At 36.4% G+C, this 57671-nt stretch carries 47 protein-coding genes, 2 pseudogenes and 1 riboswitch (1 of these 50 running past the window's edge); of the genes and pseudogenes, 38 read left to right on the top strand and 11 right to left on the bottom strand.

Annotated features, from left to right (window positions below; all coding sequences use genetic code 11):
- From N0K80_RS05725 to N0K80_RS05700, 6 genes are all read left to right on the top strand, one after another.
- On the top strand, positions 1 to 427 hold the 3' portion of the coding sequence (locus tag N0K80_RS05725) for a WxL domain-containing protein (protein WP_269024086.1). 287 nt of this gene lie to the left of the window's left edge; 427 of the gene's 714 nt are visible here — the last part of the coding sequence; the start codon falls outside the window, past its left edge; it ends in the stop codon at positions 425 to 427.
- A gap of 33 nt (positions 428 to 460) precedes the next feature.
- Positions 461 to 1156, top strand: coding sequence for a WxL domain-containing protein (locus tag N0K80_RS05720; protein WP_269024085.1), 696 nt, complete (start codon positions 461 to 463; stop codon positions 1154 to 1156).
- 48 nt (positions 1157 to 1204) lie between these two features.
- A complete protein-coding gene (locus N0K80_RS05715; RefSeq protein ID WP_269024084.1) occupies positions 1205 to 1879 on the top strand; it encodes a WxL domain-containing protein in 675 nt (224 codons plus the stop codon).
- 87 nt (positions 1880 to 1966) lie between these two features.
- Positions 1967 to 2308: an LPXTG cell wall anchor domain-containing protein gene (locus N0K80_RS05710; protein ID WP_269024083.1), complete on the top strand. Its 342-nt coding sequence runs from the start codon at positions 1967 to 1969 to the stop codon at positions 2306 to 2308.
- A 93-nt stretch (positions 2309 to 2401) separates the two neighbouring features.
- Positions 2402 to 3004: a pentapeptide repeat-containing protein gene (locus tag N0K80_RS05705; protein WP_269024082.1), complete on the top strand. Its 603-nt coding sequence runs from the start codon at positions 2402 to 2404 to the stop codon at positions 3002 to 3004.
- Positions 3005 to 3226: 222 nt separating this feature from the next.
- Positions 3227 to 5674, top strand: coding sequence for an L-type lectin family protein (locus tag N0K80_RS05700; RefSeq protein ID WP_269024081.1), 2448 nt, complete (start codon positions 3227 to 3229; stop codon positions 5672 to 5674).
- 153 nt (positions 5675 to 5827) lie between these two features.
- Here the strand turns inward: N0K80_RS05700 and pepF are convergent, their stop codons facing one another.
- Both pepF and spxB read right to left on the bottom strand, forming a co-directional pair.
- Positions 5828 to 7636, bottom strand: coding sequence for an oligoendopeptidase F (pepF, locus tag N0K80_RS05695; protein WP_269024080.1), 1809 nt, complete (start codon positions 7634 to 7636; stop codon positions 5828 to 5830).
- A gap of 112 nt (positions 7637 to 7748) precedes the next feature.
- On the bottom strand, positions 7749 to 9500 hold the full coding sequence (gene spxB / locus N0K80_RS05690; RefSeq protein WP_269024079.1) for a pyruvate oxidase: 1752 nt from the start codon (positions 9498 to 9500) through the stop codon (positions 7749 to 7751).
- 467 nt (positions 9501 to 9967) lie between these two features.
- Here spxB and N0K80_RS05685 point away from each other — a divergent pair, with 467 nt between their 5' ends.
- Positions 9968 to 11518 carry a WxL domain-containing protein gene (locus tag N0K80_RS05685; protein ID WP_269024078.1) on the top strand — a complete coding sequence of 517 codons (1551 nt, stop codon included), beginning with the start codon at positions 9968 to 9970 and terminating at the stop codon, positions 11516 to 11518.
- Positions 11519 to 11639: 121 nt separating this feature from the next.
- Positions 11640 to 12065 carry a hypothetical protein gene (locus N0K80_RS05680; RefSeq protein ID WP_269024077.1) on the top strand — a complete coding sequence of 142 codons (426 nt, stop codon included), beginning with the start codon at positions 11640 to 11642 and terminating at the stop codon, positions 12063 to 12065.
- A gap of 219 nt (positions 12066 to 12284) precedes the next feature.
- Here the strand turns inward: N0K80_RS05680 and N0K80_RS07955 are convergent.
- Positions 12285 to 12356: pseudogene (locus N0K80_RS07955) on the bottom strand (IS3 family transposase); the annotation flags it as partial.
- Between the two features lie 891 nt (positions 12357 to 13247).
- Between N0K80_RS07955 and N0K80_RS07950 the strand changes: the two are divergent.
- The 6 genes and pseudogenes from N0K80_RS07950 to N0K80_RS05655 all read left to right on the top strand — a co-directional run bounded on the left by N0K80_RS07950 (position 13248) and on the right by N0K80_RS05655 (position 16422).
- Positions 13248 to 13502, top strand: coding sequence for a recombinase family protein (locus N0K80_RS07950; protein ID WP_407932691.1), 255 nt, complete (start codon positions 13248 to 13250; stop codon positions 13500 to 13502).
- A gap of 29 nt (positions 13503 to 13531) precedes the next feature.
- On the top strand, positions 13532 to 13729 hold the full coding sequence (locus N0K80_RS05675; RefSeq protein ID WP_269024076.1) for a hypothetical protein: 198 nt from the start codon (positions 13532 to 13534) through the stop codon (positions 13727 to 13729).
- Between the two features lie 104 nt (positions 13730 to 13833).
- Positions 13834 to 13953: a putative holin-like toxin gene (locus N0K80_RS05670; RefSeq protein WP_269024075.1), complete on the top strand. Its 120-nt coding sequence runs from the start codon at positions 13834 to 13836 to the stop codon at positions 13951 to 13953.
- A 294-nt stretch (positions 13954 to 14247) separates the two neighbouring features.
- Positions 14248 to 14822, top strand: a pseudogene (locus tag N0K80_RS05665) (transposase); the annotation flags it as partial.
- A gap of 165 nt (positions 14823 to 14987) precedes the next feature.
- Entirely contained in the window at positions 14988 to 15731 is a 744-nt protein-coding gene (locus tag N0K80_RS05660) for a DUF1003 domain-containing protein (protein ID WP_269008194.1), read from the top strand.
- 418 nt (positions 15732 to 16149) lie between these two features.
- Positions 16150 to 16422 (top strand): bacteriocin immunity protein, encoded by a 273-nt coding sequence (locus tag N0K80_RS05655; protein ID WP_269024074.1) that lies wholly within the window; start codon positions 16150 to 16152, stop codon positions 16420 to 16422.
- Between the two features lie 594 nt (positions 16423 to 17016).
- Here N0K80_RS05655 and N0K80_RS05650 read toward each other — a convergent pair.
- Positions 17017 to 17307, bottom strand: coding sequence for a bacteriocin immunity protein (locus N0K80_RS05650; RefSeq protein WP_269024073.1), 291 nt, complete (start codon positions 17305 to 17307; stop codon positions 17017 to 17019).
- 352 nt (positions 17308 to 17659) lie between these two features.
- On the opposite strand from N0K80_RS05650, the gene N0K80_RS05645 reads away from it, so the two are divergent.
- The 4 genes from N0K80_RS05645 (at position 17660) to N0K80_RS05630 (ending at position 20454) form a co-directional block, all read left to right on the top strand.
- On the top strand, positions 17660 to 17791 hold the full coding sequence (locus tag N0K80_RS05645; RefSeq protein WP_269024072.1) for a hypothetical protein: 132 nt from the start codon (positions 17660 to 17662) through the stop codon (positions 17789 to 17791).
- A 51-nt stretch (positions 17792 to 17842) separates the two neighbouring features.
- Positions 17843 to 19129: a sensor histidine kinase gene (locus N0K80_RS05640; protein ID WP_269024071.1), complete on the top strand. Its 1287-nt coding sequence runs from the start codon at positions 17843 to 17845 to the stop codon at positions 19127 to 19129.
- A 13-nt stretch (positions 19130 to 19142) separates the two neighbouring features.
- Positions 19143 to 19886: a response regulator transcription factor gene (locus tag N0K80_RS05635; RefSeq protein WP_269024070.1), complete on the top strand. Its 744-nt coding sequence runs from the start codon at positions 19143 to 19145 to the stop codon at positions 19884 to 19886.
- Positions 19887 to 20262: 376 nt separating this feature from the next.
- Positions 20263 to 20454, top strand: coding sequence for a hypothetical protein (locus N0K80_RS05630; protein WP_269024069.1), 192 nt, complete (start codon positions 20263 to 20265; stop codon positions 20452 to 20454).
- A gap of 1356 nt (positions 20455 to 21810) precedes the next feature.
- Here the strand turns inward: N0K80_RS05630 and N0K80_RS05625 are convergent.
- A complete protein-coding gene (locus tag N0K80_RS05625) occupies positions 21811 to 22191 on the bottom strand; it encodes a hypothetical protein (RefSeq protein ID WP_269026222.1) in 381 nt (126 codons plus the stop codon).
- The gene (locus tag N0K80_RS05620; RefSeq protein WP_269024067.1) at positions 22184 to 23494 is read right to left on the bottom strand and encodes a Y-family DNA polymerase; all 1311 of its coding nucleotides are present in this window, start codon (positions 23492 to 23494) and stop codon (positions 22184 to 22186) included. Before N0K80_RS05620 ends, N0K80_RS05625 begins: the two co-directional genes overlap by 8 nt.
- A gap of 227 nt (positions 23495 to 23721) precedes the next feature.
- Here N0K80_RS05620 and N0K80_RS05615 point away from each other — a divergent pair, with 227 nt between their 5' ends.
- Together N0K80_RS05615 and N0K80_RS05610 are read left to right on the top strand one after the other, a co-directional pair.
- A complete protein-coding gene (locus N0K80_RS05615) occupies positions 23722 to 24141 on the top strand; it encodes a MarR family winged helix-turn-helix transcriptional regulator (RefSeq protein ID WP_269024066.1) in 420 nt (139 codons plus the stop codon).
- Positions 24142 to 24179: 38 nt separating this feature from the next.
- Positions 24180 to 29720, top strand: coding sequence for a Cna B-type domain-containing protein (locus N0K80_RS05610; RefSeq protein ID WP_269024065.1), 5541 nt, complete (start codon positions 24180 to 24182; stop codon positions 29718 to 29720).
- Positions 29721 to 29860: 140 nt separating this feature from the next.
- Here N0K80_RS05610 and N0K80_RS05605 read toward each other — a convergent pair whose 3' ends face one another.
- Positions 29861 to 31219 (bottom strand): hemolysin family protein, encoded by a 1359-nt coding sequence (locus N0K80_RS05605; RefSeq protein ID WP_146343237.1) that lies wholly within the window; start codon positions 31217 to 31219, stop codon positions 29861 to 29863.
- Positions 31220 to 31416: 197 nt separating this feature from the next.
- On the opposite strand from N0K80_RS05605, the gene N0K80_RS05600 reads away from it, so the two are divergent.
- The 7 genes from N0K80_RS05600 (at position 31417) to N0K80_RS05570 (ending at position 44247) form a co-directional block, all read left to right on the top strand.
- Positions 31417 to 32385 carry a ribose-phosphate diphosphokinase gene (locus N0K80_RS05600; RefSeq protein WP_057974498.1) on the top strand — a complete coding sequence of 323 codons (969 nt, stop codon included), beginning with the start codon at positions 31417 to 31419 and terminating at the stop codon, positions 32383 to 32385.
- A 716-nt stretch (positions 32386 to 33101) separates the two neighbouring features.
- Complete coding sequence (locus N0K80_RS05595) at positions 33102 to 36665, top strand: PD-(D/E)XK nuclease family protein (RefSeq protein WP_269026220.1); 3564 nt, start codon at positions 33102 to 33104, stop codon at positions 36663 to 36665.
- A complete protein-coding gene (gene addA, locus N0K80_RS05590; RefSeq protein WP_431605481.1) occupies positions 36665 to 40411 on the top strand; it encodes a helicase-exonuclease AddAB subunit AddA in 3747 nt (1248 codons plus the stop codon). The genes N0K80_RS05595 and addA overlap by 1 nt, the downstream gene beginning before the upstream one ends.
- 581 nt (positions 40412 to 40992) lie before the next feature.
- Positions 40993 to 41976 (top strand): mannose/fructose/sorbose PTS transporter subunit IIA, encoded by a 984-nt coding sequence (locus tag N0K80_RS05585; RefSeq protein WP_146343240.1) that lies wholly within the window; start codon positions 40993 to 40995, stop codon positions 41974 to 41976.
- Between the two features lie 37 nt (positions 41977 to 42013).
- The gene (locus N0K80_RS05580; RefSeq protein WP_057974503.1) at positions 42014 to 42817 is read left to right on the top strand and encodes a PTS mannose/fructose/sorbose transporter subunit IIC; all 804 of its coding nucleotides are present in this window, start codon (positions 42014 to 42016) and stop codon (positions 42815 to 42817) included.
- Between the two features lie 24 nt (positions 42818 to 42841).
- Positions 42842 to 43753, top strand: a complete 912-nt coding sequence (locus N0K80_RS05575; RefSeq protein WP_057974504.1) for a PTS system mannose/fructose/sorbose family transporter subunit IID — start codon at positions 42842 to 42844, stop codon at positions 43751 to 43753.
- Positions 43754 to 43860: 107 nt separating this feature from the next.
- Entirely contained in the window at positions 43861 to 44247 is a 387-nt protein-coding gene (locus tag N0K80_RS05570) for a DUF956 family protein (RefSeq protein ID WP_269024063.1), read from the top strand.
- 32 nt (positions 44248 to 44279) lie between these two features.
- On the opposite strand, the gene N0K80_RS05565 is transcribed toward N0K80_RS05570, so the two are convergent.
- Positions 44280 to 44807, bottom strand: coding sequence for a hypothetical protein (locus N0K80_RS05565; RefSeq protein ID WP_057974506.1), 528 nt, complete (start codon positions 44805 to 44807; stop codon positions 44280 to 44282).
- 217 nt (positions 44808 to 45024) lie between these two features.
- Between N0K80_RS05565 and N0K80_RS05560 the strand changes: the two genes are divergently transcribed.
- From N0K80_RS05560 to N0K80_RS05550, 3 genes are all read left to right on the top strand, one after another.
- Positions 45025 to 45717, top strand: a complete 693-nt coding sequence (locus N0K80_RS05560) for a VIT1/CCC1 transporter family protein (protein ID WP_269024062.1) — start codon at positions 45025 to 45027, stop codon at positions 45715 to 45717.
- Positions 45718 to 45771: 54 nt separating this feature from the next.
- On the top strand, positions 45772 to 46185 hold the full coding sequence (locus tag N0K80_RS05555) for a helix-turn-helix domain-containing protein (RefSeq protein WP_269024061.1): 414 nt from the start codon (positions 45772 to 45774) through the stop codon (positions 46183 to 46185).
- Between the two features lie 165 nt (positions 46186 to 46350).
- On the top strand, positions 46351 to 46551 hold the full coding sequence (locus N0K80_RS05550; protein WP_112251328.1) for a cold-shock protein: 201 nt from the start codon (positions 46351 to 46353) through the stop codon (positions 46549 to 46551).
- An 88-nt stretch (positions 46552 to 46639) separates the two neighbouring features.
- Here N0K80_RS05550 and N0K80_RS05545 read toward each other — a convergent pair whose 3' ends face one another.
- The 3 genes from N0K80_RS05545 to N0K80_RS05535 are packed head-to-tail and all read right to left on the bottom strand — an operon-like array spanning position 46640 to position 48966.
- Complete coding sequence (locus N0K80_RS05545) at positions 46640 to 47728, bottom strand: LCP family glycopolymer transferase (RefSeq protein ID WP_269024060.1); 1089 nt, start codon at positions 47726 to 47728, stop codon at positions 46640 to 46642.
- Between the two features lie 22 nt (positions 47729 to 47750).
- Positions 47751 to 48122, bottom strand: a complete 372-nt coding sequence (locus N0K80_RS05540) for a DUF1634 domain-containing protein (protein ID WP_269008177.1) — start codon at positions 48120 to 48122, stop codon at positions 47751 to 47753.
- 1 nt (position 48123) lies between these two features.
- The gene (locus N0K80_RS05535; RefSeq protein ID WP_112251334.1) at positions 48124 to 48966 is read right to left on the bottom strand and encodes a sulfite exporter TauE/SafE family protein; all 843 of its coding nucleotides are present in this window, start codon (positions 48964 to 48966) and stop codon (positions 48124 to 48126) included.
- 186 nt (positions 48967 to 49152) lie between these two features.
- Here N0K80_RS05535 and N0K80_RS05530 point away from each other — a divergent pair, with 186 nt between their 5' ends.
- From N0K80_RS05530 to serS, 8 genes are all read left to right on the top strand, one after another.
- A complete protein-coding gene (locus N0K80_RS05530; RefSeq protein WP_269024059.1) occupies positions 49153 to 49800 on the top strand; it encodes a phosphatase PAP2 family protein in 648 nt (215 codons plus the stop codon).
- Positions 49801 to 49804: 4 nt separating this feature from the next.
- Positions 49805 to 50326: a GNAT family N-acetyltransferase gene (locus N0K80_RS05525; RefSeq protein WP_269024058.1), complete on the top strand. Its 522-nt coding sequence runs from the start codon at positions 49805 to 49807 to the stop codon at positions 50324 to 50326.
- Between the two features lie 84 nt (positions 50327 to 50410).
- On the top strand, positions 50411 to 50944 hold the full coding sequence (locus N0K80_RS05520) for an Rrf2 family transcriptional regulator (protein ID WP_057974789.1): 534 nt from the start codon (positions 50411 to 50413) through the stop codon (positions 50942 to 50944).
- A gap of 140 nt (positions 50945 to 51084) precedes the next feature.
- Complete coding sequence (gene alsS / locus N0K80_RS05515; RefSeq protein WP_057974790.1) at positions 51085 to 52764, top strand: acetolactate synthase AlsS; 1680 nt, start codon at positions 51085 to 51087, stop codon at positions 52762 to 52764.
- Between the two features lie 27 nt (positions 52765 to 52791).
- Positions 52792 to 53505 (top strand): acetolactate decarboxylase, encoded by a 714-nt coding sequence (budA, locus tag N0K80_RS05510; protein ID WP_269024057.1) that lies wholly within the window; start codon positions 52792 to 52794, stop codon positions 53503 to 53505.
- Positions 53506 to 53549: 44 nt separating this feature from the next.
- Positions 53550 to 53733: riboswitch (Lysine riboswitch) on the top strand.
- A 123-nt stretch (positions 53734 to 53856) separates the two neighbouring features.
- Entirely contained in the window at positions 53857 to 55287 is a 1431-nt protein-coding gene (locus tag N0K80_RS05505) for an amino acid permease (protein ID WP_057974792.1), read from the top strand.
- Entirely contained in the window at positions 55284 to 56027 is a 744-nt protein-coding gene (locus N0K80_RS05500; RefSeq protein ID WP_269026217.1) for a M15 family metallopeptidase, read from the top strand. Before N0K80_RS05505 ends, N0K80_RS05500 begins: the two co-directional genes overlap by 4 nt.
- A 277-nt stretch (positions 56028 to 56304) precedes the next feature.
- Positions 56305 to 57573: a serine--tRNA ligase gene (gene serS, locus N0K80_RS05495; protein WP_269024055.1), complete on the top strand. Its 1269-nt coding sequence runs from the start codon at positions 56305 to 56307 to the stop codon at positions 57571 to 57573.
- Positions 57574 to 57671 lie beyond the last annotated feature (98 nt).

The following is a 57671-nucleotide window of genomic DNA, read 5'->3' as shown; positions in this document are numbered from 1 at the left end:
CAATTATGCTGTTAGCCAAACGGTTCCCGTTTCTGCAAAGTCTCAAGACCTTAAAGGTAGTAACTTCATCTCACTTCAAGTTGGGGATGTTCGTGGAACATCAGCCGGTTGGACACTTTCTGTTAGCTCAAACCAATTCACGAGTGCAAAATCTGGTGATTTAGCAGGTGCAACTTTAACTTTAGGTAAAGGTGATAACGTGTTGGCTGGTGGCGCAACAGGTACAGCAGCAGTTGCCGCTGAAGTTAAGAATGCAATTGGTGCCGGTGGTACCGTATTGTCTGCCGCACCTACTACTGGTGCTGGTTTAAATGCTGATAAGATTCGTGCTGATAAGATGACTTTAACAATCCCAGCCGGATCAGCTCAAGCTGATACTTACACAACAACGTTAAACTGGAGTCTTTCAGACACGCCAGGCGCTTAATTTTAATAGATAAAAAATCGGGGGAATTTAATTATGAAAAAAATATTAACAAGTGCATTACTTTCAGCAACAATTTTAGGAGCAGGTTTGGTAGTTTCATCTAACGTGAAGGCTGCCGATAAAACGCCTGATCCAGCATCAACTACAACTGGTGTACAGTTTAAAGCCGGGGATGAAGGCCAGATTGTTCCACCGGTTGACCCAACAGACCCAACAAAACCGGTTGATCCAATTGATCCGACGGATCCTGATTACCCAGGTACTGGTAATACTGGTAATCTTTCTATCATCCTTGCTACAAAAGCTATAAGCTTCGGTAACGATAACGTTATTACGGCAGGTACGGTTAATTTAAAAGCTGATAAAGATGTTGTCGTCGAAGTTGCGGATGTTCGTGGAACAAATGCCGGATGGGATTTATCAGTTAAATCTGATCAATTAACAGATGGTAAAACGAACACTCTTACTGGCGCACAAATTGGATTGGCGGCTGGTAAAAACGTTGTTGCTAATGGTGGTACTTCTGTTGCAGCAACGACTGCAGCACTTGCTGATACAACAACTGGTGCGGTAGTTCTTAAAGCCGTAAAAGACACTGGTTCTGGTATTAACGTTAATACAATCGCTAAAGATGGTGTAACGTTAACAATCCCTGCTGGTATTGCTAAGGCTGACGTTGCTTATGCTTCAACATTAACTTGGAGTCTTGCGACTGCACCAATAGCATAATAATAATTAGGTTACACGGTATTAACTATTAATTGGGGGAATTAAATTATGAAAAAAATATTAACAAGTACTCTATTAGCAGCAACAGTTTTAGGAGCAGGTTTAGCGGTTTCAAGTAACGCAAATGCTGCAACTTTAGAAAAAGGCGCTAGCACGAATGCTGCCGTTTCATTTAAAGCCGGCGACGAAGGACAAGTTATTCCTCCCGTTGATCCAACAGATCCAACAAAACCAACAGATCCTGGTGATAACGGTAATACTGGTAATAACGGTAATTTGGCAATTGTTTACGCTACAAAAGATGTAAACTTTGGTTCAAATCTTGCAATTCCTACGAAAACATTAACTGTTAAGTCTTCTGACAAAGTTAGTCTTGAAGTTGGGGATGTTCGTGGAACTGATGCTGGATGGGCACTTTCAATCCAAGCTGATCAATTCAAGAGTGGTTCAGACGTTCTTACCGGTGCGGTACTTTCAATCGATAAATCAGATGATGTGAAAGTTGCCGAAGCTAATCCATCAACAGTAACGGCTGTTTCAAATGCTGTTACTGATGCAACAACCGCGTCAGTTGCGCTTAATGCTGTTAAAGGTACAGGTAGTGGTGTAACGGTTGATAATCTTGCTGCTGGCAAGATTAAATTAGTTGTTCCTGCTGGTGTTGCTAAAGCGAAAGCTTACTCAACAACAATGAACTGGACACTTTCAGACGTACCTGCTTAATAATTAAACTAAAAAACATTATATAGTGTTAATCACTGTGTAATGTTTTTTTATAAGAAGCGATGCTGTATTGGGGAGGTCAATTTTATGAAAAAAAGGGTATTACTTATTGTTATCTTGTTTTTAGGATTTATTACGTTAAATATTAGCCGACCAGTTAATGCAACAGTAACTGAGGCTGGTTCCACGAATATAACAATTGGATTTAAAGAGAATAAATCGGTCGAAAAGCCAACCAATGTGCCTGACCGAAAACATAATGATAATACACCTAATAAAGGCGTCGGCACTTCAGTTGTGGGCGGTATCTTACCACAAACAAATGAAGAAAAGTCGATTACCGCATTTTTAGTGGGACTTATCATTCTGTTAGGAACGTTATTATTGTTCTACATTCGCAGGGATAAAAAAGAAGAAAATAATAATTAAATTAAAAATAAACCAGAATATTCTGGTTTATTTTTTTGTTTAATTATAGATATGGTAAACTAGTTGAATGAAATAAATAGGAGTTGATTGCGTTTGGATAATCAGGTAATAGAAGGACAAACCATCTCATTCGATACAATTACATATGGATCGACTTATCGTAACTGTACGATTGAGACTTCGTTTGAACCGGTAAAAGTGGACTCGGTTACTTTTGATCATTGTGTATTTATGCAGACTGATTTCGTGCGCAGTGAATGGTTGGATACCGTTATTGATCATTGTGAATTTTTAAATGCCGCATTTAATGAAAGTTATTTTTTTAGAAGTGAGATTAAAAGCTGTCGAATGATGGGTTGTGATTTTTCAAATCGAACAGTTTTTAAAGAAATGACGATTAGGGATTGTCAGTTGAGTTACTCAAACTTTAGCGTGACCCATTTTCAAGACGTTGAATTCATACGCTGTGATCTAAAGGAAGCCAGTTTTCAGGCCGTAGAAATTAAGAAAAAACTAACGTTTCCTGAAAGTAACCTTGAGGGTTGTGATTTTATAGAAACGAATATGAAGTTCGTTGATTTCTCACAGAGTGAGTTTGAGACAGTTATTTTAGATCCTAGATTAGTTCGTGGATTATCAATTAATGCTTACCAAGCAACCATTTTGGTCACTTTATTAGGAATTAAATTAAAATAAACTTACTAAATAAAAGCGAACTTACAATATTGTAAGTTCGCTTTTATTTTTATCGGGACGGAAAAGGCCGTATATGGACATTTAAAGGAGATTATAAAGTCAGCCCTTTTGCATATCCACAATTCAGTCAATTTATGAGGGTAGACGGTAAAATACTGACGTTTTTTAATTATATTTGAGCGTATACTATATTTATCGATTAGGTAGAATGGGGTGTGAAGTATGGGGATTAAACAGGGAAAATTAAAGGTAGTTATGTTTACTTTGGTTGTTACTTTTTTTGCTAGTATTTCGGGTGTTTCCGCTGTAACGGATTACCCTAATGCAATTAAGGCAGCACCACATGGTATTACTTTGAATGGAATTTTTCAAACGGGTACCGGGACGGGTGTTTCTTCGGCAAGTAAAACAGTTAATTTAACGCCAAATAATGTTATCACAACAGATCCGAATGCGGCTACGAAATCGGTTGTAACAATCACGGATGATAAAAATCAAAAGGCAGCTGTCTGGTCAACGGATGGTAACACATTTGATATTAATAAAAACGAGACAGCTTCAATGTGGGTATATCTCGGAAATGGGTATGCCGCCGCCGGAGATGGTATGGCCTTGGTTTTACAGAATGATCCTAAAGGGAATGCTGCAATTTCAACAGGGAGCGGTGAAACACTCGGTGTTTGGGCTAATGATGAGACACTAACTACTGGAAATATTCTTATTGGGAAAACCTCAGGATATAATAAAGCTGAAGATTTAGTTAAGACGAGCGTTCAAAATAGTTGGGCGCTTGAGTTTGATACTCATACCAATGATGGTCGGAATGCTAATAATAATTTTGATACAGATTTAGATGGAAATAACCATTTGGCTAGTGGTTACCCTGCTGACACCGGAACTTATGTACGAAATGTAGGGGGTTCATTAATACCGCTGGTAACTAATTATTTTTATTCTCAAAAACATTCTGGATTTATTGATTACGGGAAAGGCGTACCGTTATCTAATGGTCAATGGCACCATGTAACGTTAAAGTATGTGTCGAAATCAAGTGTTGAGGGATTAATGACGTATACGATTGATGATAAAAATCCACAAAATAATGTGATGTTACCTGGTAAAACTGCAACTGTTTCAATTGATAAATCTAAATTCAATTCAAATGGTTCAATTCGTTGGGGTTTTACGGGGTCAACTGGTGGCAGCTACGAAACTAACTTGGTTATGTTTGAACAAGTACCAGGGTTAGTTAATGCGAGTGCTACTCAAAAAGTAATAGATATTACTCAAAAAAATAAAGATGTCACTAATAAGGGGTTAGTTCAATCTGATGATTCATTAAGCTTTGTAACTGATTTAAATTATTCAGATGGTAAACAAGAATGGAAGAATATTAATGCTAGTTTAAAAATACCAAATGATGTGACTTTGAAGTCGGGAACAATCACTTATTCGGGTACTGGCACTGATTCAGAAACAATTAATTTAATGAATACCTCTAATGGTGAAATTACCAAGTTACTTAAGAATAACTTGTCATCAGGCAAATATTCAAACGCTAAAATCACGTTGATGGGAACTGCTAATAAAGAGACAAAAGATACAAATGTAAACAGTGGTGAAAGTGAATTCACTGGTTCAAATGCCGTTGTTCAATCAAATGCGGCAAGTTTCACAATTGGTGGGATACGGACATTAACTTTAACGGGTATTAATGACATTACCGTTAAGGCAGGCAGCGGAGCAACTATTGCTGGGACAGTCGTATCAAGTCTTGGTGGTATTTTCCCAGCGGGGACAACAACTGCAGCAATTAAAGTTAATGATAACTATTCAGTACAAGCTAATGTTGGAACTGACGGAAAATTCAGTGTTAATGTACCAAGTGACCAATTAAAACTTGGTAAAAATCCTTATACGGTGATGGCAACTGATCAATTTGGCAATCAAACTAAATCATACGCGGCCAACATTATCGTGGGTGCTAATAAACCAACTTTAACTTTGGATGATAGTGGTAAAACAGTTAACGCGCCATATTCTTTAAGTTATCATGTGACTGACGATAGTGCGAAAATTAAAATGTACTATCAAGATGGATCGGGGACACCAGTCCTGATGGACACATTTGATAATCCTAAAGCTAATGAATTACATTCTGGTGCTTACAAATTACCGGATGATTTATCAGTGGGCAAACATGTCATAACTGTTTATGCGGTGGATTCAGATGATAATAAGTCTGATACACAAACAATCACGGTCATGGTTCCAGGCAAGTTAGGTCTTACGACTGCCGGTAGTTTAGATTTTGGATCGACTAATATCCCTGATAAGGCAACGATTTTATCGCGGAAAACTGATTTTTCTGTTGATTTAGAAACTTCATTACCGGGTACTTGGGATTTATCAGTTTCGGCAACTGATTTAACTTCAGGAAGTAACACTATTAAAGGTGCCGTTATTTATCGCGCAACGGCTGGCGATAACGCACAAGTACTAAATCAAACTAGTCTTAAAATTTTATCGGGATCATCTAAGTTGACGCCGACAAAAGTACCATGGGATAAAGATGCGGGAGTTTTAATTAAAGCTGACCCAAGTCAAATCCATAAAGACTCATACACGGCTACAGTGAGCTGGATATTAACTAATACACCAAGTAAGTAAAAATAAATAGACCACTAAACGTTTTCGGTTTAGTGGTCTATTTATTTGGTTAATTATACTTATTGATCATTTTAGTTAGATTTCTAACGTAACTCTCTGCTGTGCTTAACTTATTACTAATATAAAATCGTATACAGTAGTGGTATTTGTGGCTTAAATCGTTTGACTTAAGGCAATTATTTTATTAACCGTTTTGTCTAAGAACTGAATGGTTTGATTCAATGGTTCATCGGTTGTGATATCAACACCGGCAACTTTGGCAGCTTCAATTGGAGGTAATTCACCACCAAGTTTCAAGAAAGCCAGCCAAGATTCGGTTGCGACTTCTGGATCTTTCAGTAGATTTAAATGCGCTTGTGTTGAAATAGCGAGTCCAGCTGAATACGTGTAAGAGTAAAGTCCCATGTAGTAATGAGATTGGCGCATCCAAGTTAATTCGGCGCCGTCGTTAATTTCAACGTCAGGGCCCCAGAAACGTTCGAGTACGTTACGTTTGATTTCACTTAATTGATCGCCATCAAAACCTTGTCCGGCATCAATCAACTGGTAAACCTCACGTTGGTAAGCTGCTTCAAGTAAATGCGTGACGAAGTTATGGAAATAAGTATTCGTTAACATTTTTGAATAAGCGAAACGTTGTAAACGTGGTTCTGTTGATTGGTTCTCGATTGAAGTGGTTAGTAATAATTCATTAAAAGTAGAAGGTGCCTCAACCAAGTAAGTAGAAGGCTCGCTCCCGAGAATAGATTGGTTATCTTGCGTCAAAATAGCTTGTCCTGCATGGCCAAGTTCATGAATTAAAGTATAAACGTCGGCTAACTCGTCTGTCCAAGACATCAGAATGTAGGGATGTTTGCCGTAAGGGGTTGTTTCAAAACCACCCGTTTCTTTACCAATATTCTGTGGGAAATCAATCCAACGTTCTGGGAATGAACGGGCAACCATTGCTTGATAGTCAGAACCAAGTGGGGCTACGGCGTCATTAACATATTTTTTGGCGTCTTCGATTGAGACTTTAGGCGCGAATTCAGGATCTAAATCAATTTGTAAATCGGCAAATGTCATTTTATCTAAGCCACGAACTTCCTTAATATGTGCGGCATATTTTTGCATAACGGGTGCTAATTTAGTCATGATGGTATCGATTTGACGGTTGAATAGGGTACGGTCAACTTCTTGTTCCGCTAATAAATAATCAAATACGGAATCATAACCGCGTAATGTGGCAATCCGTTTCTCCATTGAGACCTGATTGTAGTAGTTCGCGGCAATCGTATGTTTATAATGTGCCAACGTTGTAGAAAAACTTTTAAATGCGGCATGACGAACGGCCGGATCTGAATTATATTGGTAAGTATTTTCGTACAAAACAAAGGACATGGGATAAGTGACCCCATTAACTTCAAAATCGTCAAAGTCCATATCAGCCGCACGCGTTTGCCCGTAAACAGATTCTGGTGCCGAAAAATTGGGCTGGAAAGTTGCTAGGACTTGCTCAACTTCGGGACTTAATTGGTATTCTTGTTGTTTTTTTAATTGGCGAATATAAGCTTTTAATTTTGGATTAGCGACTACGACTTCGTCTAAACGCTCAACTGGTAATGCCAGCAATTCAATATCGAAGAAAACCAATTTTGTGGAAATTTCAGCAGATAATGCTTCAAATTCGCGCATTAATTGGTTGGCTGTTGCGTCAGTAATATCAACGGCTTGTTGCAAGAATGCATAATGTTCAATATGAGAGAGACGCATGTATATGTCCTCTAGCGCACTGAATGCATCATGAATTGAGACTAATTTATCTAAATGGCCGTGATAAGCAGTATCAAATGCCTGAACCAAATCGCGAACTAAATCGATATCCGTTTGGAATGCGATATCATTTGGATAAATGGCAGTTAAATCCCAAGTTAATGCTTCGGGAACATCTTTACGGTTAACTAGTTGGTGTGTATTTGTCATAATCGTAACCTCCTAAGGGTTTGTATGCCTAGTATTGTATCATTATCTGGAGATCAATGGACAAAAAAAGAACTTATCTAAACAGATAAGTTCTTAATCATTCGTGAGGGCGTTATTTTGAGTATTTCTCAATTAAATCGTCTAAGACAAGTAAGTCTTCCGCTTCGTAGCGTTTACGGAAAGCAGCGATTTCTTCAGCTGAGAAACGTTTTGGATCTACGGCTAAATCTTCAACAGGGATGGCACGTTCGTCAGTGATTTTAACATCAATAACAACAGGACCTTCTATAGATTCAGCTTTTTCAAATGCGGCAACCAATTCATCATGAGTAGAAACTGGAATACCAACGGCACCCATTGCGTTTCCGACTTGAGCCCAATCAGCATCGTTGAAATCGATACCGTAGAATGGTTGACCTTCATCTTCTTGTTCATCTTGAATGAAACCAAAATGTTGGTTAGAGAAAACAACGTTGATAACATGTTGTTTGTATTTAACTTGTGTTAATAAGTCTTGAACAACCATAGCAAAGGCGCCATCACCAACAAGGTTAAAGACTTGACGGTCTGGGAATGCTGATTTAGCAGCAATTGCTGCACCCATACCATAGCCCATTGTAGCGAATAGAGCAGATGTTGTGAATTTTTGTTTAGGATTCATATCCAAGTAACGCAAGCTATTCATTGTAACATTACCAACATCGATTGCGAAAATATCATCGCCAGTTGCATGTTTGTTAATTTCTTTAAAGACAGCAGCTGGTTGAAGAGGTGTTGTCGTTTTGTCCTCAAATTTCTTGAGGTATTCACGCCAGTTAGCCATATCTTCAATTGTTGCGTCGAAGAATGGACGACTTTCAACTGGAGCACCATCTAATTCAACAAAACGAGCTAATGTTTTTTTAGCATCACTGAGCAAGGCCACATCAACTGCATGACGTTTACCAATTTTTGATGCGTCGATATCAATTTGAATGAATTTCATATTTGGTTTCAAGATTTTTTTAGTTTGTGCGAAAGGTAAATCAGCACCTGCGAAAACAACAAGATCAGCAGCTTCAATTGCTTCATCAGCTGGTTTTGTTGCAACACGGTATGTTGAACCTAAGTTTGCACGGTAACTATCAGGAACTGTGCCCTTATTGATAGCTGTGATGATAACTGGCATTTTAAAATGTTCAGAAAAAGCGATAACTTCATCAGTAGCGCCTTTTGTACCAATACCGGCAAATAAAACAGGGCGTTTTGCTTCTTTAATAAGTGCTAAAGCGTCTTTAATTTTTGAATCGTCTGGTTCCGGAAGAATTGGACTTGAGTAGTTGTGACCTGATGCGTAATAACTATCCATGTCGATATCCATCCAACCGTAGTCATTTGGAATTGTTACAACGGCAACACCTTTGTATTGATATGCCGTTCTAATTGCTTGGTCGATAACACGAGGTAAACTTTCAGGTGTCATAACCGTTCTGTTATAAACAGAAACGTCAGCAAACATTGGGTTTTCATTCATTTCTTGGAATGAATCCATGTTCATTGCGCTTGAAGCAACTTGGCCAATTAAAGCAAGAACGGGGACGTGATCTTGTTGTGCATCGTATAAACCGTTAAATAAATGCGTTGCACCAGGACCAGCTGAACCGAAAACAACCCCAACTTTACCTGTTAATTTTGCTTCTGCAGCAGCGGCCAATGCGCCAACTTCTTCGTGGCGAACTTGGATATAATTGATATTTTCTTTTTCTGATTCGAGAGCTCGCATTGTTGTATTGAATGACCCACCGGGTAACCCATAAACATTTTCAACTTTCCAATCTTGTAATACTTTTAACATAGCAATAGATGCTTTGATTTTTTCTGACATAATTTAAATCCCCGCTTTCAATTAGATAGTAACATATCTTACACAACACATTATTGCATTATATGACACCGTTTACAAATAAAACGTTTTGAAGATGCGAATTATTTTAATAATGACTTGATGGCCATAATTTGATAGTAAAATACTGTCAAAAAAAAGACTAAACATTAAAAAATTGATTATATTTAAAGTAAGCGTTAACGGCGCGTAAATATGAATATTCAAGAGAAATAATAGGTAAAATATTATTTTTAAAAATGATTGCCATTATGAATAACTAGTGTAAAATATAAACGTGGATGACACTTGTACATAATGTACATTGAAACGGGTTAATGGCATTTAAAGGATGCCCGATAAATTAATTTTAAGTAATATCTAATGATTGATAATAAATTAATGAATAGTTATATTAGGTTTCAGTTTTTTTACATAATAACAATCAAACTCAGGGGGGAATGATTAACATGAATCAAATTTTTAAGAAAACGGGTCTATTTTTGACGGCTTTTGTAGGTGTATTATTGTCGTCTAAGGCCATTCGAGCGGCTGTACTTACAGAACCGACGAACGCAATGCAAGATATAACGAATACTTTTACAAGTGCACCTAGATTAGCAGAAGGACCAGCCGGTGCGAAGCCTTTTTCATGGGGAACAACAAAAATTCAGGCTAACTTTGTGCGTGATGGTCATTTGACGGGGAGAACAGATAAGCTAATTGTAACTTCAAACGGTACAATCAAAATGCAGGAACTAGCATCGGCAGGGTATGCATTTTCAAATATGTGGAATACGCTCACGGATGATTCAAATTCTGAATTAGGGTCCGGAGGTAAGTCAGGTACAATTCAAGCCGGGTCTAAAGGTACGGTGATGAACATATCGGGTGATACAACTGCCGTGGTCGATGGTAAACATACGGTCGCTATGGCTAATAACGCAGGGAAAAAGGCTTGGATTGGAAATAAAGTGCAGACCTATCATGCTAAATCAAAAAAGAGTAATTATTATTTAACGCAGGAAGCGTATACGGATATGGACCAAATAACTCTGAAACCAACTATTTCAGGGAATCCAACGGCTACAAATCCAATTATTTCTGGTACCGGTACACAAACCGGTGATAAAATTAGTGTTTTTGTTGACGGGACTACCAAGGAAGCGACCGTTAAAGCTGATGGAACGTGGAGTCTGAACTGGGGCGGTAAACTTCCGGTGCATGTCAAAATGACGGCAACAGAAACAAATGCCTATGGTGACAAACCGGGAACGGTGGAAGCAACTATTTCGGGTGCTGACTTAGCCATTACGGCAAAGGAAACGGCAATTAATTTAACGCCATCTGATATCGAAGGGTACCAAAGTATGCCAGATAATCAAGTAATGGCTGATTTAATTAAACGATTTGGTATTACTGCGATAGATAAAGCCGATAATAATAGTAGTACGGGAATTGTTATCGGAGCTAGCGATAGTCAATTTTTGAAGAACCTACGTCAGGCAAGTGGCGGTGCTTCAGTTAGCACACCTTTTACAGCTACTAAGGCGGGTGAAACGGTGACAACTGACAAACCCTTAACCGTTTCCGTTGGTAATGGAACATTGTCGTTTAGCACAATGCCAACACGGAGTGACTTTGCTAAAACGATGATCAATGGACAAGGACAAATAGTTCAGAGAACTGGTGATTGGAATGTTGGGGTCACAGATACACGTAAATCTGGGAGTCCTTGGTATTTGAGTGTTTCAGAATCGCCATTAACGAACAGCGAGACGGGGAAAGAATTATCTGGATACGTTTATTACACAGTGGATGGACAGAATGAAACTAAGATTGGTACCGGCAGTACCTTTATTGCTTCGGGTCAAAAGGCAACAGGTGTTGGTGATACGTACAAATTAAATGACGGTTGGACTGATAACAAAGGTATTTTATTGCACGCAAATTCAGATGTTGCGATTGGTAGTTACAATGGGACGATGGATTGGTCTTTAAGTGACGCACCAACCAAATAAATTTAAATTTTTATAACGGTCTCTAAAAGTCTAACTTTTGGAGGCCGTTTTTTGGTAAACTGAGGGTGTTAAAATTAGATGTATAACCAAATAACAGAGTCAAGAATTTGGAGGCGTTCATGTGGGAAGAAAAGGCTGGATTATATTACTGACGTTTATAACAGTTTCTGTTATCGGTGGTAACTTGTATAAGGTTCACGAAAAAAAGGTAGAAGAAAAAAATAGAATTGCTCAAATTAAAGCGGAATATAATTCCGTAGTGGAATTGAAGAAAACATTTACTGGTATTAAGTCGATAAAATTTAATGAGGCAAGTCCTAATTGGATGATAGAGGGAAATAATATGACAGTTACGCTAACTTATGAGATACCCCCAGACTCTCCTCCAGATGCATTACCGGATAGTAATACATTTTCATTTCAATATATCACAAAAAATAAGGTTATAGGAAGACTTCACACTAATTTTTACCTGCAGGAAACTGAGGGAGTAACAAAAGGAAAGGTTGAAGTCACTTATACTAACGGGGAAAAGACTAGTATATAGTTAAATAAAAATAACGTTATTATTTGTGATAATTTAGATAAATATTGTAATTTAAGTGTACATGAAAAATTATTATTAGCTCAATTACGATAGTCATTTAATTGAGTGCGACGGTAGTAGAGGTTGGAGTAAGCGGAATTACTATTTTCATCTATTTAAAAAGCATTATAAGTATGGAAATTTTGAAGTGTAACAAAAAAGTTAGACGTTTAATATTAATTAAGCAATTAAGGCGTGATTTCGATATTCTACTGGAGTAATGTCTTTTAATTTACAAGGGATCCGGTCATTATTAAACCATTAGACGTATTTGCTTGCTTCTTGAATGAACTCTTCAATATCATGAATAACCTGATATTTTAGACATTCTTGTTTCATCAAGCTAAAGAAACTTTCGATTGGTGCATTGAAGATAATAAAATTAGTTTTAATATTTATACTTTTAATGTACGGGGTAATGTGAAAATTAACTGTATGACTGGAACTAGTAAGAGGTATTAATAATTAGAGACTAAATACTTTTAAATTCTAAAAAAGATGGTAATGTTATGTTGTTATTGAAAACGTTATGTTAATAGGAGTTGGAGCAAATTCAATTTCGTTTCTTTGAAACTATACTGGAGTAGAAACAAAGGCTAGTGATGTAAGATCAGTCTTAGAGATAGGGTTCTCTATTGGTGGAGGTTATGCAGCTTATAAAATGGTATTTGGTTTAACTACAATTACTTTTAGCCTACATTTATAGGTCGTGCAGGTATACAATAAAAAGTTAAGGGGAACATGAAAATGAAAAATTTCAAAAAAAGTATGGACGAATCGCTTTCCGTTATGGGAATAATCTTTTTAGGTTTAATAATTCTATCTTTTTTTATTAAGGATAGTTCTTATTTTTATAATAGTAGGATTTATTTAATAATGATTTTTTTAGGTAGTACCATCGTTGGCTTTTTTCGCTTACAAAAAAAGTAAAATCCAAGAGTAAATGAGAGCAAAACTAACTATCCAAAAAATTTTAAAAAATAAATAAAATGAGTATCTATTATTTGAAAAATATAAAAAATCCGTCGAGAGCAACTTCTCTACGGATTTTTTTGTTTTAGAGTCAATGAATTTAGCAGTTTTGTGTCTAAGGGTTGGATATAGTATTGTCTGGGTCTTCAAACTTAGATAAACCAGTTGGTTGTGCTTAATATATATTCAGATAAATTTACGGGTAAAACGACAAATCGCCCTGCATTGAATAAACTCTTGAATCAGTTGCGTAATGGAGATGAACTTGTTGTTGTGAAACTGGATCGATTAGCCCGAAATGCAAAAGAAGGCCTTGAATTGATTGATGAACTAAATAATAGAGGTATCACAGTTAGTATTAAGAATATGGTTTTTTTACCGCGGTTGACACGGCAGTCACTAAAACGATGTTTCTGGCATTTGTAGAATTTGAACGTGCCTAAATTGTTGAACGGATGCAGAGTAGAAAAGATTATGCTAAGTTGAACAATCCTGATTTTAAAGAAGGTAGACCAAAAAAAATTTGGGGGCAACGTGAGTTAAATGTATTAGCGTTTAGGAAAACACATTCAATTAAAGAAACTGCTGATCAATACCAGGTATCTACTGGATCTGTAAAAAAATGGCAGCGTATCGAACGTGGTTTAGAGTAGTTTTTTTTATGGCATACTGAACAAATAGAAAAGCGAAAAGACGGTGGCTATTCTGGAAGAGGGGTGGTGCTTATGCAAATAAGTACTATATCTAATGAAGGAAAATGCTTGATTTGTCCGCATATGAAACGATTCAGACAATTATTGGTTTTGGTACATTTACCATTACTTTAGTTGGTCTAATTGTAGAACTGCTAAAAAATGACAAAAAAATAACCGTCTAATTATCTTTGACCAGATAACGGTTATTTTTTAACTAATTAGAATGGTCACCGTCTTTAACGGTTCTATGTGAGAAGTCCTGTTAGCGCAGGGCTTCTTTTTCATGCAGACAGTATATCATAAATAAGATATTTGTGGTAATAAATCAGGTGATAAAAATATGATATACTAATTTAGTAGAAAAGTGAAAAGATGGTGGCTATTCTTAAAAGAGGTGATGCTTATGAAAATAAGTGGTCAATCTAGGAAAGAAAATGCCTTTTGTCGTCATTGTAAATTAGGACAAAAAATAACCATGGTCGACCAAGCCAAGAATGGACGAAGAGTCTATTCTTGAAGTTTGTTTAAAAAAATTGTCTCTGAATTCCGAAATAAATAAGCCCGGTCAGCGAAAATAACCTTTATTATAATTGATGCACAAGGTATCAAGAATACCGATACGGCAGAATATAAGGGTTATGAAGTAGAAAAGAAAATTTCGGGAATCAAGCGTCACCTAACTGTAGATAGTAATGGACTACCGCGGACAATCCATATAACAACTGCCAATGTTTCGGATTGTGCCGGTGCTAGTGCTATGTTGGCAATTAATAGTGACCATCTAGATCAAGTAACATACGTATTAGTTGATGGTGGTTACATAGAATGTAATTTTGAATCTGATGTTAAAATTAATATAAAAGCCACCGTACAGGTGGCTAAGCGCAATGAATTGCATAAGTTTGAAGTCTTGCCACAACGTTGGATTATAGAGCAATCATTTAGCTGTCTGGATAAATGTTGACGACTATGGAGAAATTGTGAACGACAACTTAATGTCAGTCTACAGATGATTGTATTAGCGTTTCTTACTTTATTGATCCAAAGATAATAGATAGCTATAACAAGACCGTGTTTTACTACAAGGGACTTCCACAGATTGACAACAAGTGGTCTATTTTTTATTGTGGTCAATCTAGGAATTTAAATAGACAGAATGCTAAATCTGGTATGAGCATTTAGTCGATTATATGAAAATCAAGAGGAGTTTTTAATTATGACTAGTCAAAAGAAATGTATAGTAGACGATCAAATTTTTTCACCCGAAGATGGTATGGAGATTTGCGAACTGAATCCTATTATCCAAAATTTAATTCTAAAAGATTATCCCAAATTAAGTGAACACGACCTTATCTGTAGCGTGCATCTAGTCGATTATCGGCTAAAATATGCAAATGCCATCATTTCTAAGGGGGTTAAGCGAAATCGAAAATCTAATGAACGACTAACAGAAATAATGAAATCCGATGCTTACAAGGTAATCGATATTAGCCAGAAGTTAGAATCAAAACAAACTTTTGGCCAAAAACTTGCCGATAATGTAGCCAAATTTGGGGGCAGTTGGCCATTTATTATTATTTTTGTCTTCTTTATGATTTTTTGGATAATTATCAATACTACTCAGTTATTTGGTAAAGGTTTTGATCCCTATCCGTTTATTCTACTTAACTTATTTTTAAGTATGCTGGCAGCTATGCAAGCCCCTTTAATTATGATGAGCCAGAATCGGTCCGCTGAATATGATCGTTTACAGGCCAATAACGATTATCATATTAATCAGAAATCAGAAAATGAAATTCGAGAAGTTCATTCAAAACTCGATCATCTCCTTCAAGAAGACAATACCAGCTTTCTGGAGATTCAAAAAATGCAGTTAGAAATGCTAGGAGATATTCAGAAACACATTACCGAACAATCAAAAATAATTACTGAGCTCAGTCAAGAAAGTCATAAAGTATAAATTAAATGGCAAGTCATGGGCTCCTATGTCAAGAATGATAAAAAAACCGAAGATGAAGTGAAACCCCCAGTATTGGATTTTGATCCAATACTGGGGGTTTCATTATAATAAGCCATTTTTTCTGACTTGGATCGTTTTTGTATACAATAATGATGAACATTTTATGCTTTTTCGGTATCTAAAAAAATGATTTTAGCGACCTCAAATAACAATTATTAATGTAGTTATACTTGTTAAGTAAGTGGTTAAAGATTGTGTCTATTACTTATTAGAACGGGGACGTCTTCCTGAGTAGTAAAATCAATAATTTATCCTGTTCAAGAAGAATTATTACCTGGTTCAGGAAGGGTTCGCACACAATTAAATTAGTTCTGTTATGATTCATTTGTATAAAAATAACAACAAAGGATAGTTTAAATTGAAAGCAGATTATAAAAAAATAAATTCAATACTAACTTACACATCTATTGCTTTAAAAAACCCTGAAATTATAAAAGATAAAGATTTAGTAGTCTTCCTAACTATTATTCAAGAAGAAGCTAAACAAAATAGAATCTTTTATGATTATAAAAGAAAATTTCGTCCAACGGTTACTTGCTTTACAATTGATAATAATTTTGAGATTCCTGATTGTTTGGTTAAACTACTGTCAGTTGTTGAAACACCTAAGGCATGGTCTGGATTTAGTTAGAATGATTTTTACATAGTGACATGGGAAGCCAGTTGTTCGAATCTTGTCTGGATATTTGACTTGTTGGAACGCTAGTTTTATACGAATTATGGTGTCTTTTTTATTTTAAATAGTTTAATGAGTTCAAAAAATATATCTAAAGGACAGTAACTTAGATGGTAGTGAAATTGTACTTGTACTTGTGATTTTAACTAAATCCGGCTACTGTCTTAAACGGATTCCTGTTGTCTCAGGGCTTCTTCTTTATATGTCTGATACAAGTTTAGCGGAGGAATAGTAGGGCATACTATTAATGGAAAATATATTAGTAATTGAGTGATGAATCTAGAAAATAAAATATTTTTATCGTACTTAATCTTAAATTCGAATATGTAAAATACCCGTTGTTAACCATAAAAATAACCCCTAGTATTGAATTTTGGTCCAATACTGGGGGTTCACTACAATGATGAAAATCTAATTACTGGGATATAAAATAATAGATTATAATGTTAAAAGTTCCTCAATAATGATTTCATGGGTGTACTTTAATTTTTATTCCTGGAAGTGGATTTTTTTGCTATATATGGTAATCCTATGCACGCTATTATTGTATTAATAGCCATATCTAATGTTGGATAGCGCGGTTAGTTGCTTTAACTTTTTTGATTGTTCCGTGTTTAACAATAGTTTATCTTGTTTCAATGCGTTTGAAATATCTATATTCATTCTACTTAAAATAAATGGCACAGAGGTTCTTTTTTCAGTTAATTCTTTTTTATAATTAGATAATACAAGTGACAGCGAATTAGACCTGTCGTCTAACTCACTTACCAGGGATGAAATGATTTTTATTGCTTCCTCTGATCGGTCGTTACCTCCTGAAAACCACTTTATAAATTTCATGTATATTCTCCTAACTTTATTTGCTAAATAAAAATACGATACAATGTTAATTTACATATTGTAGCGTATCTGAAATTAAAGCAAGAATTTATTTATTCCAGCAGTAACTTCTTGTAATTCTGTCATGATTAATTCTTTACCATTACTCATAGTTAAAACGCCCCTTTGTTATTATTATTTTGTACAAATGAATCATAACAGAACTAATTTAATTGTATGCGAGCCCTTCCTGAACCAGGTAATAATTCTTCTTGAACAGGGTAAATTATTGATTTCACCATTCAGGAAGGTGCCCTTTGTACAAGTGAAAAATATGGTATATTAATTTTATTAAAAAGGAGAGAAATCTATAATGAAATTTAACAATATTAAAAACAATCAATTACAATTAATTGTAGGTGGATATAACAAAACAAAGTATGGTAAACCAATCAAAAATGTAGCACAATGTTTTGGTCTGGGTTTAAACATTACTAGAGTTTAATTATAACAGCTCCTTAATTTGATATACTGTATTAACGAGGGAGAGATGTTATTGCTAATCGATACAAAGGCGTATATTTTAAGATCTTTATTAGATGACTTATTGTTTTATGTACTATTTTTTTCAATTAATAGGCAAGGTACAGTAAGAAAACGAGTAATATTTATACTGGTTTTTTTACCTATTACTTTTTTGGTAGAGTTATATAGTGATATTTCAGATGTTATTCCAATTTTGTCAGGATATTATATTTTAAAAGTAAAAAAAGAAAAAGATTATTTACTATTCAATGACTTGCTATTTTGTACGTTTATCATATTTTGTGTTACTACTTTGAGTTCAACTATAATGGTGCAAATACTCCCGCATAATCGAATAGTTGGACTCACTGGTATTTTTATACAACTATTTGTAGAAATTATAGTTATTAGCGTTATTATTTTTTTCTATAAAAAAAATAAATTCCATACTGTAGCTGAAAAATATGGGTCTGCAACGATAGCATGCCTACTTATCTATTTATTGCTTGTGATTTCATTAATATCATATGCCGCTCATTATTATAATGCTTATGATCACTTTGTTTTTGGGATTATGATTTTTTTAATTATTCAAACAGTATTTGTTATTTTTCTATTTTTAAAAATTCTGACTAGGCAAAAGGCAAAATATAAAGCGCAAATAGAAAAACAAGAATTAGAAAATCTAAAAAAATATACCGAATCATTAGAAAAACAGCAACAACAGCTTTCTAAGTTTAGACACGATTATAAGAATTTATTACTTAGCTTTAAAGAAATTGCAAAATCCGATTATAGTGTTGTGCTGACTGAACAAATTGGAATGCTTGAAAGCTACTCAGATAAGTATCTTGATAAGGGTGAGTTTGATTATAAAGCGCTTTATAATATTCATAATGATTTTATAAAAAGTCTCTTAATTGCAAAACTCCATCAAGCAAAAAAACTAGATATAAATTGCCACTTCGAATGTCAAAAACCGCTTTATAATGTGCTTATCCCAATATTTGATTGTGTGCGTATCTTAGGTATTTTACTTGATAATGCTATCGAAGCAGCTAGTGAGTGTGATAATAGATCACTGAATCTAATGGTTTACCAAGATGATTCTCAAATTGAATTTATTATAAAAAATACTTATAAAAAACTAAATATTTCAATTGAAAAGTTACAAAAAAGAGGGATATCAACGAAAAAGAATCATTCAGGGCTTGGACTAGATACAATTCAAGAATTTAATCAAAAGTATCCTAATATATTTATACAATATCAACAAGAAGATGGCTTCTTTTCAGCGCAATTAATTTTATTAAAATAGTGGAGGTATCACATTGGCCTATCCAATTATTCTTTGTGAAGATCAAATTATTCAACTGAATCAACTAGAAGCAATCGTTCAAACATATATTCTTTTTCATACTGATTTATTTAAAGTAGAAATAAAAACTCAGAGCCCAATAGAAGTCATTGACTATTTAGAAAAATGTAATCCAAAACAAGGGACTTATTTTTTAGATATTGATTTGGCAAGTTCAATTGATGGGATTGATTTAGCTGAACAGATTCGAGCGACTGATGTCCAAGCTAAAATTATTTTTGTCACAACTCATGATGAGATGATGCCATTGACGCTACGACGGCGGGTTGAGGCACTTGGATTTGTGACAAAAGATCAACCTTTAGATGATTATCGTACCGAAATAGTTGAATTACTAACATTAGCGCAACAAAGAATTGATGCGACCAGAGAGTGTCAAGAATGTGATTTTAAGTTTTCAATTGGTTCCCAAATGTTTTCAATTGATAAACAAGATATCTATTTAATTGAACCTTCAAGTCTACCCCATCGGGTCCTTTTGAACACTAAAAATGGGCGCTACGAATTTTATGGAAACTTAAGAGATCTAGAGGAAAAGTATCCATACTTATTTAGGATCAATCGAAATTGTCTAGTGAATCTTAAAAATATGACTGAAATTAATTTTAAGTCTCGTGAAATCAAATTTGATTCTGAATTATCAAGGCAATTTGCTAGGGGAAAGTCCAATAAAATTAAGAACTTGTTAAAACAATAGAATGCTGATAATGGGATGAAAAAGCACTCTGAATATACTTAATTTTTAACTAAAGAAAAATTTAAAGAGAAGATTAATGCTATCATATAAAAGTAACTATGTTGCACAAGTTGATAAAATGGACTGTGGTGTCGCAACAATATAGGTTGAGGAATCGGAGATAGTTGCTGCTTTGGTTGAATTTTTTGAATGTTTAGTATTGGCATTAGCACTTTAGGAGGAACTTATGGAAATTATGAAATGGGGACTATTTGTATTTAGTCTTACAATTGTATTTACACTTTTAGGAATACGAAGAGATAGAAAAAAATCGATTATCTTACTAAATTAGAAGAAAAGCAACAAGACCAAATAAGAAAGTTAATAGGAGAAATAGATGAATGATCATATCATTGTTATTATTGATTTAGTATTAATATGTATTTGGACTGTTTGTTCGATATATTCAGGAATATACCGGAATAAGTTGAATAAAATCACAAAAAAAGTGATGATTAGTACAGAAAAAATTAAAGAATTAACTACCCAAAAAATTTTGAATTTAGAAAAAGATTTAAAAAATAAATAAAATGAATATCTATTATTTGAAAACATACAAAAATCCGTCGAGAGTAACTTCTCTACGGATTTTTTTGCAGTCAATAAACTTAATAGTTTTGTGTCCAAGGTTTGGATGTAGTATTATCTGGGTTTTCAAACTTAGATATGAAATTGAGTAAAGGACAAGAAATTTGAATATACCCGAGTATCTACTTTAGCGCGGTCTTTAGATAACCAGATAATTTATCATATTTCTTATTTACTCCCTAAATACATAACTATTTTGGATACGATATACACAAGAAGAGCAGTTACAAGAGCCGACATAATTAAATTTAAGTTTAAACTACGTGTCAATAAAATTGATAAACCTGCCGTGATTCCAACAAAAATTCCTTGTATATTTCTATTTTTAAACATGATATATCACTCCTTAATTGTATCTTTTTAAAACGTATTTATCATATTTCTTTCAAAATATTTATTTCAGATGTTATCACATATGCTTAAATAAAAAGATTCTTTGAGCATGGCAAACGTATCTAATAGAAAATATAGTGGTTATTCTTAAGAAGGTAATACTTATGAAAATGAGTGGTCATTATAACATTAGGACAAAAAACCCCATTAACATTTAGCTACCGTCTTTAACAGTCCTGGCCTGTTGACGCAGGGCTTCTTTTTTATGGGTTCATTATATCATGAATAAGAAACGTTATGAATTGTAGCAATTGATAACGGGTGTTATCCTAATGTTGGGTTTAAAATATTAGGGGGAGTTTTATCAATAAAAAAATATTTAAGCCTGATAATAATCAGGCGAGATGGCTGGGGATAATTGGTATCGTATTATGCATAATTGGACCGTGGTTAGCGGGTATACAAGGAGCTATCGGTTCAGAGGCAATACTTTCAGGGATATTAATGGGCATTATTGTTATTATTTATACATTCACAATAGCGGCAATTTTAAAAATCTAAATAAAAAATGAGTGAGTATTTTTTAGAAGGTACTTACTCAGATTCTTACTTGAGTAAATGTTAGAAAGTGGTACTTTATTGACTGTAATTATATTTTAGGCGGGTGTAAAATATGGAAAAATTAAAAAAAAGCGTAGATGAGTCTCTTTCTCTTATAGGGACGATGTTTTTAATGATAATAATTTTATCGTTCTTCATTCGAGATAGTTCTCTCTTTTATGATTGTAGAATTTTTATTATAGCGATATTTTTAGGCAGAACTATGGTTAATTTATATCGTGCACGGAAAAAGTAACTGAAGTAGGGTGGCAGTTCTGGATGAATTGATTCTTACCGTAAAGAATAAAGAAAAGAAGGAAACCAATATACGCAGATAACCTCTGCGTATATCGGTTTCCTTCTTTTAATAACTAGAGAAATAAATCGCATATATATCTGCAATATTTACTTTTGCGTCGTTAATAATTAAGTTATCTTCATACCACCCATCAATTAAACCCGTAACTGGTTCTAGAAGAGTGCCATCAATATTTTTGGTAGACAAATCAATAGAGACGGGAGTAGATTTCATAATCGCTGAATTAATTACTTCTGTAATTTCATGACTAGTCATCTTAATAGCGTGGGTTAATGCCTGTTTGGATTCTTCTTCGTTCGATTTCTTTGTCCTAGCCGAGGTATGGTCGCTTAAATAGAAGCCCTGCCATTTCATCATGCCACGATCATGATAATCATATTTAAGGAATTGATTTATGAGATTTGAATCGCTAGTTTCCTTAGTCATATGCATTTCCGCCAGCATGGCCACCAACGAGACCGGCACGACCAATCGCGGTGGCGCCTTTTGACTTACTAGATAATTTTACAAGTGAGTTGAAGCCGTACTTCTTTCGAATATCATCAATTGTATGATCTAAAATATGATTTTTAAGTTCGTCGTCTTTAGTATCAAAGATATCTAGTTGCTGTGTATTATCATCAATTAAGTTGCCGCAAGAAATGCTAATGTGTCTTAATGATTCGTGATGCCACTTTTTCCGAAATAACCTTAGGACGTGATTTGTTAGCTCCACGTTTGAATTGGTGGGATCAATCTTCATTGATATTCCAAAACCTGGTCGGCTGCGTGCAGAGTCTGTGGTTTCTGCCAGAGAGAAACCAATACCCAAATTAATAACCGTTGCAGATTTATGATGGGCTCTTAAACGCGCAGCAACCTGTTCAGCTATCTCACGGATAACAACTTCAATTTCGGATTGAATAACATAATCTTTAGGTAATACCTGACTATTACCGTATGACTTTTCTTTTGGCGTGTATTTTTCATGAATGATTGCACGATCAATGCCCCAGCTGAGCGCGAATAATTGACTACCAACAATACCTAACCTAGTTTTAAGTTCATACGGATTAGAATGTGCCAGATCATACATTGAATTGAACTTCCAAGACTTTAATTTTTTAGCAGTTTGCTGCCCGATTGACCAAATGTTTTCAAATTCAGTAATGGGCCATAGTTTATCTGGTACATCTTCATAGTGCCACTCAGCAATTAAGCTATGATTACGTTTTGCTTCGATGTCTAAGGCAAACTTAGCAAGTACTGGATTATCACCAATGCCAACGGTTGTATAAATACCGGTTTCCTTTTTTACGGCGAGTTGAATTTTTCGAGCAACTTCGTACGGAGAATTTCCAAAAAGCTTCCAACTAGTCGTCATATCAATAATTGATTCATCAATAGAGTAGGGATGGATGTCATCATCTGACGCAAACTGTTGAAAAACTTTATTAATTTTTATGTTTTCTTCTATATATAAATTCATTCTTGGTGGAGCAATTACTAAACGTTCATCGTGGATTGGAACGCTTTTAGCACGGGTCACATTACTAATGCCAAATAGTTTCTTGGCCATTGGACTAGCCGCCAAAACTAAGCCGCTACCAGTATTTTCAGCAGTAGACATCACGACAAGAATAGAACGTAGCGGATTGAGCCCGCGTGCAACTGATTCAACCGAGGCATAGAAGGATTTAGAATCAATCATAAAGATGACCCTTCTAGGTTCATTGCTATAATTGTACATTCTAAAAAACCTCCTTCAATATAATACCTAATTATACGAACATACGTTCCTTTAGTCAATGATACTTGTAATAAAATTGTCATTAGTGAATGACTATAATGGGTTTTTAATGATGTCAGTAAGAAATTACTGACATTATTTTTTAAAAAAAGAGAAATCCTTCATAGAAATATTGTGTACCAATTGGTATAGTTAGTATGCTAACTAAAATATGAGGAGTGATGGATATGGATTTAGGTTATTTACTCATGTCGGTTTCTAAAAAAGTGAAATATCAAGTTAATAAAGAATTAATAAAAGAAGGCGTAACGGTTCAACAATGGGCTGTTATTAAAAATATAGGCTTAATGTCTAAGGCGCAATTAGTAACTTCTGCGGATTTAGCAAAACAAATAGATATCGATAAAGCAACGATTTCTGGTATTTTGAGACGTTTAATTGACAAAAATATCGTCGATAAAAAAGTGAACCCTTTAGACAAGCGAGCTTCCCGATTAAAGCTGACAGAAAGTGGGAAAGAAACTTACAATCGTTACAGCGTTATCGCTGATAAGGCATTAGCCGAATCAATAAAAGTTCTTTCAAATGATGAAAAGGAACTTATGGGACAAATTTTAACGAAATTAAACGATCAAACGTCTCAATAAATGAACTAGACCAATGATGAATCTTAGTGGAGGATTAGATGAATAAAAAAATAAGGACATATCTCATATTATTAGGATTATTAACTTCTTTTTGCATTACGCCAGCAACGGCTTATGCCGAAGCAACCCGTGGGAATGCAGTAACGCAACAAGAAAAGGTAAATAATGATGTGAGTCATATGGTGACAGATCTTAAACTATCAACAAATAAAATGGTTGATGGAGGGAAGGCAACGGTTAGGTTAGAATTTAATGCTCAAGGGAGAAAGATAAAAGCGGGAGACACTATTGCCGTCAATTGGCCACATTCCGGTAATGTGTTTGGGACGGGATATTCTAAAACCTATAAATTTAAAATACATAATGTCGACGTGGGAACCTTAACGGTAACCAAAGAAAAAGCAGTCATTTTATTTGATCATAATATTGAAGATATGTCAGATGTTAAGGGATGGACTGAGTTTGATTTAGAGGGTCGCAATATGACTGAAACGGATGATAAAAATATTGGGAATTTAATCATCACAAGTGGGAATCAGTCTGCGAAAATAAGTATCGAAAAGCCAGCAACGAGGCCAACTACAAATTCGTTTTATTATAAGTCGGGTGATATGCAACCTGAGGATACAAGTCATGTACGGTGGTTTTTAAATATTAATAATAATAAAAATTTTGCGACGGATGGCGTCGATATTGATGACAAAATACAACCCGGACAGAAACTAGATTTAGATAATTTTGAAATTTCTGTAAGTGGTTATAATCATAGTTGTTTTCTGGGCAAAGGAGCCGTAGAAAAATTCACAAAAGTATTTCAGGGTAGCTCTATTTCTGCTGATCCAGAGACTGGACAAATTAAGGTTTTTATCCCGGAAAGATGGGTGTCAAAGAATACTTTTAGAATTAAATATTTAACAAAAATTCAAGATTACAATCAAAAGTCTTTTGAAAATAAAAGTAAAATATGGTATCGAGAATTCAATCAACCAGCGGTAAGCGGTAAAGAATCAAATGCGACGGTTAAAAATGTCAACGTGGATGGCAAGATTGATGGAGAAAATAAAACAATTGCTTCAGTAACTAAAAAATGGGACGACCACGATAATCAAGATGGTTTACGTCCTGAGAAAGTAACTGCGCAACTGTATGCAAATGGAAATAAAACGGGCGACCCGGTTACTTTGGAAGCCGCTAATCAATGGCATTATTCGTGGAAAGGGCTAGTGAAGAGCGTTAATGGTTCTGAAATTATCTATACTGTTGAAGAAACGAGTCAAACAGATGGGTACGTTCCAGAGGTAACGACTCAAGATGCGAGTGAGAATGAGTTCGTGATTACGAATCAGCATGAATCTGAGACGACAGATGTTAGTGGTGAAAAAACGTGGGTAGATAATGAAGACAAAGACGGCCAGAGACCTGAGTCGATTAAAATTCATTTATTAGCGAATGGCAAGCAAGAGGGACCTGAAAAAACGGTAAAAGCCAGTGAAAACTGGCAATACAAGTTTAAAAATGTACCAAAATATGCTAACGGAAAATTAATTCAATATACAGTATCTGAAAATGCTGTCGAAGACTATGCAGGTAAAGTAGACGGCATGAATATTGAAAATACCTATACGCCAACGAAAACGAGCGTAACGGTAATTAAAAAATGGGTTGATCACAATAATCAAGATGGTATACGTTCGGACGATGTAAAAGTGCAACTATATGCGGACGGAAAAGAAAAAGGAAATCCGGTCGAATTAAATGAGGACAATCATTGGACCGGGCACTGGTTGAATCTGAATAAAAACGAAAATGGTACGAAAATTAAGTATAGTGTAAAGGAATTAAATGTTTCAAACCAGTATCAAGCTGATATTTCAAACACGGATGCGATGGAGAACGAGTTTTTAATCACCAATACACATAAACCCGAATTGAGCGCTATTTCTGGTACGAAAACATGGGTCGATAATGACGATCAAGATGGTAAACGGCCAAGTACTATTCAAGTTCATTTATTAGCGAACGATCAACGTGTTGGGGTTGCGAAAAAAGTGACGGCCGCTGAAAATTGGCAATATACATTTAACGACATGCCAAAATACGAAAACGGCCAATTAATTCATTACAGCGTAGTTGAAGATAATGTGGTTGGTTATACGCCCGAAGTATCAGGATTTAATTTAATTAATCGATATACGCCTGAGAAAACGGCCGTTCAAGTTACCAAAAAATGGGCGGACCACAATAATCAGGATGGTCTGCGCCCTGATAAAGTCCAGATTCAACTGTACGCTGATGATAAGGCACAAGGTGATATTGTGGAATTGAATGAAGCAAATCATTGGTTATATCAGTGGACAGGATTGGATAAAAAATTAAAAGGGTCTAAGGTGAACTACAGCGTAAAGGAAGTCGCCGTCTCTAAACAATATAAATCGGCTGTATACGTAGTTAATGAAGAAAAAAATGAGTTTACGATTACTAATAGTCATAAAACTGAATTAACGAGTGTTTCAGGAAAGAAAACCTGGTTGGATAATGATAATCAAGATGGTAAACGGCCAGAAACGATTATAGTCCATTTATTAGCGAACGGTAAACAAGTTGGGGATGTGAAGTCAGTATCCGCAAAAGATGATTGGAAATATTCATTTAAAGATGTACCAAAATATGAAAATGGTAAAACAATTGAATATGCCATTTCAGAAGATTCGGTGTCAGGTTATACGTCAAAAGTAGATGGAAATGATCTGATTAATAAGCATGAGTCTGAGTTGACGAGTGTTTCAGGAACGAAAACCTGGTTGGATAATAATAATCAAGACGGAAAAAGACCGGAAATGATTAAAGTTCATTTATTAGCAAACGGCAAACAAGTTGGGGATGCGAAGTCAGTATCCGCAAAAGACGACTGGAAATATTCATTTAAAGATATGCCAAAATACGAAAACGGTAAAGTAATTGAATATGCCATTTCAGAAGATTCGGTGTCAGGTTATACGTCAAAAGTAGATGGGAATGACCTGATTAACAAACACGAGTCTGAGTTGACGAGTGTTTCAGGAACGAAAACCTGGTTGGATAATGATAATCAAGATGGAAAAAGACCGGAAATGATTAAAGTTCATTTATTAGCAAACGGCAAACAAGTTGGGGATGCGAAGTCAGTATCCGCAAAAGACGACTGGAAATATTCATTTAAAGATATGCCAAAATACGAAAACGGTAAAGTAATTGAATATGCCATTTCAGAAGATTCGGTGTCAGGTTATACGTCAAAAGTAGATGGGAATGACCTGATTAACAGCTATACACCTGGTAAAGTAGCCGTTCAAGTTACGAAAAAATGGGAAGATCAGAATAATCAAGATGGTGTGCGTCCTGATAAAGTTCGGGTTCAACTGTATGCGGATGGTAAACCACGGGGTAATGATGTGGAACTGAATGAATCAAATCATTGGATTCATCACTGGACGGATTTAAACGAAAAAGTAAAAGGCACGAAAGTTACGTACGATGTAAAGGAATTAAATGTTTCCAAGTTATATCAATCAGCCGTATCTGTTGTTAACAAAGAAAAAAATGAGTTTCTAATTACCAATAGCCATAAGGTTGAATTGACGAGTGTTTCAGGTCGTAAAACGTGGTTAGATGACAATAATCAAGATGGCAAAAGACCCGAAACGATTAATATTCATTTATTAGCAAATGGTAAACAAGTTGGAGATGCGAAGTCAGTATCTGCAAAAGAAGACTGGAAGTATTCATTTAAAGATATGCCGAAATATGAAAATGGTAAAGTAATCGAATATACCATTTCAGAAGATTCGGTGTCAGGTTATACATCAAAAGTGGATGGAGATAATCTGATTAATGAACATGAACCTGAATTAACGAGTGTTTCAGGTCATAAAACGTGGTTAGATGACAATAACCAAGACGGAAAAAGACCCGAAACGATTAAAGTTCATTTACTAGTGAATGGCAAACAGGTTGGGGATGCGAAGTTAGTATCTGCAAAAGATGACTGGAAATACTCGTTTAAAGACATGCCGAAATATGAAAATGGAAAAGCAATCGACTATACGATTTTGGAAGATTCGGTAGTGGGATACACGTCAAAAGTGGATGGAAATAATCTGATTAACAAGTATGAGTCTGAATTAACAACAATTTCAGGTCATAAAACGTGGTTAGATAATGATAACCAAGACGGGAAAAGGCCCGAAACGATTATGATTCGTTTATTAGCGAATGGTAAACAAGTTGGAGATGCGAAGTCAGTATCTGCAAAAGACGACTGGAAATACTCGTTTAAAGATATGCCGAAATATGAAAATGGAAAAGCAATCGAATATACCATTTCGGAAGATTCGGTAGTGGGCTACACATTAAAAGTTGATGGCACAAATCTTATCAATCAACACAAATCTGAATTGATGAGTGTTTCAGGTCATAAAACCTGGTTGGATAATGATAATCAAGATAGTAAAAGGCCAGAAACGATTAAGATTCATTTGTTAGCGAATGGTAAACAAGTTGGAGATGCGAAGTCAGTATCTGCAAAAGATGACTGGAAATATTCGTTTAAAGATATGCCGAAATATGAAAACGGAAAAGTAATTGAATATACGATTTCAGAAGATTCGGTGTCAGGTTATACATCAAAAGTGGATGGAACTAATCTGATTAACAAACACGAGTCTGAATTGACGAGTGTTTCGGGTCATAAAACGTGGTTAGACGACAATAATCGAGATGGTAAAAGACCCGAAACGATTAAAGTTCATTTATTAGCGAATGGTAAACAAGTCGGAGATGTAAAAATAGTATCCGCAAAAGACGACTGGAAATATTTATTTAAAGATATGCCGAAATATGAAAATGGAAAAGTAATCGAATATACGATTTCAGAAGATTCGGTGTCAGGTTATACGTCTAAGGTAGATGGAAATAACCTGATTAATGACCATGAACCTGATAAAACAACTATTCATGTTATAAAGAAATGGGACGATCATGATAATCAAGGTGGGTTACGACCTGGACAAGTGAAAGTTCAATTATATGCGGATGACAAAGCTTATGGTGAGGTTGTGGAATTAAATGCAAACAATCAATGGGCATATTCTTGGCAAGAATTATATCTTAGAAATGATGGTAAAAAGGTGACGTATACCGTCAGAGAAGTTGAGACAGATAAGGCTTATTCGGCAGATGTGAAAGAAATGGCACCAGACCATTTTGAAATTACAAATACGCTTATTAGAAGCTTAACGCCAGATAAACCTGAAAAGAAACCAACTAAGAGAGATTCCGTAAAAAAAGAACCGGTGAAGAAAGTTACTGCTAAGAAGGAATCGAAACAAATAGAAGTTGTCAAAAAAGAAATTACTAAAAAGGAAGTTATGAAACCAAAAGCAACAAAAGTGAACTCAGTTCCTAAGAAACCGACTCAAAAACAATTACCTAAAACCGGAGAAGAAGAGAATAACTGGGTAACTATTTTTGGAATATTAGTCGTATTATTATCTGGGGGATGCTACTTTTATGGAAATCGAAAAAGGAAAGTTACTAAATAACGTAAAGTAGCTTGAATTGATTTATTTATCAGCATTACTTTCGATTAATGATTGAATTTGAGCCAAAAAAATAACCTTTAGTATTGGATTTTAGTCTGATACTAAGGGTTATTTTTTGTTTTTTTAACCAAATAATGGCTTTATTCAGATATTTTTTCTTCTTCAGTTGCTTCTGGTTGTTTTGATGAGTAACTTACTTGGAACCAATCAATATAGTTACGTTTGAATTCAATGATTTTAAAATCAAAGGCATCGAAGCGAATAACTTCATTTAATCGAACTTTATGATTTTCAAGAATGAAACCGGCTAAGGTAACACTCTCTGAATCGTTCATTTCTTTATTTTTAATTTTAAAGAAACGTTCAAAATCATATAAAGTCGTTTTACCACTGACATTGTAGGTGCCATCATCATTTTTGACGATGTATTCACTTGAAACGTCATCAATTTCATCTTTAACTGTTCCAAATAATTCTTCGTAAATATCTTTATCAGTTACAATCCCACTTGTACCACCATATTCATCCGAAACCACTACGATTGGTGTTTGTTTACTAATCATTTGGCTTAACAGCGTTCTAATTGGTGTTGTTTCTGGGACGGTAATGATTGATCTGAGCATTTTACTAATTAAAATGGTATCGTCGATTTCAGCTTGTCTGACTAAATCATAGATATAAACATAGCCGAGAATTTTATCTTTATCATTGTTAGCCACGACTGGAAAACGGCTATACCCTTGATGTAAGTAATCTTTAATGACGTCATGAATGGTATCTGTAATATCAACTACGTAAAGACTTGTTCGATCAACCATAATATCTTTGGCAATCTTATCATTCAAATCAAATGCGCGTTGCATGTAGACATAATCGTCACGATCAAGTTCGCCACCTGAAACGGCATTTTGTGATAAGGCTAGAATTTCTTTTTGGGTGAAAATTTCACTATTTTCATCAGTTGGTGTGATACCAAGCATTCTGGCTACGCGTGTTGCCGAGTTGTTCAGTAACCAAACCAATGGATAGAATGCAAGATGGAAGTAACGTAATGGCGTTAAGACAACCATTAGAACTTGGACGGGCATATCGATACTTAAGTTTTTAGGCACGATTTCCGTATAAACCACTTCAACGTAGGTCAAGATTAACACACCGATAATTGCACCGATGATGTTTAATCCTGATTCAGACGCAAAATGGAACCATTTAAGGACATCCACTAACAAGAACTCAATGGTTTTTTCACCGACCCAACCAAGAATAATCCCGGCAACACTGACCCCAACTTGGGTTGTTGATAGGTATTCATTCAGATGAGCCAGCATTTTTAATGCTCTTTCTTGTTTCTTACGATTACCGATACCCGCTTCCATATCGGCCTCGATGGCACTAGGACGTGCTTGAACGAGTGCAAATTCTGCGGCAACGAAGAATGCTGCGGCAAATAATGTCACCAAGATGACAATCAAATTGACGATAACTGTACTACTAGACAATTTTTGTGTCCCCCATAATTAATTCATATTTTAAATTCGTACCCCTCTATTTTACCATTAAATACGCTTAATGTCGTTTACTCCAAGGGAACTATTCAGATAATCGCAAACTTTTTACGCAGAGGATAGTAATTTACACATAAATTCATTATAATAGAAGGATAGAGAAAAAATATAGAAGAATAACGGAGGCTATCATGTCGGGTCAATACGCAAAAGGTCAATTAAAATTATTTGCACTTAATTCTAACGTTGAGTTAGCAGAGAAGGTTGCTAACGTTTTAAATACAACCCTTTCTACAGCATCCGTGAAACACTTTAGTGATGGCGAGATTCAAATTAATATCGATGAAAGTATTCGTGGCGCAGATATTTATATTATTCAATCAATTTCAAATCCAGTAAATGAAAATTTAATGGAACTTTTAATTATGGTTGATGCATTGCGTCGTGCAAGTGCTGGTACTATTAACGTTGTAATGCCTTATTATGGGTACGCACGTTCAGATCGCAAGGCACGTTCACGTGAACCAATTACAGCCAAACTTGTTGCAAACTTTATTCAATTAGCCGGCGTATCTCGCGTGATTACGTTGGATCTGCATGCGGCGCAATTGCAAGGTTTCTTCAACATTCCAGTGGACCATTTAGTGTCATTAGAAATCCAAGCTAAATACTTCATTGAAAATGGGATTACAGATGATGTTGTGGTCGTTTCACCTGACCATAACAGCGTTAAAGGTGCCCGTAACATGGCTGAAAAGCTCAAAGCTCAGATTGCTATCGTTGATAAACGTGGCTCTGATTTTGCTGATAATAGTGCAGAAACGTCAATTATTGGTGATGTTAAAGGCCGTCGTTGTATCGTCATTGATGATATGATTGATACGGGAACGATGATGACTGATGCAGCACGCGCACTCAAAGCTGCTGGTGCAACAGATATTTATGCTTGTGCAACACATGCTGTTATGTCGGAAGGCGCAATTGAAGCCTTATCTGATGACAACATTAAACAAGTTATCGTAACCGATAGTATTGTCGTGCCAGAAGCTGATAAATTAGACAAATTAGTTCGTTTATCAGTTGCAGATCTCTTTGGCCAAGCCATTGATTTGATTCATAAAAACCGTTCAGTTGATAAATTATTCACAGAAAAAAATTAAATTAAAAGAGGCCGTTGGTAAATCACTTTTTGTGAGTTTACTGGCGGCTTTTTATTTTGGGTTTTGCTAATGGTTATTAGCTGAAATGATAAGTCCTATCCAAACAAATTTTAAAAATTTTTAATGGTATACTTGTTTTGCATAATAACTACTGGAGGTTCTTTTATGTCTAAAAAATTGCAATCAATTGTTCCTATTTTTTTGTTAGTTATTAATACTTTGTTGTTTCTCTTTTTAATGCTTCAATTATTTCCGTATCATTTAGGCATAATTGGTCTGTTTTCTATACAAGTTTTTTTATTAATTGATTTTTTAGTTTGTTTAAAATTACAATTTCAGGCACAAGTAGAGGGAAACACTAAATTTTATGTATTTTTAATTTCTTTAATTGAATTATCTTTAATCTCTGTAGACTCATATCGTGATACTTTAAATGATTACAATTTCATCTATTTTCTCATTATAATTTGCATATTTGTTTTATTTTACCTGTCATTTAAACAGATGAAAACACGTCGGTTACCTTATGATCTACTAATGATATTCGTTTTTCTCCCAATGTTATTTAAGATCATATTAGTTCTATTTTATATATATATTGGGCATATATTAGTTAGGCAGTGAGGATGATATAAGGGAGACAAAATGAGAAATAGTAATATGATATATTAATAGATAATAAGAATGATTCAGTAGCATGAAAAGGGGCGGTAAAATTGAGTTTGAAATTTGTGTTAGGAAAAGCAAGTACAGACCATCAAGCAAGCCTTGTTGGACAATTAAAAGAGTCACAAATAACGGATCCAGCGGGTCAGTTTTTTTATCTGGTTCCAAATCATATTAAATTTGAAGCGGAAGTTAGTATTCTTGAAGCATTAGGCCAAGAAAAACTGACTGAACAGAATCTTTTTGCGCAATCAAATGTCCAAGTATTGTCGTTCACGCGATTAGCTTGGTTCTTTTTGAAAAATACACCATATTACCAGATTCCACGTTTATCTCAATCTGGATTGAACATGTTGGTTTATCAATTGATTTCTGAACACGAAGATGACTTAACGATTTTCAGAGGCGAAAAAACGCAAACAGGATTTATTTCACAACTAGTTAGCCAGTTAAAAGAACTTAAAGTCGGTTGCGTTACGGTTGATGATTTGACTAGAATTGCTGGGACTTTTCCAACGACTGGTGATTTAGGTGCTAAATTGCATGATTTACAAATTATTTATCGCGCTTTTGATGCCGCAATGACTGATCGTTATATTGAAAATAATGATTTATTAGCGGAATTAAGTCGTTATTTCACAGAAGATGGTTTGCGAACAAGTTATTTTTACATTGACCATTTTTCACAATTTACGGCGCAAGAACAAGAACTTGTGATGGCTCTAATCAAGGGGGCCAAGCAAGTCACAATAGGGTTAGTCTTAGACCAAGGTAACGCAAATAAAGTTGCTGAAGAAACGGATTTATTTTATAAATCAAGTCGCTTATATGCTGATTTAGTTGGAAAAGCGCATCAAGTTCAGATTCCGGTCTTGACCGATAGCTATGCTCAACCAAAGGAAAATCAAAATCCTGATTTATCACTTTTAGAAGATTTTTGGATCTCCTCAAGACGATTAGTTAGAACGCAATCAGAATCATTGGTTCATTCGGATTCTATTCAAGTATTTGAAGCAGATAGTCGATATATCGAAATCCGACAAGTAGCCACAAAAATTAGGCAGCTAGTGGCAACTAAAGGCTACCGTTACCGAGACTTTATGATTTTAACTCGTCATTTAGACAGCTATGAGACGGTAATTCCACCTGTTTTTAACGAATTCCAAATTCCTTATTTTAATGACTTACAGCATGCGATGGCTGACCATCCGTTAGTTGAGTTACTAGCAGCCCTATTTGAAGTAAAAGCGAAACATTACCAATACGGTGCAATGATGCGCTTATTAAAAACGGAGTTGTTGATTCCACAAGTTGATGCGGTTGAAATGCCAATTGAACGCTATCGAAGTGCCGTTGATTTAACGGAAAATATGGTTTTGAAGTACGGTTTTTCTGGTTCTCAATGGCTACGCAAAGATGACTGGACTTTCTACCGCTTCGATTTTACGGATGCCAATGAGCAACAGACGGATAAAGACCAAGCAATTACAACTCAAATTAATCAGATTAGACATTTTGTTCAAGTAATTTTGCCACCTTTCTTTGAACAACTAGATCAAGCAACGACCGGTGAAGCAGGCGCAAAGCTTGTTTACCAATTCCTAGTTGAAAACGGAGTAACGAAACGCCTGTTAAGTTGGCGTGATCGTTATTTGGCCGCCGGCAATATTGCTCGATCAGAAGAACCCGAACAAACATGGCAAACGTTTGTCGGTATGTTAGATGAATACGTTGAAACATTAGGAAATCAGACATTTAATGCGGATGATTTTATGGCATTAATTCAGGCTGGATTTGAAGGCGCAAGTTACTCACAAGTGCCTTCGACTTTGGATCAAGTGGTCATTTCTGAATCGGGGATGGTTCAAATGAATAACCGCAAGATTACGTTTATGATTGGTTCAACAGATATGGTGATGCCAGAACAAGTTAGTCAGACACAATTATTAACGGATGATGATCGAGCACAAATGGCCGGAGAACTAACCGCTGAACAATATTTATCAGACTCGGCAATTAGCCAAATGGCGGCTGAACCCTTCTTAAACTACCTCGCTTTTCTAGGACCACGTGAACAACTTATTTTTTCATATCCTAGTGGAAACGACGGCGAAAAAAATTTAAATCCGTCGCCTTATTTAATGATGATTAAAGAACATTTTAATTTATCGACACAACAGTTAGCTGCTAATCCGGAACTGACGGAACAATCGGCGTTAGATTTTGTGGGAACAAAGCGGAGCACGTTATCATCATTAGTCGTTGCTAGTCGATTGGCGAAAACAAGGTTATCACCCATGCCAGACTCTTGGTTGTATCTTTTACGTCAATTAATGGCCGATTCTGAAATCGGTCCGTTAACGAAACAACTGTTGGGCAGTTTAGACTATAAAAATGTCCCAGTTAAGTTAACGCAAGAGATTATAACCGACTTATATGGCAAGCGATTAGACACCTCGATTTCAAAATTGGAAACCTTCTACCGCAATCCATTTGAGTACTTTTTACAGTATGGATTAAAATTGAAGGAACGTGACGTCTTTGAATTATCACCAGCAAGTACAGGAGAGTTTTTCCATATGGGCTTGGATGAGTTGATGAAGGCAGTTGCTGATAATAATCAAGTTTATGCCAACGTTACCAAAGAACAATTAGATGATTATTTAAATGCCATTTTAAAAGACATGCGCGACCTACCACAATTTCAAATTCTGGGGAGTTCCAGTCGAATGGGCTACATTGCCAAGCAACTTAGTCTACTATTGAAACAAGTAACGCACGCTATGTGGCAACAAGGTCAACAAACAAAAATGAAATCGCTGAAAACAGAAGTCTTGTTTGGACATGTTGGTGCTGAGTCCGGATTGAAGGCTTTAACTTACGCTTTGCCCAAAGGTCGTTCAGTAAATGTCCGCGGTAAAATTGACCGGATTGATTATATGAAGGGCGAGTCAAAACAGTATCTTGGGATTGTCGATTATAAATCGGGAATTCGAAAATTTGATTTTAGTGACGCTTATTATGGGTTATCGATGCAGATGTTAACCTACCTACAAGCTCTAATTGAAAATGCGGATGCTATTGCGCCGGACACGGGATTGGAAACAGCCGCCGCTGGTGCCGTTTATATGCATTTACAAAATCCTAAGTTGAAGATGGCAGATGTTCAGACAAAAGGGTTTGAGGAAACGTTATTGAAAGCTAATCAAATGGACGGTTTATTACTTGAAGATAATCAATTATTGAGTAATTTAGATACTGATTTTGAAGACGAATCGCTAGGATACTCATTAATCTATCCGTTTAGAAAAACGAAAAAGGGCTTCACGTCGCCGTCTTCATTATCAAAAAAATTAATCACACAAACTGATTTGAATTTATTGTTGGGACATAATAAACAATTAATAACGGATGCGGCAACCGATATTTTTTCAGGGTCGACGAACCTAAGTCCTGCACGTTGGAACGCCAAAAAAACAGCATTACAATATTCACCATATAAATCTATCTTTCAATTTGATGCGATGTTACCTGAAAATAATTACCATGAAATTAGTAAATTGAGTTGGGAAGAAATAGAACGACGCCTGACGGACGGGGAGGACGATGAATAATGAGTAAGTTTACATTTACGCCAAGTCAACAACGTGCCATCGACGAGAGTGGTACCGATATTCTGGTATCGGCCTCTGCCGGTTCGGGTAAGACGCGTGTTTTAGTCGAGCGCGTCATTAAAAAAATCTTGGCAAAAACGAATATTGATGATTTATTAGTTGTGACTTTTACGGAAGCCGCTGCTAAAGAAATGCGTCAACGAATTCAAGTTGCGCTACAAAAAGCAATCAATGAAACAGATAATCGTGTAGATAAACAACATTTAGTTGATCAATTAATGCGGCTACCAGTCGCTAATATCAGTACTTTTGATGCATTTTGTCTGCAATTAATTAAACGTTATTATTACGTGATTGATTTGGATCCCGTCTTCAGGATGTTAACGGATGTAACTGAAGCAGCTTTGTTGCGGGAAAGTGTCTGGGAGGATTTACGTGAATCACTGTATGCTACGGATGACGCAGTATTTGAACGACTAACACAAAATTTTTCAAACGATCGTAATGATGATGGGTTATCAGAACTTGTTTTCAGTTTGTTTACATTTGCGAGTTCAAAACCAAACCCCGCAGAATGGTTGGCTAGTTTAGCGGCAACTTATGATGTGGGAGATGACCTAGTTGGTAGCTCATACTACCAAACGACAATTAAACCATTAATTCAAGCTGATTTAACCCAAATTCAGGCTGACTTGAAAACGACGTTAGACTTATCCGTTCACTTTAGTTTAACTAAACATCAGGTAGTCACCGAGGAGGAAAGCAAGCTCCTAGTGGCTATTGTTCAATCAGTTGACGATGATGCGGCTTGGAATCAAATTCACGATAATATTCGTGGTTATAAGTTGAAACGTGCCCCAAGCGTGCCGGCGAAGAACTTGGAAGCAGACCAAGCTGCAGCTAAGGATCAAATTAAAGACTTAAAAGACGGTATTAAAAAACGATTAACTAATCTAACTGAGCGCTTCTTTAATTTAAATGAAACAGAAACTTTAGAAATTATGGCGGAGTCTAAAAAGCTGATTGAAAAATTAGTTGACGTAATCGGCTTGTTTAGTGATGCATTTACTAAGGAGAAACGTCAACGACATATGCTTGATTTTAATGATTTAGAACATCTAGCATTGGATATTTTGACGCGAGATTCTGAAACGTCTGTTCAGACGCGAACGGCACTTCAAGCAAAATATAACGAAGTTTTGGTTGATGAATATCAGGATACAAATCAACTTCAGGAAGCCATTTTAACGCGAATTACTACGAAAAACCCTGGTAATATGTTCATGGTGGGGGATGTGAAACAGTCGATTTACGGTTTCAGACTAGCAGATCCTGGTCTGTTTTTAAGTAAAGATAAAGCTTATAAGGAAAATGACAGTCAGGGTAACCGAATTATCTTAGCTGAAAATTTCCGTTCCGTGGAGAATGTAACAGCTTTTACTAACTTAATTTTTACTCAGATTATGGATAATAGAGTCGGGCAAATGGCTTACGATACTGATGCCAAACTCGTATTTGGGGCAACGTATTACCCTGATGTTGAGCAAAATGCTGAGGTGTTAATTTATGAATCAGATGAACCCGAAACTTTTGAAAATCCGGATGAACCGATGGAAGCAACGAATGAACAATTTGAAATTGATGGGAAGTCAGAAGGTCAAGTTGCCTTGATAGGACAACGTATTCAGGAATTGATTGCGACTAAAACGGAGATTTTTGACCGTGAGGCGTCAGAAAAACGACCAGTGGCGTACCGTGATATTGCGTTATTGGTACCAACGCGTAAGAATAATTTAGTGATTATTGATATGTTTAAAAAAATGGGGATTCCAGTTGTTGTTAACGATGCGGAAAGTTATTTTCAAACGACTGAAATTCGCATTATGATGTCGTTATTGCGGATTATTGATAATCCGTACCAAGACATTCCGTTAGTTAGTGTATTACGCTCACCTATCGTAGGGCTGGATGAAAATGAGCTGGCCTATTTACGAATTGGTAATCGGACGGATGATTATTATCAGGCAGTGCTAACTTTCTATCAAAATTTTGATACCTTTAAAGAAAGTGGATTTGCCAAAAATCTCTATCAAAAAATTGATCGATTCCTGACGCAACTTTCAGGATTTCGTGAGATTGCGCATGAAAATCAGATAGCGACACTAATTTGGCAGATATACCAAGAAACGGGTTTTCTTGATTACGTTGGTGGGATGCCCGCGGGAAGTCAAAGACAAGCCAATCTACATGCCTTATATAATCGCGCACATGCCTATGAGAATAGTAGTTTTAAGGGGCTATTCCAATTTGTTCGGTTTATTGAAAAAATGCAAGAACGGGATAAAGATTTAGCAGAAGCACCTGTTCAAAATGTAGAAAATGCGGTGTCAGTAATGACCATTCATGGGAGTAAGGGACTTGAATTTCCGATGGTCTTCCTTGTTGATGCGACACATCAATTCAATCAAATGGGGATGCGGATGCCTTATTTAATCGATGATAAAGCCGGAATTGGTATTACTTATTTGAACCCTGAAAATCGGACAGCAGTGGATGCGTTGCAAAAATCAATTGTAAAATCAGCCGTTATCGAGAAATCTGAGGCGGAAGAAATGCGCTTGTTGTATGTTGCTTTAACACGTGCTGAACAACGGTTATTTATTGTTGGTGCTTACGCAAATCGAGAAACGGCAATTAAACGTTGGCAAAAAGCGTTCCAGAGTCAACAACTTGTTTTAAACGCACCAGCTCGAAGTGGCATTAAAAATTTCATGGACTGGATTGGTATGGCGTTAGTTCGTCATCCGCAGTTTGATAAATCACTGTTGTTAGATCCACCAGTGGTACCACAACTATTTGATGAAAAAGCTATAAAAACGCAATTTAGTGTCAGCTTCTATCAAAAAAAGGATTTACAACAATTAAGTGTTGCCGAAGAAGAAGTCACGCAAATGGATTGGTTAGAGGCAACGACCGATGGCATGCCGGAAACTTTTGGTACCATTGATGTTGACCAAATTGATAAAGTGTTAAATTTCCAATATCCATTTGATAATTTGACAAAAACAACAGCCTATCAGGCAGTATCAGAAGTAAAACGATTATTCGATGATCCAACTAATCGTGAAATGAATCAATTGAGTATAGCGGGCCAAGGCAATCGCTATGTGACAAGTGAACTCGCCGTGCCGAAATTTATGCAGGGCGTGACCGCACCAACCGGAATCGATATTGGTAGTGCAACACATTTGGTTCTACAAGAACTAGATTTAACCACTGAGGTTACCTTAGTAGGAATTCAAACTGAAATTAAACGCTTAGTCTCAGCCAAGGTTTTAACTCAAGAGGTCGCGGTATTAATTAACGAGCAACATATCTCTAATTTCTTTCAGTCTGATCTAGGGAAGGAAGTTGTATTGGCTGGGAACACCGTACAGCGTGAAGCACCTTTCTCAATGTTATTACCGGCCAGCGAACTCTTCCAAAATGTGGAGTCTCCCGATGAAAAAGTTCTCATCCATGGGATTATTGATGGGTACTTCATTAAGGATAATGAATTGATTTTATTTGATTACAAGACGGATAAAGTTTCTAAAGACAATACTATAGAAGAGATTGAAAAATTAACGACCCGTTATCGAGGTCAATTGAATCTTTATGGTGAAGCACTAGCGAATATGACGGGATTAAAAGTCGCACATAAATATCTATATCTGTTGGCTGCTAATCGAGTAGTTGAGGTTTAGGGATACAGAGGTATACAGCAAGAAAACAGTGGTTGAACAAATTACACTTATTTGATAGTTAACCATAATAAAATAATAGGAACCGTCCACTTTTTTTATTGGTGGGCGGTTCTTTATTGATTTCATTTTTTTGAGAGAAGAGTTAACGAGAATTGGTGACGCAATTTCGGTGCCATTTTATGGAAAAACGAAGAATTAATATGATTTTAAAAAACTTTTTTCGAAATTGGTATAGATAGGTTTTTTTTGAATGAAACAAGTCATGTAAACGTTAAAAAACCCATTATGCGGGTGGATAACTAATATCCATGCGTTTAAATGGTATGATTGTAACCGCATACAATTGCGTTTTTTTAATAGTAATTCGTAATCGTTGTGCTATACTAAACAACATAGACGTTATGGAAACGATATTATTTTTAAGGTTTTTATAACATTTTAAAATTAAATTAGATTGCTTAGGAACAAAGGCGGATGCTTGAATTGCTTTTGAAATAAATTTGTGCGTACTTTTATATTATAAATGTAAGCGTTTTTCTAGGTTCTTACAGTAATCTAATAAACATTTAGGAGGTTTTAAAATGGTTGGAATTGTAATTGCAAGTCACGGTAAATTTTCCGAAGGCATTATGCAATCCGGTTCAATGATTTTTGGTGAACAAGAAAAAGTTCAAGCTGTAACTTTCATGCCAAATGAAGGCCCTGACGATTTGAAAGCTCATCTTGAAGCAGCAATTGCTACTTTTGATGACGACGATGAAGTCTTGTTCTTAGTTGATTTATGGGGTGGATCACCATTTAATCAAGCAAACGGTTTGTTTGAAGCTCACAAAGACAAATGGGCAATCGTTACAGGTTTAAACTTGCCAATGTTAATTGAAGCTTACGCAGCACGCTTATCAATGGATTCTGCACAAGAAATTGCTGCAAGTATCTTAGGTGAAGCAAAAGGCGGCGTTAAGATCAAACCAGAAGATTTGGCACCAAAAGAAGCAGCTGTTGTTGCAACAAACAAACCTACTGGTTCAATTCCTGAAGGAACTGTTATCGGTGATGGTAAAATTGATTACGTTTTAACACGTATCGATTCTCGTTTATTGCATGGACAAGTTGCTACAGCTTGGTCTAAATCAGTTAAACCTGATCGTATCATTGTTGTTTCTGATAATGTTGCCAAAGATGCGCTTCGTAAAAACCTAATCGAGCAAGCTTCACCACCTGGTATTGTTGCACATGTTGTGCCAATTGCTAAGATGATTGAAGTCTCAAAAGACCCTCGTTTTGGTGGAATGAAAGCATTATTACTCTTTGAAAGCCCAGAAGATGTTTTAACAGCAATGAATGGCGGTATGAACTTTAGTGAAATTAATCTTGGTTCAATGGCTCATTCAGTTGGTAAAGTCGTTGTTAACAACGTATTATCAATGGGACAAGAAGATGTTGATACTTTTGAAAAATTAGAAGACAAGGGCGTTACATTTGATGTCCGTAAAGTACCTAATGATTCAAAAGATAACATGGCTAACATTCTCAAAAAAGCTAAAGCAGAATTAGCTAAGGCTTAAACAACAAATAAAAGGAAATTAATTTAGGAGGCTTATTATGTCAGCTATATCAATGATTTTAGTAGTATTAGTTGCCTTTCTAGCTGGTATTGAAGGAATTTTGGATGAATTCGAATTCCATCAACCACTAGTGGCATGTACCTTAATCGGTTTAGTAACTGGTAATTTCACCGCCGGAATCGTTCTTGGTGGTACATTACAAATGATCGCACTTGGTTGGGCAAATATCGGGGCTGCTGTTTCTCCCGATGCTGCACTTGCTTCAGTTGCATCAGCAATTATTTTAGTATTAGGTGGACAAGGTGTTAAAGGTGTTCCTGCAGCTATCGCTGTTGCCGTTCCCCTTGCCGTTGCCGGATTATTCTTAACAATGGTTGTTCGTACTCTTGCTGTTCCTATTGTTCATGCAATGGATGCCGCAGCAGAACAAGGTAACATTCGTAAATTAGAAGTATGGCATATTCTTGCTATCTGTATGCAAGGTATCCGTATTGCTATCCCTGCAGCAGCACTTCTCTTCATTCCAGCAAAAACAGTTGCCGGATTCTTGAACTCAATGCCTGCTTGGTTAACAGATGGTATGGCTATTGGTGGTGGATTAGTGGTTGCCGTTGGTTATGCACTTGTTATTAACATGATGGCTACAAAAGAAGTATGGCCATTCTTCGTTCTTGGTTTCGTAGTCGCAGCTATTACGCAATTAACATTGATCGCTATTGGTGCTATCGGTGTTGCCCTTGCTCTTATTTACTTGAACCTCGAAAAAATGGGTGGTTCATCAAATGGTGGCGGTGGCAATAATACCGGTGATCCACTTGGCGAAATTCTGAACGACTATTAGACTGGAAGAGGGAGGAAAAATATTATGGCAGATAAAATTGAATTAACTAAAAAAGATCGATTAGCCGTAGCATGGCGTTCAACGTTCATTCAAGGTTCATGGAACTACGAACGTATGCAAAATGGTGGTTGGACATTCTCAATGATTCCAGCAATTAAAAAATTATACAAAACTAAAGAAGACCGTGCGGCAGCAATGAAACGACACATGGAATTCTTCAATACTCATCCTTATCTTGCATCACCAATCCTTGGTGTTACATTAGCACTTGAAGAAGAACGTGCTAATGGTGCTGATATCGACGATGTTGCAATTCAAGGTGTTAAAGTTGGTATGATGGGTCCTTTAGCCGGTGTCGGTGATCCCGTCTTCTGGTTTACTGTCCGTCCTATGTTGGGTGCTTTAGGTGCCTCATTGGCTATCGGTGGTAATATTCTCGGACCAATCATCTTCTTCGTTGCTTGGAATATCATCCGTATGGGATTCATGTGGTATACACAAGAATTTGGTTACAAAGCCGGTTCTAAAATCACAGAAGATCTTTCAGGTGGTTTATTAAAAGATATTACTAAAGGTGCTTCGATTCTAGGTATGTTCGTACTTGCGGCCTTGGTTGAACGTTGGGTTTCAATTAAATTTACGCCGGTTGTTTCAACGGTTAAATTAGCTAAAGGTGCTTTCATTGACTGGACTAATATGCCTAAAGGTTCTGCGGGGGTTCAACAAGCCTTGCAAGACCAAGCATCAGGTTTATCACTAACACCAGATAAAGTAACAACATTACAACAAAACTTGGATCAATTAATTCCAGGTTTGGCTGGGTTATTACTTACATTCTTATGTATGTGGTTATTGAAGAAGAAAGTTTCACCAATTGTTATCATTCTAGGTTTATTCGTAGTTGGTATCGGTGCTCACGTTCTTCACATCCTATAAAATTAAAATTGAACTCGGGGAAATATCCCGAGTTTTTTTTATAGTTTATTAGGGTAAATAACGGTATAATTAAGCTACGTCAAAACAGAAAATGGAGTCCAAACAGCATGGTTCAATCAATGAATACGAAAATAGATTTAACAATAGATGCAACCGCCTTTACGGGATTAGCAGACTACGGGACGATAATGATTGGTGATAAAGGGTTTGAATTTTATAATCAATCTGACGCTCGTAAGTTTATCCAAATTCCATGGGATGAAGTTCAACAAGTAGTTGCATCGGTGATGTTTAAAGGCCATTGGATTCCGCGTTATGCAATTAAAACGAAAAAAAATGGGACATTCACATTCGCTTCTAAAAAGCCAAAGCTAGTGTTACGTACTATTCGGAACTATATTGATCCAGCAAATATGGTTCAGGCGCTTGGCATGGGTGATGTATTAAAACGTTCGGCCAAGTCAATTATCGGAAAAATAAGTAAAAATAAATAACAAAAAAAGCATTCTCATCGAGAATGCTTTTTTTAGTAGATTAAAATATTTAACCGGAATTCTTCAAAACCATTATCTATTTCAAGCTCATTATCTTCAAATGTGAGCTTCTTATAAGGACCACCCGTTAAATAGGTGGCAATTTTATAGTTAGGTAATTCAGCCATAATATTGTGTGCCTGAAGTGTATCTTCTTTTGGTAGGTACCCTAATTTACGCATAACTGCTTGATCGTCTTCAAAGTAAAGCGCAATCCGACTATTTTCATTGAATGAAATGACATCTTCTTTTAAAGACAGCTTACCAAATGACAAATCAACAGGGTATTTCCAAACTTCAAGTTCTTCGTAGTCAATCAGGAGTAGTAATTGGACGTTGGTTTCTAAATCTTCATCGCGCCAGCCTTTATTAATATTTTCATTTTTGGTGATTGACTGTAAGACGGTTTTGAGATTTTGACTATAATGCATTAATTCTTCAATTTCTGCGTCAATATACCAAGGATGATTACTTTTAATTTCAAAATAAGGACTAATTGGATATTTTTTTGAGTCAGACATTTGATTCACCTCTTTCGAACAACTGCTTTAATTATATCCTATAATGGGTTGAAATGCAGTTTCTTTCAACTTCTCAGACGTCCACCGGGAATTAAGAAAAGGTCGCACCCTATTTAAGATAAGGCAATCATGTTCTTTCTTGGAATTACCAAAGCTAACTGATAATTGTTCTCAATTAGCTTATACTTAAGTAATTGGAAATGGAGTGAGACGCTTGATGGATAGTCGTGTAGTTAAGGTTGGTATGACGTTATCAACTAAGTTAAATATTTTAAGGGCCGGAGTGTTAGGTGCTAATGATGGAATTATTTCAGTCGCCGGTGTCATTTTAGGAATGGCGGGTGCCAGTCAAGATAAATACTATCTCGTATTAGCTGGCCTTGCGGGGATGTTTGCTGGTGCCTTTTCCATGGCAGGTGGCGAATATGTGTCCGTTTCTGCACAAAGAGAGACACAAAAGTCAGTTATTCAACTGGCAGCAACACGATTACAAGAAAACCATGAATTTGAGATTGAACGCTTAATTGGTATTTATCAGGGTAAGGGACTATCACGAACGGTTGCAGCGGATGTCGTTTCTGAATTAATGAGTCAAAATGAGTTAGAAAATTACTGCAAAGAAGTTAATAATATTGATGTTGGCGAATACCTAAATCCTTGGCATGCCGCGGTTTCATCAGTGATTTCATTTGTGGTTGGATCACTGGTTCCCTTGTTATTGATAACGATATTGCCAGCGGGAATGATGATCCCGATGACTGTTATCGGCGTCGCCTTAGCTTTACTTCTAACCGGGGCGATAAGTGGCATATTAGGGCACAACAATGTTAAGTACGCGATGGCTAGAAATGTTGTGGTTGGATTAGTTACCATGATTGTGACTTATTATATTGGCGGGTTATTCGGTTAAAAAGCGACACTTTTTTTGAAAAAGAGGTATGCTTAACTAAAAGGAGTGTTGTTTATGTTTCCGGAAAGACTAAAAGCATTGCGCAGAGGTAGTGGGTTAACATTAACGCAATTAGCCGTCGGGTTGAATCAATCGCAAGAATCCACGCATAATTTAAATTCTGGCCCTCAAATTGGTAGTTGGGAACGTGGTATTAATACGCCTTCGTATCTAGAGGTTAGAAAATTATCTGAATTCTTCCATGTCTCAATCGATTTTTTAGTTGGACAAACAAATGATGAGGTCGTCGATCTTGAAGATTTATTTGCGCGGACGGCAACGCTCTCTTACCGAAATAAAAACTTGTCGGGTAATGATCGGTATGAAGTTATCCAGATGATACAGGGCTATTTAATGGGTAAATACCAACCACGGAGTCTTGAAGAAAATGATGATTTAGCGTTACCTCTTGAAGATGAAAATAACTAAATAAAAGCGCTACTTTAGAATTTATTTTTACGATTAGACGTGATATAATTTAGGTGACTTTTCGAACCAAATGAAGTTGATGAGTGTTTTCGGAGACGATACCAACTGGGACGATTCGAGGGTCATAAATAAAACGTGTCACTAGACACAAGGAGGATTTTATTCATGGAACAAGGTACAGTAAAATGGTTTAACGCAGATAAAGGTTTTGGTTTCATTACTCGCGAAGATGGTAGCGATGTATTCGTACATTTCTCAGCTATCCAAGGCGACGGTTTTAAAACATTAGATGAAGGTCAAAAAGTAACTTTTGACGTTGAAGATAGTGACCGTGGACCTCAAGCAGTTAACGTAAACAAAGACTAATTTAAAACTTGAACAACTTACTGTTATAGTGAGTTGTTTTTTTGTACAAAAAAAGACCGTTAATCCATGACTAACGGTCTTTTAAGGTTTATTTACGTGTAGTATTAATTTTAGTGTCTGGTGTTAAAGTATTACCAGTTTCAGCATGAACGAGATCGAGCGCATCTCGCAACTTGTCAGTGATGCGTTGTTTTTCAGCTTCGTCAGCAACTTCAAAGGCTTCGCCATTAATCATTGTTCCCGTACCTTGTAAATGATCTGATTTAGAATGATGAGTTGATTTACGATAATTTGTCCCTAGAACAGTCAAATCATCGAATGTTAAATCGGTTTTTAGTTGAGATGACATCGTATTTAAAAATTTCTGATTCAATAGATTTTGAAGATTAGTACTCTTCAAGGCAACCGCCATGATAATTTGACGTTGACGGGTTTGACGACCGTAATCACCGAGCGGATCGTCATAGCGCATACGAGCATATGATAATGCTTGTTTACCGTTTACGTGACTCTTAACATCCTTTTTAAAGCTCGCACCACCATATGAGAAGGTTAATGGTGATTTGACGTCAACGCCACCAACGGCATCAACCAATGATTCTAAGCCCCCCATGTTAATTGTCGCGTAGAAATCAATTGGCACATTTAAGTATTTTTCAACCGTTTTGACGGCTGTTGCGGCGCCACCGTACGCATAAGCAGAGTTGATTTTACTTGGAAAGTCAGATTCATGGTCCGAAATGGCAACTTCGGCATCACGAGGTAGACTAACTAAAGTCATCGAACTTGTTTTCGGATTAAGTGTGGCAACAATCAAAGTATCCGTACGACCACCCGTTTTAGCGCGTCCTAGAGCACCGTCATCGGAACCTAAAAGTAAAATAGAAATAGGATTGCCATCATTCAAGACGGATGAAACGTTACGAGACTTAGCAATTTTAGTCGATGTATAAATTTTATCAGCCGCATTTTTTGCATTCGAATACTTTTGATAGGCGTAGATGCCACCGCCAATGGCGAGGATTAAAACAACTAATGCAATTAAACGACGGCGTCTCTTATTTTTTTTCTTTTTATGTCCTTTTTTTTCGCGTTTTGGTAATGGCGTTGAACCGTTTAATTGTAGATATGCCTGTTCGGCTTGTTCCCTTTGATATTCTTCTCGACGACTTGACATGAAAACGTTCCCCTTTAATTAATTAGTGTCCACCAATGAAAAAGCCAGCAATTAAAATGACTAAAACAATGACGGTAATCTTAACGTATAAGTAATCTTTTTCTTTGTAGAAGGCGTAGATTGAAACAACGACTCGAAGAATTGGTGTTAATATGAGAAAAAATAAACCGAGCATCATAATTGCGTATGGTTTTAAAGCACCAATTCCTGAAATAATAGCGGTAAACGAAGTTGGAAATGTGTTCCCTGGATAGCCCGTCGAACCGGTAACTAACGATAGGACAAGGCCAATAATCATAATGGTTGCAGAAATAAAAACCCCGGCTCTTAAAATCTTGCCAATCATTAATTCAATTTTAGCCATTTCGGCTGATGTTTTATTATTTTCATTCATACTAGATAGACACCCCAAATCCTTTTAGAATCATCTGAGTACTGACATAGAGTAGGACCGGTACAAAAACTAGACGAATGATTTTTGCGGGTAAATATTGCATCACGCGTGAACCAATTGACGACCCAACTAAAATGCCTAGTGCTAGTGGGACCGCAATATCAGGTCTAATTGAACCATTAAAAAAGTAAACGGTGGCACTTGCAGCGGCAGTCACACCCATCATCAAGTTACTTGTTGAACTTGATGGTTTTAGTGGCATCTTCATAGCAGTATCCATGGCCATAACTTTAAAAATACCTGAGCCAATACCTAGGAGACCACTAGCGACTCCTGCGCCTAGCATAATAGCCATACCGCCCGGAACGTTTTCAACTTGATAATCAATTTGTTTCTTCAATTGTTTATCATAATAAGAGCTGTTTAATTTGAATTTAGTTGATAAGTAGTCCGGGTTGGCTGATTTGAGTACTTCCTCGCCAACAAAAATTTTTTTAAGCATGTTGTAAACGGAGAGGAGTAAGAAGGCACCAAATAAAATAAAAAGAAATGATGTATTGAAAATACCTGTTAGAAGGGCGCCACCAATGGCACCGATTGTTGTCGCAATTTCTAAAAACATGGCAACTCTTAAATTTAAGACGTCATCTTTTAAAAATGCGATTGTAGCGCCAGAACTTGTTGCAATAACAGCGATAATGCTGGCCCCGATGGCATATTTAATATCTAAACCCATCATTAGAGTCAGAACGGGAGTGACAATGATACCGCCACCTAACCCTAAGATTGATCCTAGTGCGCCTGCCACAATACCGGCGACAAGCATAAGTAGTAGCATATTCATTATTTATGTCCAATCCTTTTCTAAATTTATAAACATGGCTTATTTTACCATAAAACAAGCAAAAATTGAGCGTTCACCGAATTTCTGTATGAAATTTTAAGATTTACATTCTCTGACTTTAATTGAATTGAAAAATGTGATAAATTATGGGAAAGAAACAGACAGTGATTAGGGAGTTGGAGAGTGATGATAAAAAATAAGAAGTATCTTGTTTTTTTAGCGGTTATCTGTGGCGGATTATTCTTGAAGTTAACGTGGTTAGTCGTTATTAAAAATAAATTGATACTAGATATCGATGACCAGATAACAGCAATAATTAGAGCGCAACCATCGACACAATTGCATCAGGTTATGTGGATGATTAGTTGGTTAAGTAGTCCAATGATGATTTTTATTTATTCGGTTATTGTAATGGCTATTTTATATCAATTACGCGGTTTAATCCCCGTTGTGTGGGTCGGTGTCATCATGTTAAGTGGCGAATTTCTTGTTACACTTCTTAAAAATACCATTCAGAAACCTCGGCCAATTGGTCATGGCTCAATTGGTGGGTTTAGTTTCCCAAGTGTTCATACATTTGGTGTGGCATTGTTTGGCCTAGTCGTTATGGGTATTATGATGTTAGAATTTAAAAATAGTTGGCAAATCTTGATAAATAGTTTACTAGTTGTATGGATTATTTTAATCATGATTTCAAGAGTTTATTTGCGGGCTCATTTTCCAACGGATACGATTGGGTCTGTTTTACTAGCAGTGACCTGGACGTCAATCGGGTTAATGATATATCCAACTTTAAAATTAAAATGGTTAAAGAAATTTAATATCGAGGATTGAGAAAATGAATCAATATGAAACGAGCCGATTAATTGTGCGTCCATTACGGGCTTCAGATGTAACGGATATTTATGAATACGCTCAGTTAATGGATGTTGGGCAATCTGCGGGCTTTGTTCCCGTTAATTCACCCGTTGAAGCTAGTTTATTTATTGCAACGTTACAAAAACAAGGTATTTTTGCGATTGAGCTTAAGGCTACACGAAAAGTGGTTGGTAATATCGGATTATACGAAGTGGTTGACGAGAATCAAGAGTCTAGCTTAACAGTTAAGGAAATAGGGTATGCGTTAAATCCAGCTTTTCAAAATCAAGGAATCATGACAGAAGCAGTTCAGGGACTGTTGACTGCGGCTCGAGGTGGTTCTTTAAAACGAATAATGGGTGTAACAACACTTGAAAATGAAGCGTCAATTCAAGTATTAAAAAAATCAAATTTCCAATTTATTGATAAAAGAGAAGTCCCTTCAATTTTTAGTCCGGTAAAATTAATCGTTGAACTAGTGTACGCGATTGATTTAAACTAATAGGTACCAATTATTAACGACATATGGTATCCTTAATGCGATATGAAAAACGGTTTCAAAATTATTTGATTGGGGTGACTGATGATGCAATTAACAAAAGGATTTGAACAAGCAGCTTGTATTATTTCTTTATTGGCAACACAAAATAGAGGTGTACCAATATCATCGCAAGTGATTAACGCGCGTCTTGGAGGGTCACAAACTTATTTACGCAAAATTATGCGTAAATTAGTCGTCGCAGGTCTTGTGAAATCTATTTCTGGGAATAACGGTGGATTTACGTTGGCAAGGGATGCCAAGGACATTAATTTGTTAGAAATTGTAGAGGCCACTGAAGGCAAGATTGAAACCTACCCCAATTATGGCTTTTTTGATCGCGTATTCCGCGAATTTAAGCAAGATACGAAAAAAGCAACGGCGGTTATTAACAATGTATTTACTGAGGCAGATAAACGTTGGGCCGATTATTTAGAGTCTCAAACGGTTTATCAACTTATTTCGGCAACGTTTGGTGAATCTGAAATTCCTTTAATTAACTGGAATGAAGAGGATATTAGCGGTCAACATAAGTTAATTATTCAAAAAATTGTTGAAAATGTAACAGGAAATCATAAATAATAAATGAAAACATGATTAACCACAATTGGGTTAATCATGTTTTTTTGTGTAAAGCTTATATTTTGTAAGCAAAAACGATGGTTATTTATTTATGCAAATGCTATCATACGTAGTGTTAATAGAAATATGGAGGAATCATAATGTCAGATAATAAATATTACGGCGCAGATGCCATTGTCGATAGTTTAATAAACCATGATGTGAAATACGTATTTGGAATTCCGGGTGCGAAGATTGATCGCGTTTTTGAGAAATTAGAACATCCAACGAACCCTAAGTCACCAGAATTAATTATTACACGTCACGAACAAAACGCAGCATTTATGGCTGCTGGTGTTGGTCGTATCACTGGTAAACCGGGGGTTGTACTAACGACCTCTGGACCTGGTGCAAGTAATTTAGCGACTGGTGTTGTGACTGCGACAGCAGAAGGCGATCCTGTCTTAGCCATTTCTGGACAGGTTAAACGTTCAGATTTAACGCGTCTAACACATCAAAGTATGAATAATACGGCGTTATTTGAACCCATCACTAAATACAGTGCAGAAGTTCAAGAACCTGAGAATATTTCAGAAGTGATTGCAAATGCTTATCAAGAAGCTGAAGCCGCAAAACAAGGGGCAAGTTTTGTTAGTGTGCCGCAAGATGTAACGGATTCAGAAGTGAAAACAAAGGTTATCCAACCATTGATGGCGCCTAAATTAGGGCCAGCTAGTCCGGTTGAAAGTACCCTTTTAGCACAAGAAATTAAATCAGCAAAATTACCTGTCCTACTTGTGGGGATGCGCGCGTCTTCACCTGAAGTTACGCAAGCTATTCGTAATCTGGTTGAAGCAACTAACTTACCCGTTGTTGAGACATTCCAGGCTGCTGGTGTGATTTCTCGTGAATTAGTTGGTGATTTCTTTGGCCGTGTCGGTTTATTTAGAAATCAACCAGGGGACCAATTACTTAAAAAGAGTGATTTAGTCATTACAATTGGCTACGATCCTATTGAGTACGAACCACGTAACTGGAATGCCGAAGGAACTGCAAATATTGTTGTTGTCGATGATATGCGTTCAGAAATCGATCATAATTTCCAACCTAAAAAAGAGTTGGTCGGCGATATTGCACAAACGCTTGAATTTTTATTGCCATACATGAAAGGGTACCAAATGGCCTCTGAGTCACGTGAGTACTTGGATGGACTACAAGAAAAATTACAAGCAAGAGATGAGGCACCAGTTGTGACTGATGAAACCTTGACTAGTCACCCACTGAGTATCATCCGTGAACTACAAAAACGCGTTTCAGATGAAATGACTGTGACCGTTGATGTTGGTAGTTTCTATATTTGGATTGCGCGTCATTTTAGAAGTTACGAACCTCGTCACTTGTTATTTAGTAATGGGATGCAAACATTAGGCGTTGCGTTACCTTGGGCTATCTCAGCGGCGTTGGTTCGACCAAATACGCAAATTGTGTCAGTTTCTGGGGATGGTGGCTTTTTATTTTCAGCACAAGACTTAGAAACAGCAGTTCGCTTGAATTTAAATATTGTTCATATTATTTGGAACGATGGTCATTATGACATGGTTAAATTCCAAGAAGAAATGAAATATGGTAAATCTGCTGGGGTTAACTTTGGCCCAGTTGATTTCGTAAAATATGCTGAAAGTTTTGGCGCAAAAGGTTTACGCGTTGAAAAAGCACAAGATTTAGCTAAAACATTAGATGAAGCATTTGCAACAAATGGTCCTGTAATTGTTGATGTCCCAGTTAACTACAAAGACAATCAAGAATTGGGTCAATCGATTTTAATGGATCAATTGTACTAAAAATAATGATGAAAAGGGGTTAATTCAATGCATGAGACAAATAAGATTTATCAGCATGGTACTTTGGCAACTTTAATTGAAGGATTATATGAAGGCACACTTTCCATTGGAGAACTATTAAAGCATGGTGATTATGGAATTGGAACTGTCGGTGATTTAGATGGTGAGATGATCACGATGGACGGAAAGGCATTCCAAATCACCTCAGAAGGTCAAGTTAATCAGCTTACCGATAATGTTCTTGTCCCATTTGCGACGGTTCATTTTCATCAGCCAGACGTCTCTATCCAATTTGAGAATGTGGCGGGTAGTATCTTAGAGGAACAATTGCTAGAATTATATCCTTATCAAAATTTATTTTTTGGAATTGTTATTAAAGGAACATTTAGTAAAATGAGCACACGTTCGGTTGCTAAACAAAGTAAACCTTACCCAACCTTAACTGCCGTGACCGCTGAGCAATCGGAATTTAGCGCGGAACATATTAATGGCACAATTGTTGGTTATTTTACGCCTAAGTTATTTCAAGGAATTGGTGCGGCCGGATTTCACCTACACTTTTTATCCGATAAAATGGATATGGGCGGTCATATTTTAGATTATCATTTGGAGAATGGAATGGTTAGTTTGCAGCCGTTTAGTTCGCTTGAACAACATTTTCCAATTGAAAACGATGCTTTTTTAAAGAGTAACGTTAATGTCGCAAAATTACACGATGAGATTAAATTAGCAGAAAACTAAGCTCCAGCTTGCAAAAATTTAGTGAATTGATTATAGTAAGGATTATCGAAAGAAGAGGATGCAGTTTTCATAAGTATGTTTAACGAGGCAATTAAGTGCTGAAGATCTTAAACAGAAAGGGTGAATTGCCGAAGTGGACGCTAACTTTAATTTAGTGGCTGCTGGGCTTTGGCTTAATAAGTCAGAGACTGTCGTGGTCAATAACGACCACGGGGCGCTTATAACGATTTGACTGAGTCTATTAATCTGAGTCTTTTTGTATAACGCATAATAGTGTTGTATAAGAAGGCTCTTTTCTTTTCTCAATTTTAAAAATCACGAGTGCTCCTCTATATATAGGGGGGATTTCAAATGGCAGAACAAGAAGGTATGCACCGAGAACTAAAAACAAGGCATTTATCTATGATTGCTTTGGGTGGTAGTATTGGAACAGGATTATTTGTAGCAAGTGGGTCGGCAATTTCCAAAGCAGGTCCGGGTGGCGCGTTACTGGCTTATGCCGGAATCGGTATTATGGTCTACTTCTTAATGACCAGTTTAGGTGAAATGGCAACCTATTTACCAGTTTCGGGTTCATTTGCAGTGTATTCAACGCGGTTTGTTGACCCTGCAATGGGTTTTGCAATGGGCTGGAACTACTGGTTTAACTGGGCAATCACGTTAGCCGTTGATATTAGTACTGCGGCACTGGTTATGCAATTTTGGTTGCCGGATGTGCCGGGCTGGATATTTAGTACGGTCTCGTTGGTCATTATTTTCGCAATTAATGCACTATCTGTTAAGTCATTTGGTGAAACTGAATATTGGTTGTCGATTATCAAAGTTGTAACAGTTATCGTTTTCTTAGTTGTTGGTGTCCTGACGATTTTTGGTATTCTTGGTGGACATGCCACGGGTCTTGAAAACTTTACGATGAAAAAAGCGCCATTCGTTGGTGGTGTTCCGATGATTTTAAGTGTTTTCGTTGTTGCCGGTTTTTCGTTCCAAGGAACTGAATTAATTGGTATTACGGCGGGTGAATCAGAAACGCCTGAGAAGAGTATTCCAAAGGCGATTAAACAAGTGTTTTGGCGAATTCTACTATTCTATATCTTTGCAATCTTTGTTATTGCGGCAATTATTCCATATACTAGCCCAGATTTACTTGGATCAAGCGCATCGGATATTTCAATTAGTCCGTTCACACTTGTCTTCCAAAGAGCTGGGTTAGCTTCAGCCGCAAGTATTATGAACGCCGTCATTTTAACATCGGTCCTTTCAGCGGCAAATTCAGGGATGTATGCGTCAACGCGGATGCTACATTCGCTTGCGGAGCAAGGTTATGCGCCTAAGAAGTTCAGAAAAACGAATAAACGTGGTATTCCAATGGCAGCCTTATGGGGAACGACATTTATCGGGTTACTAACATTTTTAGCAAGTGTCTTTGGATCAAGAGTTTATGTCTTCTTGCTTAGCGCGAGTGGCTTAACTGGGTTTATTGCCTGGTTAGGAATTGCAATTTCGCACTATAGATTTAGAAAAGCATTTGAAGCGCAAGGACACAAAGTATCAGAATTAAAATACTCGGCAAAATGGTTCCCAGTTGGTCCGATTTTGGCACTTATCCTTTGTATATTGGTTATTCTTGGACAAGATATCCAATCATTCCAACATTTTGATTGGGAAGCCATATCAGTTAGTTACATGAGCATTCCATTGTTCATTGTCCTGTACACGTACTATAAAATACGTTATAAAACAAAATTAATTCCATTGAAAGATGTTGATTTATCGAAGAAATGAGGCGCGTCTTGATTAGAAAAAAATGGGTGGTAGCGACACTGGTAATGTGTATCTTGCTTTTAGGTGCTTGCGGTAAAAAAGCGAACACGACAACAAGCCATCAAGAATCGAAAGTTGTTAAAAAAAGCGAACTACCTAAAAATGTAAAAAGTAGCGATTGGAATTTAGTGTTAGTTAATTCTGATCATAAATTAAAACAAGAATTGAATTTTAAACAAGTGACGGATGGTAGTATTGTTATAAATACTAAAATCGAAAGTGCTCTGAACGAATTTGTAGCAGCTGCAAGCAAAGCTGGATATAAAGCCTCGCTCGTATCGGGTTATCGATCAATCAGCTACCAAAAAGAAGTCTATGCGGATTCAATTCAGAGCTATGAAAATTCTGAAAAATCAGTTTCTGAGGCTGAAAAGCTGACTAAAGAATACGTGGCTGCACCGGGATCTAGTGAGCACCATACCGGACTGGCTGTCGATATTATGTCATCAAATTGGTACGCTCAGCATGGTGATTTAGACAACAGCAGTGAAAAAGATAAAGGCCAAAAGTGGTTGATGGATCACGCAGTGGATTATGGATTTATTTTAAGATTTCCAAAAAATAAAGAAAAATCAACGAAAATTGACTATGAAACGTGGCATTTTCGCTATGTTGGTAAAGACAACGCAAAATATATAGTTAAGCATAATTTGTCGTTGGAAGAATATATAACGTTACTCAACAAAGAAGACAAGAAATAAACTTGCAATTTGGCGGGTCAACGCTTATTATTAAAGTAATAAATAAACACGGAAAACGTTATAAGTAGGCATTTAAGAGACGTAATGGTGGTGGAAATTACGAAGCTGAAAATCCGGCGTGAATAAGTGGGTGGGTAATGCCACACGGGAGACCGTTATTAATTTGAGTGTGACAAATAGCTATTTGTCGAACTTGGGTGGTACCGCGAAAATAAGCCTTTCGTCCCAATTAGTGGATGAGTGGGCTTTTTTTATACAAAAAAAGGAGGAATAGAACATGTTAGATATCAAAATGATCCGACAAAATGTTGATGAAGTGAAGGAACAGTTGGGTAATCGAGGAGTTAAACCCGAGATTATTGACGAAATAGTTTCAAAAGATCGCAAACGTAGAGATATTATCGTTCAAACAGAAACATTAAAAAAGCAAAGAAATGACGTTTCGCAAGCCATTGCACAATTGAAACGTAATAAAGAAAATGCCGATACTCAAATTGAAGAAATGAAAAAAGTTGGGGATGCCATAAAGGCATTTGATGAAGAATTAAATGGTTTGGACGAAGAGGTGACTGATATGGCGTCACGCTTGCCAAATATGCCAAACAAAACGATACCAGTTGGGCCTGATGAAGATTCGAATGTTGAATTAAGAAAAGTTGGAACACCAAGAACATTTGATTTTGAGCCTAAAGCGCATTGGGAAATCGGAGAGAAATTAGATATTTTGGATTTTGAGCGTGGTGCCAAAGTGGCAGGTAGCCGTTTCTTGTACTATAAGGGCTGGGGCGCACGCCTAGAGCGCGCACTATATAATTTTATGCTTGATGAGCATGCGGCTGATGGATATACGGAAATTATTCCACCATACGTTGTTAATGATGAATCAATGTATGGAACGGGACAATTTCCTAAGTTTAAGGCGGATGTTTTCCAAATTGAAAATGAAGATTTAACATTAATTCCAACGGCGGAAGTCCCTCTAACTAACTACTATAGAGATGAAGTTATTCCGGAAGAAAAATTACCAGTTTACTTCACGGCCCTTTCACCTTCATTTAGATCCGAAGCAGGAAGTGCGGGTAGAGACACCCGTGGTTTAATCAGATTGCATCAGTTTAACAAGGTAGAAATGGTGAAATTTGCTAAACCAGAAGATTCATACGCAGAGTTAGAAAAAATGACGAACGATGCAGGAAGTATCATGGAAAAATTAGGATTGCCTTACCATGTCATCACGTTGTCAACTGGAGATATGGGATTCTCTGCAGCAATGACGCATGATTTGGAAGTTTGGTTACCAGCTCAAAATATGTATCGTGAAATTTCAAGTTGTTCTAATACTGAGACGTTCCAAGCACGTAGAGCACATATCCAGTATAGAGATGATGATGGAAAATTACAGTTCGTACACACGTTGAATGGTTCAGGGTTGGCCGTTGGCCGTACGTTGGCTGCAGTTCTTGAAAATTATCAAAATGAGGATGGATCGGTAACAGTTCCCGAGGTTCTTCGACCATATATGGGCGGATTAGATGTAATTAAGTAATTTTTCATAAAAACGACCTAGGCTCATTTATACGAGCCTAGGTCGTTTTTGTTGCAATAAAGACGGTTATTTTTAAATATTTAAATTTATCTGCAATG

Origin of the sequence: Dellaglioa carnosa, assembly GCF_026948345.1 — a bacterium.
In the GTDB taxonomy this organism is placed as follows: Bacteria; Bacillota; Bacilli; order Lactobacillales; family Lactobacillaceae; genus Dellaglioa; species Dellaglioa algida.
Note: the sequence above shows the minus strand (reverse complement) of the source record. Positions and strands in the feature narration are given on the sequence as shown.

Coding starts and splice junctions, on each gene's coding strand:
- N0K80_RS05610 (WP_269024065.1), top strand. CDS start 24,180: ATGAATAAAAAAATAAGGACATATCTCATATTATTAGGATTATTAACT.
- N0K80_RS05535 (WP_112251334.1), bottom strand. CDS start 48,966: ATGAATATGCTACTACTTATGCTTGTCGCCGGTATTGTGGCAGGCGCA.
- N0K80_RS05525 (WP_269024058.1), top strand. CDS start 49,805: ATGAATCAATATGAAACGAGCCGATTAATTGTGCGTCCATTACGGGCT.
- N0K80_RS05715 (WP_269024084.1), top strand. CDS start 1,205: ATGAAAAAAATATTAACAAGTACTCTATTAGCAGCAACAGTTTTAGGA.
- N0K80_RS05615 (WP_269024066.1), top strand. CDS start 23,722: ATGGATTTAGGTTATTTACTCATGTCGGTTTCTAAAAAAGTGAAATAT.
- N0K80_RS05545 (WP_269024060.1), bottom strand. CDS start 47,728: ATGTCAAGTCGTCGAGAAGAATATCAAAGGGAACAAGCCGAACAGGCA.
- N0K80_RS05505 (WP_057974792.1), top strand. CDS start 53,857: ATGGCAGAACAAGAAGGTATGCACCGAGAACTAAAAACAAGGCATTTA.
- N0K80_RS05565 (WP_057974506.1), bottom strand. CDS start 44,807: ATGTCTGACTCAAAAAAATATCCAATTAGTCCTTATTTTGAAATTAAA.
- spxB (WP_269024079.1), bottom strand. CDS start 9,500: ATGTCAGAAAAAATCAAAGCATCTATTGCTATGTTAAAAGTATTACAA.
- N0K80_RS05575 (WP_057974504.1), top strand. CDS start 42,842: ATGGCAGATAAAATTGAATTAACTAAAAAAGATCGATTAGCCGTAGCA.
- N0K80_RS05580 (WP_057974503.1), top strand. CDS start 42,014: ATGTCAGCTATATCAATGATTTTAGTAGTATTAGTTGCCTTTCTAGCT.
- serS (WP_269024055.1), top strand. CDS start 56,305: ATGTTAGATATCAAAATGATCCGACAAAATGTTGATGAAGTGAAGGAA.
- N0K80_RS05660 (WP_269008194.1), top strand. CDS start 14,988: ATGACTAGTCAAAAGAAATGTATAGTAGACGATCAAATTTTTTCACCC.
- N0K80_RS05710 (WP_269024083.1), top strand. CDS start 1,967: ATGAAAAAAAGGGTATTACTTATTGTTATCTTGTTTTTAGGATTTATT.
- N0K80_RS05700 (WP_269024081.1), top strand. CDS start 3,227: ATGGGGATTAAACAGGGAAAATTAAAGGTAGTTATGTTTACTTTGGTT.
- N0K80_RS05500 (WP_269026217.1), top strand. CDS start 55,284: ATGAGGCGCGTCTTGATTAGAAAAAAATGGGTGGTAGCGACACTGGTA.
- N0K80_RS05540 (WP_269008177.1), bottom strand. CDS start 48,122: ATGAATGAAAATAATAAAACATCAGCCGAAATGGCTAAAATTGAATTA.
- addA (WP_431605481.1), top strand. CDS start 36,665: ATGAGTAAGTTTACATTTACGCCAAGTCAACAACGTGCCATCGACGAG.
- alsS (WP_057974790.1), top strand. CDS start 51,085: ATGTCAGATAATAAATATTACGGCGCAGATGCCATTGTCGATAGTTTA.
- N0K80_RS05625 (WP_269026222.1), bottom strand. CDS start 22,191: ATGACTAAGGAAACTAGCGATTCAAATCTCATAAATCAATTCCTTAAA.
- N0K80_RS05585 (WP_146343240.1), top strand. CDS start 40,993: ATGGTTGGAATTGTAATTGCAAGTCACGGTAAATTTTCCGAAGGCATT.
- N0K80_RS05570 (WP_269024063.1), top strand. CDS start 43,861: ATGGTTCAATCAATGAATACGAAAATAGATTTAACAATAGATGCAACC.
- N0K80_RS05645 (WP_269024072.1), top strand. CDS start 17,660: ATGAAATTTAACAATATTAAAAACAATCAATTACAATTAATTGTAGGT.
- N0K80_RS05675 (WP_269024076.1), top strand. CDS start 13,532: ATGCAGAGTAGAAAAGATTATGCTAAGTTGAACAATCCTGATTTTAAA.
- N0K80_RS05685 (WP_269024078.1), top strand. CDS start 9,968: ATGAATCAAATTTTTAAGAAAACGGGTCTATTTTTGACGGCTTTTGTA.
- N0K80_RS05620 (WP_269024067.1), bottom strand. CDS start 23,494: ATGTACAATTATAGCAATGAACCTAGAAGGGTCATCTTTATGATTGAT.
- N0K80_RS05550 (WP_112251328.1), top strand. CDS start 46,351: ATGGAACAAGGTACAGTAAAATGGTTTAACGCAGATAAAGGTTTTGGT.
- N0K80_RS05530 (WP_269024059.1), top strand. CDS start 49,153: ATGATAAAAAATAAGAAGTATCTTGTTTTTTTAGCGGTTATCTGTGGC.
- pepF (WP_269024080.1), bottom strand. CDS start 7,636: ATGACAAATACACACCAACTAGTTAACCGTAAAGATGTTCCCGAAGCA.
- N0K80_RS05650 (WP_269024073.1), bottom strand. CDS start 17,307: ATGAAATTTATAAAGTGGTTTTCAGGAGGTAACGACCGATCAGAGGAA.
- N0K80_RS05670 (WP_269024075.1), top strand. CDS start 13,834: ATGCTTGATTTGTCCGCATATGAAACGATTCAGACAATTATTGGTTTT.
- budA (WP_269024057.1), top strand. CDS start 52,792: ATGCATGAGACAAATAAGATTTATCAGCATGGTACTTTGGCAACTTTA.
- N0K80_RS05600 (WP_057974498.1), top strand. CDS start 31,417: ATGTCGGGTCAATACGCAAAAGGTCAATTAAAATTATTTGCACTTAAT.
- N0K80_RS05630 (WP_269024069.1), top strand. CDS start 20,263: ATGAATGATCATATCATTGTTATTATTGATTTAGTATTAATATGTATT.
- N0K80_RS05560 (WP_269024062.1), top strand. CDS start 45,025: ATGGATAGTCGTGTAGTTAAGGTTGGTATGACGTTATCAACTAAGTTA.
- N0K80_RS05720 (WP_269024085.1), top strand. CDS start 461: ATGAAAAAAATATTAACAAGTGCATTACTTTCAGCAACAATTTTAGGA.
- N0K80_RS05520 (WP_057974789.1), top strand. CDS start 50,411: ATGCAATTAACAAAAGGATTTGAACAAGCAGCTTGTATTATTTCTTTA.
- N0K80_RS05555 (WP_269024061.1), top strand. CDS start 45,772: ATGTTTCCGGAAAGACTAAAAGCATTGCGCAGAGGTAGTGGGTTAACA.